Source organism: Rhizobium sp. RSm-3 (assembly GCF_001854685.1).
GTDB classification, from domain to species: domain Bacteria; phylum Pseudomonadota; class Alphaproteobacteria; order Rhizobiales; family Rhizobiaceae; genus Rhizobium; species Rhizobium ecuadorense.
Genome location: NZ_MAWZ01000023.1, coordinates 1 through 49,549 on the forward strand (window position 1 = coordinate 1; position 49,549 = coordinate 49,549).

Below are 49,549 nucleotides of genomic sequence, written 5' to 3' on the forward strand. Positions count from 1 at the left end.
CCACAAATGGCATCGGAAGCCCTCCCTCCGATGCACTATGACTTGTCAACCATCAACCCGGTTCATTCTGTCAGGGATCTGCCCGGGCTGTACCCGATAACTGCCCCTCACCCTAACCCTCTCCCCGTAAAAAACGGGGAGAGGGGACTTGCCCCGCGAGACGTTGGCGAGGGACGGAGAGATTGCGGCATATCCCCTTCGCCCCGTTTACGGGGGTCCGAAGGACGGGTCGAGACCCGTGGCTCGACCCCGGTCGGTGGCGGCAGCCGGATGAGGGGCCGCCCTCGCCAATCTCCCAGGCCGGGATGTCACGATCCGGAGGCTGTGGGCCAAGCCCACTTTTCGGAAGTAGCTCAGCTGTTCTTCTTGGTCTTTGCCGGCTGGGTGTCGAAGCCGACATTGACGCGCACCAGCGCGCCGGAGCCGACCGGCATCTTGATGCCGTCCTTGCGGAAGATCACCTGGGTGCCCGGGGCGCCGGCCGGGATCTCGGTCGGGAATTTGGTGACCTCGGAATAGAGCACGGTCTCGCCATCGAGGATGGTGACGCGGATCGGCAGGGTCACCGGGCCGGGGGCGCCGGCCGGGCCGGTGATCAGGCGCAGCTGGGCAACGACGGTCATCGTCAGGTTGGTGTCGCTCAGCGAGCACTGGCGGGTGTAATCGCCGAAGGAGGCCTGGAAGACGATCTGCTGCGGATCGTCCTTTTTGCCCTTGGCATAGGTGCGGAAGATCGCATCCTGGTCGCGCATGAAGATCTGCGGGCAGGCGCCCTGGACGACGGGGGCGACGGCGCCCTGTGCCGTCTTGGCGGTGCCGATCGAAGGATTGTTCGAGGATGGGTTGGCGGGTGCCAGCGGCATGATCTGGGCGGTGCCGTTCGGCTGCGCCGGCGCCGCCGCCGACTTGCTGTCGCCGCCGATGCCGAGCGTATCGCAACTGGCGAGCAGGGCAAGAAGAGAAGCGGAGACGATGAGACGCGAGACCTTGCCGAGCACTATGTTCCACCCTTTGCACAAGCGTTTCTTGGAGGCCTCATGTCTTTTCAGTGAGGCCTTTCACGACGGTTTGCGATGGTCTATATCAGCGGCGCAAACAAAAATCGATTGGGTACGCGCCGTTTTGATGCACTTTTCGCCGCCGGATGCGGGCAACTTCAACAAGATGACGGCGATGGTATGGCCGCAAGCGCAACCCCTTCTCGATTCCGGGGCCGGTTTCCGGCAGTGCGGGCCACGGCCCGGCCCGACCGGATTTCCTCCAGCGATAGATCAAGGATGACCAACGTGGACTATATCTCGACCCGCGGCGAGGCCCCTGCCCTCGGCTTTTGCGACGCCCTGCTGACGGGGCTGGCGCGCGACGGCGGGCTCTATGTTCCCCGGGAGTGGCCGCAGTTTTCGAAGAAAGAAATCCGGGCGCTGCGCGGCAAGAGCTACCAGGAAGTCGCCTTCACCATCCTGTCGCCCTTCACCAATGGCGAAATCCCCGAGGCGACCTTCCGGGCGATGATCGACGAGGCCTACGGCACCTTCCGCCATCCGGCGATCGCGCCGCTCGTGCAGACCGGGCCGAACAGCTTCGTCATGGAACTCTTCCACGGCACGACGCTGGCCTTCAAGGACGTGGCGATGCAGCTGCTCGCCCGGCTGATGGATTATGCGCTGGAGAAGCGCGGCGAGCGGGCAACGATCGTCGGCGCCACCTCGGGCGATACCGGCGGGGCTGCGATCGACGCCTTTGCGGGGCGCGAGCGCACCGATATCTTCATTCTCTTCCCGCACGGCAGGGTCTCGCCGGTGCAGCAGCGGCAGATGACGACCTCCAAAGCCGGCAACGTGCATGCGCTCGCCGTCGAGGGCAATTTCGACGATTGCCAGAACCTCGTCAAAGCGATGTTCAACGACGCGGCGTTCCGCGACAAGGTCGGCCTCTCCGGCGTCAACTCGATCAACTGGGCGCGCATCATGGCCCAGATCGTCTATTATTTCACGGCGGCGGTGGCGCTCGGCGGACCGGACCGGAAGATCTCGTTCACCGTGCCCACCGGCAATTTCGGCGATATCTTCGCCGGCTACGGCGCCAAGCGCATGGGCCTGCCGATCGACCGGCTGGTCATCGCCACCAATGAGAACGACATTCTGGAGCGGACGCTGAAGACCGGCCGTTACGACATGAAGGCGGTCAAGGCGACGACTTCGCCGTCGATGGACATCCAGATCTCCTCGAATTTCGAACGGCTGCTGTTCGAAGCCTATGGGCGCGACGCCTCGAAGGTGCGCGCGGCAATGGAAAGCCTCAAACAATCCAACGGCTTCGAGATCGGTCCCGAGGCGCTGAAGGCGATCCGCCGCGACTTCCGCGCCGGGCGCGCCAGCGAAAAACAGGTGGCCGAGACGATCCGCACGACCCATGCCGAGACCGGCTATCTCCTCGATCCGCATTCGGCGATCGGCGTCTTCGTCGCCAGGAAGAAGGAAAAGCCGAATACGCCGATGGTGACGCTTTCAACCGCGCATCCGGCGAAATTCCCGGCCGCCGTAAAATCGGCCTGCGGTATTGACCCGGCGCTTCCGACGTGGCTTGCTGATCTGATGCACAGGGAGGAGCGCTTCCAGATCATCGAACCGGAGCTGAAAGCCGTAGAAACCTTTATCGGCAAACACGCCCGCGGCAAGACGACGGCAGGCGCAGAAAGATAGCCAATGACAGTTGAGTGCACCCGGCTGAAATCCGGGCTGACAGTAGTGACAGAAACCATGCCGCACCTTGAAAGCGTTGCGCTCGGAGTCTGGATCAAATCGGGATCGCGTAACGAGACGGCAGACGAGCACGGCATCGCCCACCTGCTCGAACACATGGCCTTCAAGGGAACGGGACGCCGCTCGGCCCGCCAGATCGCCGAGGAGATCGAGGATGTCGGCGGCGAGGTCAATGCCGCCACCTCGACCGAGACGACCTCCTACTACGCCCGCGTGCTGAAAGACCACGTGCCGCTCGCCGTCGATATCCTTGCCGATATCCTGACGGAATCGGCCTTCGAGGAAGAGGAGCTGGAGCGCGAGAAGCAGGTGATCCTGCAGGAGATCAACGCCGCCAACGACACGCCCGACGATGTGGTGTTCGACCGGTTCTCCGAAGTCGCCTACCGCGACCAGACGCTCGGCCGAGCCATCCTCGGCACGCCGGAGACCGTCGTCTCCTTCACGCCGCAGCAGATCCGCACCTATCTCGGCCGCAACTACACGACCGACCGGATGTTCGTGGTTGCCACCGGCGCCGTCGAGCATGACGAGTTTGTGCGCATGGTCGAGGATCGTTTCGCCAGCCTGCCGAGCGAGCCTTCGGCGCCGCCGGTCATGGAAGCGGCACGTTATATCGGCGGCAGCGTGCGCGAGCCGCGCGACCTGATGGACGCGCAGATCCTGCTCGGTTTCGAAGGCAAGCCCTACCACGCCCGCGATTTCTACTGTTCGCAGATCCTCGCCAACATCCTCGGCGGCGGCATGTCCTCCAGGCTGTTCCAGGAAGTGCGCGAGTTCCGCGGCCTCTGTTATTCGGTCTATGCCTTCCACTGGGGCTTTTCCGACACCGGCATCTTCGGCATTCATGCCGCGACCGGCGGCGAGAACCTGCCGGAGCTGGTGCCCGTCATCATCGACGAGCTGCACAAATCCGCCGATCAGATCCACCAGAAGGAAATCGAGCGCGCCCGCGCCCAGATCCGCGCCCAGTTGCTGATGGGCCAGGAAAGCCCGGCATCGCGCGCCGGCCAGATCGCCAGGCAGATGATGCTTTACGGCCGGCCGATCTCCAATCCGGAGATGATGGAGCGGCTGGAGGGTATCACCATCGAGCGGCTGACGGATCTCGCCGGCCGGCTGTTCTACGACACGGTGCCGACGCTTTCGGCGATCGGGCCGCTGGAGCAGCTCGCACCGATGGAAGACATCACCGCGTCGCTTTCGGTCCCGGCACCGAAGACGATGCAGGCCGGCCGCTGAGCCGGCGTCCGTCCTGCCGGGAGTGATCGATGCCAAAATCGGTGTTTCGGTTTCTGTCACGGCAGCCGGATGCGGTGGAGCTGGAAAACGACAGATATCTCTTACGCCTGCCGCGCTACCAGGATTTCAACCAGTGGCACCGGCTACGGTCCGAAAGCCGCAAGTTCCTGGAACCCTGGGAGCCGACCTGGCGGCGCGACGAGCTGACGGAGGGCGCCTACCGCGCCCGCGTCATCCGCGGCAAGCAGGAATATGCCTCGGGCCAGGCAATCCCGCTGTTCATTTTCCTCAAGGAAAACCACACACTCGTCGGCGGCATCACCATCGGCTATATCAGGCGGGGGGCGGCACAAAGCTGCATGATCGGCTACTGGATGGGCGAACGCCATGCCGGCCAGGGGCATATGTTCGCCGCCCTGCAAATGGTTATTCCTTATATCTTCACCGGGCTTGAGTTGCACCGTATCGAAGCAGCCTGTATTCCAGATAACGCGCGCAGCATCCGCCTGCTTGAAAAGGCCGGGTTTCAGCAGGAAGGCTATCTGCGCGGATATTTGAAGATCAACGGTCAGTGGCACGACCATGTGATGTTTTCACGTCTCGCCACCGATACGGATAAAGGCAGGATAACCGACAGCCGATGACCAGAGACCGCATGCTGCCCAAGTCACCGTCCGGACGAATGATCGCGGTGATCGCAGCCCTTTTCCTGGCAGTCTTCGCCCTGGCGGCGGGCACTGCCCAGGCGGCCGAACCGGTGAAGATTTCCCGTGACGACACGGCGCTCGACCTGACCGCGACGACCGAAATCTATGTCAATCAGGGCGAGGCCTTCCAGGTTTCGACAGCCGCCGGCGCCGACGGCATCCGCCGCCGCATCGAGGTCAGGGCAAGCTCGGAAAACCACCAGGGCGACTGGGCAGTGTTTGCGCTCGCCAATGTCTCGGAGGAACAGCTGGAGCGCGTCATCGTCGCGCCGCATTTCCGCCTGGTCAATTCCAAGCTGTTCTGGCCGGATCTCGGCTCGCAGCGCATCAGCGCGATCACGCCCAGCGAAGGTTTCGCGCTCGACCGGCAGCCGAGCGACGAGGCCGACGTCTTCCGCATCACGCTGAACCCCGGCGCCGTCATCACCTTCGTGGCCGAGCTGTCGACGCCGGAACTGCCGCAGATCTATCTCTGGGAACCGAACGCCTACAAGGACACGATCAACGCCTTCACGCTCTATCGCGGCATCGTGCTCGGCATTGCCGGCCTGCTGGCGGTGTTCCTGACCATCCTCTTCGTCGTCAAGGGCACCTCGATGCTACCGGCGACGGCCGCACTTGCCTGGGCGGTGCTCGGCTATATCTGCGTCGATTTCGGCTTTCTCGGCAAGCTGATCAGCGTCGCCTCGGCCGATCAGCGAATATGGCGCGCCTGCGCTGAAGTGGCGCTCGCCTCGAGTTTCGTCATCTTCCTCTTCACCTATCTGAACCTCAACCGCTGGCATGCGCATCTCGGTTACGCCACGCTCGCCTGGGTGCTCGGCCTGGCGCTGCTCTTCGGCGTGGCGATCTACGATCCGTCGATTGCCGCCGGCATCGCCCGGCTGTCCTTCGCGCTGACGGCGGCGACCGGGCTCTTACTGATCGTCTATCTCGGCTTCAACCGCTACGACCGCGCCATCCTGCTGGTGCCGGCCTGGGCGCTGACGCTCGTCTGGCTGTTCGGTGCCTGGCTGACGGTCACCGGGAGGCTCGACAACGACATCATCCAGCCGGCGCTCGGCGGCGGCCTGGTGCTCATCGTGCTGCTGATCGGCTTCACCGTCATGCAGCACGCCTTTGCCGGCGGCGCCTTCCAGCAGGGGCTGTTTTCCGATCTCGAGCGGCAATCGCTGGCGCTGACCGGTTCCGGCGACATGGTGTGGGATTGGGACGTGGCGCGCGACCGCGTCGTCACCATTCCCGACGTTTCGACCAAGCTCGGCCTATCGCCGGGCACCATGCATGGCGCGGCGCGCAACTGGCTGCCGCGGCTGCACCCGGATGATCGCGACCGCTTCCGCGCCACGCTCGACGTGCTGCTCGAACACCGGCGCGGGCGGCTCAATCACGAATTCCGCATCCGCGCCGAGGACGGGCATTTCCACTGGCTGCTGATCCGCGCCCGGCCGGTGCTCGGCTCGAACGGCGAAATCATCCGCTGCGTCGGCACGATCGTCGACGTGACCGAGCAGAAAAACTCGGTCGAGCGGCTGCTGCAGGATGCGTTGCACGACAATCTGACCGGCCTGCCGAACCGGCAGGTGTTCCTCGACCGGCTGCAGGCGGTGCTGGCGCTGGCGCCGGGCGGCGAGACGCTGCGCCCCACCGTGATGGTGATCGACATCGACCGCTACAAGTTGGTCAACGATGCGCTCGGGGTTGCGGCCGGCGACAATATCCTCATCGCGCTGACCCGGCGCCTGCGCCGGCTGCTGAAGCCGCAGGACACGCTGGCGCGGCTGGCCGGCGACCAGTTCGGCCTCATCCTGGTGTCCGAGCACAATCCGGCCAAGGTCGCCGATTTCGCCGATGCGATCAGCAAGGCGATCATGGTGCCGATCAATTTCGCCAATCGCGAGATTATCCTGACGGCCTCGACAGGCCTCGCCTCCTGGGTGGACCGGCAGGAGAGCGCCACCGGCCTGCTCAGCGACGCCGAGCTTGCCATGTACCGGGCAAAACGGGCCGGCGGCAACCGTGTCGAGCCGTTCCAGCCGGCCTTCCGCGACTTCGGCACCGACCGGCTGCAGCTCGAAACCGACCTGCGTCGCGCCATCGAACGCAAGGAATTGTCGATGGTCTACCAGCCGATCGCCCGGCTTGAAGATGTCGAGGTCGCCGGCTTCGAGGCGCTGATGCGCTGGGAACATCCCAAACGCGGCAATATCCCGCCATCCGAATTCATCCCGATCGCCGAGGCCTCCGATCTCATCGGTCCGCTCGGCATGTTCGCGCTGGAGCAGGCGACCAACGATCTGATGAGCTGGCAGAATCAGACCGGCGAATTGCCGATCTTCGTGTCGATCAATCTGTCGAGCGTGCAACTGCTCAACAACGAGCTTTATGACGACGTGCGCTCGGTTCTCGCCAAGACGCATTGCGCCCCCGCGCGCCTGAAGCTGGAACTGACCGAGTCCATGGTGATGGAAAACCCGGAACAGGCCCGGCTCGTGCTGCAGAAGCTGAAGGAAGCCGGCATCGGCCTGGCGCTCGACGATTTCGGCACCGGCTATTCCTCGCTCGCCTACCTCACCCGCTTCCCCTTCGACATGATCAAGCTCGACAAGGCCCTGGTGCGCGACGGCAGCGACAAGAAGGCGACCGTGCTCAGATCGGTCATCGCAATGGCGCGCGAACTTGAAATGAAGGTGGTGGCCGAGGGGATCGAATCCAACGAGGATGCGATCGAGCTCGCCAAGATGGGCTGCAGCTACGGGCAGAGCTATCTGTTCGGCCCGCCGATCGCCTCGGAATCGGTGCTTCGGCTGCTGCGGGAACGGTTTCCGCTGACCAAGCGGGCGTGAGCAATCCCATCGGCAACAACGATGCACGGACATACACTATAGAGTGCGGAAATAGCCCGTGCTTGGCTGCGTATCCAGATGGCACGCGATGCTCGCCCAAGTGCCATCGGCAACCAGGCTCTCGACATGTGCGGCATGCCTCACCTGGCTTTCCCAAACTTCTACAAGTGTGTACCGGCAGGGGTCTTCGAGGTCCTGCATGACAGAGACACCTCGGCAACCGGATATCTTTGGAAGGTCAACCTTGACTGCTTCCATAATATTCTGGAAGGCGGAAAGACTTGCGGCCAAAGCCTTGAACTGCACGATGACGTTGACTGACATTTTGGCATCCGTAATTGAATTGAACATAGCATTCTATTACGGCCGGGAGGACAACTCGCACAGACCTCTTCCTGCCAAAAGAGTACCCGATCCTGCGATTGCGCCTTTGCGCTAGAGTTTGTTAGCCTGCGACAAAAGTGCTTGCATGTTCTGGACATACGCGCGCGGAGGAATGCCAAATAGCTCTTTGAAATCCCTAGAGAAATGAGCGTCACTGGCATAGCCTGCTTCCTCCGCCGCCCTGGAAACGGTAGCAGCCGTATTCAGCAGCAGCAGACGTGCCTGCTCGAGACGAACCTGTGCGCGATAGCGCATAGGTGACACCCCGAAACACGAGCGAAACCTATGGGCAAAATGCGACGGGCTCATTGCGACTTTCGCGGCGATATCTGCGACGGTCAGCCGCGAGTTGGCACCTTCTTCGATGAAGCGCATCGCTCTGACAAGTTTCACGTCTTCGCTCGTGATGGACGCTCGAAGAATACCGGCAGCCTCTGAGCGCAGCAACCTGTAGCAAATCTCGCTCAGGCAGGAAGGTGCCAACATCAGACAGTCGGCCGGGTCATCGAGCGCGCGGATCAAGCGCAGCAGCGGAGTGGCAAGATTCGGTGTCAGAACATCGCAAAAAGCCGGCAACATCATCTCTGTTTTCGGCGGCGAATATCCGGTTTCAGCAAATTCGATCAGCGTCTTTGCCACCAGTTCCGGCGGCAACTGCAGTTTGAGCGCAATGTAAGGCACATCCTCGGACCCATGCACGACGGCATCATAAGGCCGTTCGCCGTGCAGGACTAGAAATCGACTTTCGTCGTTAACGAGACAGTTGTTCTCGACTGAGATCGCCTTTGCGCCAGATGCAGCGATCGCCAGTGATGTGCCGGTGTTTCGTCCCCGATAATAAGGAGCCGACTGGCTGAACTTGACGACCCACACCTTGGGTAGAGGGGTGAGCGTTACGCCTTCACCTTTCGCCAGATTGCGCACCGCCTGCAGGCACGCATCAACGTCTGGCTGGGCGGGAGGAACTAAGGCATGAGTTGTCGATTGCACTGGGAAATTCCTGAGGCCTTTGCGAAAACCAGGATCGCGCTGGCTGTATAGGTTGGATCAAAGGCCTTTTACAGTCGGGAAATTCAGGATTACCGAGGCCGTTGCCGATTGTCTGAACATACGAAAGGGGTTTCCGCTGACCAAGCGGCCTGAGCCGCCGGTCTCAGCGCTGGATGGGAACGCTTAAGCCCACCTTCACCCGATCCATCGCGACGAATGTGCGGAAGCGTTTGACGTTGTTATTGCCGAAGAACAGCCGCCGCGTCAGCGCCTCGTAGTCGGCCATTGTGGGGACGACGATGACCAGAATGAAATCCGCCTCGCCGGTGACGTAGTAGCACTGCTGGATTTCAGGCGCGGCCGCGAACTGGCTTTTTGCCTGTTCGATCTGTTTTGCCGTTTCGCTGATCACCTCCACCTCCACGAAGATGGTGATCGATTGCCCGAGCGCTGCAGGGTCGAGAACGGCGACGTTTGCCCGGATGACCCCATCCTCCGTCATTCGTTTGATCCGGCGTTGGACGGCCGGCGCCGACAGGCCGACGGCTTCGCCGATCGTGCGTTGCGGCGTGGTATTGTCCCTCTGCAGGATCGCGAGGATCTTGTGGTCGAACGCATCCAGGGGGGATTTTACCGGCCGGCTCAAAACGGGGCTCCAACGAAACAAAATTGCAAATCGAGCCGCGAAATACAGCGCCTTTTTCATCTCACCTGCAATATGTTTTAGCCGAACAACCGAAATGAGGCGCGCATGTTTCTGCTGAACAGCAATTCCGACTACCGTCAGCCGCTCGACCCGCGGGACGCCGAAACTCTCGGTTTGGAAGCCGCAGATGCCGTCGAGCGCCACCTGACATTCCGGGAAAACCATGCGGAAACGCCTCTCGTTACTCTGCCGGCGCTGGCGGCCGAGATCGGTGTCGGCGCGATCCACATCAAGGATGAAGGCCACCGGCTCGGTCTCGGAAGCTTCAAGGCGCTTGGCGGCGCCTATGCGGTGATCCGGCTTGTACTCGACGAAGCGGCAAACAGGCTCGGCCGCGCCGTCGATGTCTCGGAATTGCATTCTTCGCAGGTTCGAGAGGTCGCCGAGACGATGACCGTCGCCTGCGCCACCGACGGCAATCACGGCCGGTCGGTGGCGCAGGGCGCGCAGCTTGTGGGGGCTCGGGCGGCGATTTTCGTGCATGCCGGCGTCAGCGACGAACGCGTCGCCGCCATCGCCTGCTTCGGCGCGGAGATGATCCGTGTGGACGGGACCTATGACGATTCCGTCCGCGAGGCGGCGCGCATGGCCGAGGAAAAAGGCTGGACCATCGTGTCGGACACTTCATGGGCGGGTTATGAGCGCATTCCCGGGCTGGTGATGCAGGGCTACACCGCCCTTGTCCGGGAAGCGATCAGGGCTTTGCCGCAGCCGCCCACCCATGTCTTCATCCAGGCAGGCGTCGGCGGGATCGCTGCGACTGTCGCAGGTCACATGGCCATCGCCTTCGGCGAGGAACGCCCGACCTTCACAGTCGTCGATCCCGCCCGTGCCGCCTGCCTGTTCGAAACGGCGCGGGCCGGACATCTGGTGACCGTTGCCCATGGCGCGCCGACGGTTATGGCGATGCTCGAATGTTACCAACCCTCGCTCGTCGCCTGGCGTATTCTCTCCCGCGTCGCCGACGCATTCATGACGGTGGATGAAGACGAGGCGATCTCAGTGATGAAGCGGCTTGCCGATCCGGCTGGAAACGACCCGGCGATTGTCGCCGGCGAAAGCGGCGGCGTCGGGCTTGCCGGGCTGATCCGCGCCGTCGGCGATCCCGCGATCAGGCAAGCACTGTCACTCGACAGCCATTCGCGCATCTTTCTGGTGAACACCGAAGGCGCGACCGATCCCGGCAAATATCAAGAGATCGTCGGGCGATCACCGGGCGCGGTCGCCCGGAAAGACAGGACTGGAGCTTCAGCATGAGCCATCGTTCGATCGATCCGGCGCGTCTGCTTGGACGCATCGCCGAGCTCGGCGCGATCGGCCGCGATGCGGAGGGAAGGCTTGTCCGCTTGGCGGCGTCCGATACCGAAAAGCTTGGGCGCGATCGGTTCGTCTCCTGGCTCGAGGACGCCGGGCTGGAGGTTGCCGTCGACCACATCGGCAATATCTTCGGCATCTGGAATGGCCCGGGCCGGGAGGAAAAGCCGATCATGATCGGCTCCCACATCGACACGGTGATCAATGCCGGCATCTATGACGGATGTTATGGCGTGCTGGCCGGCCTCGAAGTGATCCAGACGCTGAAAGACGAAGGGTTCGAGCCGTCGCGCCCCATCGTGGTTGCCGCCTTCACCAATGAGGAAGGGGTGCGCTATGCGCCCGATATGATGGGTTCGCTTGTCTATTCCGGCGGCCTCGATATCACCACGGCGCTGAAGACGGTGGGCACGGACGGCACGCTGCTCGGCGACGAACTGGCGCGGATCGGCTATGCCGGCACCCATGCGCCCGGCTTCATGACGCCGCACGCCTATGTCGAACTGCATATCGAGCAGGGTCCTGTTCTCGAGAGCGAGGGTCTATCGGTCGGCGCGGTCGAGAACCTGCAGGGCATTTCCTGGCAGAGGGTGACCATCGACGGCGATGCCAACCATGCCGGCACGACACCGATCTCGATGCGCCGGGACGCCGGATACGCGGCGGCTCGCGTCATCACCTTTCTGCGTGACCGCGCGAAGGCATCGAATACGCCCACTGTCGCGACCGTCGGCTGCATCACTTTTGAGCCGAACGCCATCAATGTCATTCCCTCTCGCGCGACCTTCACCGTCGATCTTCGCGATCCGGACGAAGACCGCCTCAAGGAAGAGGAAATCGCGCTCGCCGCATTCCTCGAGCGGCTGGCGGCGGACGAAAAGGTTGACCTATCCGTCGAACGGCTGGCGCGGTTCGAGCCGGTCACGTTCGATCAGGCGATCGTTCGGCTGATCGAGGCTGCCGCCAGGGATCGCGGCCTGGCATGCAGGCGCATGACATCGGGTGCCGGCCATGACGCCCAGATGATCGCCCGCATCGCGCCAAGCGCGATGATCTTCGTGCCGAGCCGCGGCGGCATCAGTCACAATCCGAAGGAATTTACCGCAGATACTGATCTTGTCGCCGGGGCGAATATCCTCCTCGACGTCATCTGCGGGCTTGCAACAGGGGAACTGCCGAAATGAGCGTCGACAGCCGGATGCTGGAACAGGACATGACCGCCTGGAGGCGCGACCTTCACCGCCACCCCGAATTCGGCTTCGACGAGAAGCGGACGGCCGCCTTCGTCGCCCAAAAACTGCGGGAGTTCGGGCTCGACGAGGTTGTCGAAGGCGTCGGCGGCACCGGGGTTGTCGGAACGCTCCGGCGCGGCGGCGGCAACCGTTCCATCGCGCTGCGCGCCGATATGGATGCGCTGAGGATTACCGAACAGGCCGATCGGCCCTATCGGTCGGAGACCGAAGGCGTGATGCATGCCTGCGGCCATGACGGCCATACGGCCATGCTGCTTGGCGCCGCCAGGATGCTGGCGGAGGACGGCGATTTCGACGGCACGGTCCGGTTCATCTTTCAGCCTGCCGAGGAGTGGGGCAAAGGCGCCCTGGCAATGCTCGGCGATGGCCTGATGACGCGTTTTCCCTTCGACGAGATCTATGGCCTGCACAACATGCCGGGTCTTCCGGTCGGCGTCTTCCAGACCCGCGCCGGCGCAATCATGTCGGCTGAGGACAATTTCGAGATCGTGCTCAAGGGCGTCGGCGGACACGCCGCGCGTCCACACTCCGGCAACGAAGTCCTGGTCGCCGCCTGCGCATTGGTGACGAACCTGCAGACGATCGTTTCCCGCCGGCTCGATCCGGCCGACATCGGCGTCGTCTCGGTGACCGAACTTCTGACCGACGGCACCCGCAACGCTTTGCCCGGGCTGGCGCGCATCCTGGGCGATGCCCGCAGCTTCCGCCCCGAGGTCAGCGCGGCGATCGAGACGCAGATGCGCCTGATCGCCGAGGGGACGGCGCTCGCCCACAATGTCTCGGCCGAGGTGAATTATACCCGGGAATTCATCCCCCTGCTCAATGATGCCGCCCTGGTCGAGGAAGCCTTTGCCGCAGCCCGCAGCGTCTTCCCGTCCGAGAACGTCAAGCTCCGGCGCGAGCCGATGACCGGATCGGAAGACTTCGCGCGTTTCCTCGACCATGTCCCCGGCTGCTTCGTCTTCCTCGGCAATGGCAAAAATTCCGCGCCGCTTCACAATCCGAATTACGATTTCAACGATGACGGACTGATCCATGGCGCCAACTTCCACGCGAGCATCGTCCGCAGGCGGCTGAGCGCAGGCTGAGGAGCCATCACGCGCGAGCTTCTACGCCCGAACGCAAGCGTTGGCCGTTAGTTGTCGGTTCGTGCGCGTCCTCTTTACTAATCATGATGTATTGGTCGAGTCATTCGCGCCGGTATAGCCACGCTGCGCCGCCGCACGCGACAAAAGGCTGCGCTATTGAATCGATTGCAACAACGTCCATTGTTTGGACTGCTCGCGAACCCTTTTGGGGCAACGTTTCGACTCATGGAGCTGAGCGGAGATCATCTGCGGCTCACGCGACGGGGATTGACCACTTCGGTATCCTTGGAAGCAATATCTTCCGCACCACTCGTTCGGAGGGGAGCGCTTGGTGCGACGATGACCGTCAATGCTACGGAGCGCGACGACATCGTCATTCGCGGCACAAGGTACTCTGATGCACAGGCATTTGCTGAAGAGGTCAAAACCGCCTGGATCGAGTTCAACCTCTCGGCGCTTGATCGCGAAGCAGATCGCTTGCGCAGACTTCACACCGCGATTGCCAAATTGACCGAGCCAGCTCGCTATCCGGCTGCCTGCGAGATTGCGCCCCTTTTGAGCGATGCGAAGGCCCTCGAGGGCTCGCTACTATCGAAGCTGCAGCCAGATGCTATTGGATCCGAGGCCGCTGAGCGCGTAGCGCTTGTCAGAATGTTCGTTGCTGATCCCGGCGCAATGAGAGCGAACGCAATCGCCGCCTTTCTCACTGCCGAGCTCGAACGCTGGAGGGATTTCTTCGACACTATCGAGAGCAAACCGCTGACGCCGGAACAGCGCCTGTCCGTTGTCGTAGACGAGGACGCTACTCTGGTGCTGGCCGGTGCCGGATCGGGAAAAACCAGTGTGATCACTGCCAAGGCTGCCTATCTCGTCAAGGCCGGGATCCGCCAGCCGGACGAAATCCTGCTCTTGGCATTTGCAAAGAACGCCGCAGAGGAGATGTCAGAACGGGTCGAAGCGCGCTCAGGGGTGCCGATCGTGGCGCGAACTTTCCACGCGATTGCCTATGACATCATCGGGTTAGTCGAGGGGTCGAAGCCGGCGCTGGCCGATCACGCCACTGATGAGCTTGCCTTCACCAACTTGATCAAGCAGATCCTGAAGGATCTCGTTCACACACTGTCCGAAGTGTCCGGGGCAATCATCCGGTGGTTCGCGCACTTTCTGGTCGAGCCAAAGACCGAATGGGATTTCAAAACAAAGCACGATTTTTACAGCCATATGGAGAAGCAGGATCTACGCACGCTACAAGGCGAAAAGGTCAAGAGCTACGAAGAACTGCAAATCGCCAATTGGCTTTACGAAAACGGCATCGAGTACGAGTACGAACCCGATTACAAGCACAAAATACCTGAGACCGGACGCCGGGATTATTGCCCCGACTTTCGTCTGACCGAAAGCGGCATCTATATCGAGCACTTTGGTGTGCGGCGTCAGAAAATGCCTGATGGCAGCGAGCGGCTGCTCACAGCCCCCTTTATCAATCGTGATGAGTATCTGGCAGGCATGGAATGGAAGCGCCAGGTTCACGCCGAGCATCAAACCACGCTCGTCGAAACCTACAGCTACGAGCGACAGGAGAGGCGTCTGCTCAGCAGTCTGGCAGAGAAATTGGCACCCTTTGTGACGTTCAATCCTCGCCCCGCCGACACGGTCTTTGATCGCGTTGTTGAATTGAAGCAGGTTGACACTTTCTCGCAACTGCTCGGGACATTCCTGCGTAAATTCAAGAGGGGTGGCTACAGCCTCGGCGACTGTGACGCCAAGTCCGAGCGATTGAAGTTGGGTGAGCGCGCGAAGGCGTTCCTTGCTGTGTTTGCACCTGTTTTCGCAGAATATCAGAAGCGGCTCGGTGGAAGGATCGATTTCGAAGACATGATCCTACGAGCCGCTCGGTACGCGGAAACTGGCCAATATGTAAGCCCGTTCCGCCACATCCTCGTGGACGAGTTTCAGGATATATCCCAGAGCCGTGCCCGGCTGGTGAAGGCATTGAAAGCTCAGCATTCGGACGTTCGCATCTTTGCCGTAGGTGACGACTGGCAATCGATCTTCCGCTTTGCCGGATCAGACATCCACCTGATGCGCTACTTCGGCGATGAATTTGGCGGAAATTTCGGCGGGGAAACCGGAGTCCACAGGACGGTCGATCTTGGTCGCACCTTCCGATCGATCGACCAGATCGCATTCGCGGCCAGAACGTTTGTGCTGAAGAACCCGGCCCAGATCTCCAAGCAGATCGTTCCGGCGGGGAATGCAACTGAGCCCGCCATCAGGATTGTGATGACGCCAAAGAATGAGGATGAAAAGAAGCTCCGCGAGGTTCTTGCGGGGATGTCCGCCAAGCTTGGGCCCACAAATACGGCGAGCGTGTTACTGCTTGGGCGGTATCGCTTTCTCGAGCCTGAGATGAGGGACCTGCAGCGCGGGTTTCCCCGGTTGCGTCTCAGTTTCAAGACGATCCATGCATCGAAGGGCCTTGAGGCAGATCATGTGGTCCTGTTGAACGCAGACAGCGGTCGGATGGGATTTCCTTCCGAGACTGTCGATGACCCCTTGCTTGCCCTGGTATCGCCGGAGGAAGAGCTGTTCGAAAATGCTGAAGAGCGGCGGGTGATGTACGTCGCCATGACAAGGGCCCGTCACACGTTGACCATCCTTGCCTCGAATTCGAGGCCGTCCTCTTTTGTCACCGAACTCAACAAGGATCCCGAATATGCCATCGCGGCGACGTCTGGCACCGAACAGGCTGCGCACGAGTGCGGTGAGTGCGGTGGGCGGCTATTGGACGTGCGGGGCCAGGATAGTCGAACTTGGTACCGCTGCGAACATGCCGAGCACTGCGGAAATCTGCTACCTGCCTGCTCGTCCTGCGGGGCTGGCCTTCCGCGTCGTCTGGACGGATCGGCAGAGACTAGGTGTACCTGCGCTGCCAGTTATCCGGCATGTCCGGAATGCAAGGATGGATGGCTGCTTGAACGATCCGGGCGCTATGGGCGTTTCCTGAGCTGCGCTCGCTATCCTACCTGCACCGGAAAGGCTAGGATTTCGGACAGTGTGGCGGGTGGCGGGCCAACAAAGTCAAAGCGTTAGCGCTCGTTCAGCGAGCGACTTGGACGATGTACCATCTCCGAGCGCAGCAAGCGGTGCCCCTCGCATGCGTTGAACGGCGCCCGTCTGGCGACTGCGCCTTTCCCTTCCAATGATGGCCATTGACCTGCGGCTCGCGATGTGCGCCTCTCATGGCTTGCACAAGGAAAATCCCATGCTCAAATTTCTGCTCACCCTGTCCTTGGGTGTTTTTTGCGTCGCGCCGCTTCAGGCCGGCGAACTCGCTCCCGCCACCAAGAGCTGCCTGACGGGAGAAAAACAGGGACACTGCGAGCGCTGGGTCAAGGATTACAAGACGGCCATGGAGCAGGCGCAGAAGGGCGATCATGGCGCCCAGGTGACCGTCGCCTTCTGCCTGTCCACAGGGTGCCATGGCGCCGTTCCCATCGACAAGGTCGCCTCCTGCAGCTGGCACCTGGTGATTGCCAATTCCGGTGCTGCGACCGTGCTCGACAGTTCCAATCTCAGGATCACATGCCGGACGATGACGCCGGCGGAGAAAGACCAGGCCCGCGCCTTGTCCGCCGACCTCGTCCGGAAGATCTACAAGCGCCCCATGAACACGACCGACCAGATGTAGTTCTGTTTGGCAAGCTTGGGTGATGAGGTTGCGTGATGGCTTGAGTAATCGGCGCGCGTGTTTCACTTGATTTTTCGCCTCCCGAACGCAAACCCACTGCGCAGTTTTGCTGCAATTGGCTTATGCCCTTAAGCTTATATTCACCGACTGCTGGTCTTGTGTTGCCTGCAATGAAGATCGTCATCGCGATGCGGGGAAATTGCCGCCTTCGATGACGATCCGCAGGGCGCGCGGTGATATCTCCGTCCGCCCCTTCGGGATGAGCCCGCCGAAATTCCAAATCGCCTGGTTTCGAAGACAGAACGCGTGCCTGACCGCACGCATGCATGGCGCGCCTCACCCCCATTCAGCGTCGCCGGCCTTCCTCGATGACCTCGCACATCCGAAGAGAATTCATCAGCCGACGTGAAGGGCTTGAAGATGATCAGAACCGTTTCAGCGAAACTCATCCTTGCGACCGGCACTGCGATCGCAGGCGTCCTGATCGCTTACACCGCCTTCAATGCGGTCAGTGCCAAGAACAATACCGAGCGCGAAGTCATGGCGCTCGCCACCGAAAAGGCGGCCATGGTCAGCCAGCAGGTGGCGACCAACATCACCGAGGCGACCTCGGCCGGTGCGGCGCTCGCCGCAAGCCTCTCCGGTTTCGTCGAGGGCGGATCGAAAAGCCGGGCCGACATCGTTGCGATGATCAAAACAGTGGCGCCGCAATATCCGAGCGTGTTCGGCGCCTGGATGTGCGAGCTGATCGACGGTCCCCACCCGACAACCGGCACCGACGCCTTGAACAAGGAAGGCATTTTCACGCCCTATTGGACCAAGGGCGACGACGGCAAGATGGAATTCTCGACATGGACCATCAAGCCTGAGGACGAATATTACAGCGCGCCCCTGAAGACCGGGCAGCCGATCATCACCTCCCCCTATCTCACCAACATGAAAAAGCTGGTCACCTCGGTTTCCGTGCCGATGCGGGTGAACGGCGCTGTCGTCGGCCTCGCCGGCGTCGACATCAAGCTCGACGATCTCACCGCGGCGCTGACCGAGATGCATCCCTTCGACGGCGGGCGGGTCATGCTGATTGCCAATGACGGCAAGTGGCTTGCCCATCCCGACAAAGACAATCTGATGAAGGACTATGCCGATGCCGGCGCCGGCGATGTCAAGCAGGCGCTCGCCGATGGCAAGATGCGGGTGATCTCGGGCTTGCCTGACGGCGCCGTGCGCCTCGTCTATCCCTTCACCGCCCGCGGCATGAACACCACCTGGGCCGCGGTCCTGGACGTGCCGGCCGCCACCTTCTCGGCGCCGGTCTGGCAGCAGATCTACAACACCGTCATCGGCGGCCTTGTCATTCTGGCGGTCATGCTCGGCGTCATCCTGACGGCAAGCCGCGTCCTCATCGGCAAGCCGCTGCAGGGCATTCTGAGCGCCGTCCAGAAAATGGCGGGCGGCAATTATCGCGAGCCGATCGACCAGAATGGCAGCGCCGACGAACTCGGCAGCCTGAAGGGCGCGCTCGAAAAGTTCCGCCATCAACTCGCCCGCGGCGAGGCGCTCAAGGACGAGCAGGAGGCGCTTCAGGCCCAGGTCGAGACCGACCGCAAACGCCAGGGCGACCTCGAACAGGCCAAGGCGGAGGATCTGCGCCATTTCGTCGAAGTCGTGCAGAGCCGCTTCGACCTTCTGGCTTCGGGCGATCTCACCGTGCGCATGAACGAGAAGGTGGCGCCTGAGTTCGAGACGATCCGGGCAAACTTCAATACGTCGGTGTCCGCTCTTGAGGACACGATCCGCAACGTCGTCCATGCCGTCTACACCATCCGCTCCGGCCTCGGCGAGATTTCGACGGCGTCGAACGATCTGGCGCGGCGCACGGAACAGCAGGCCGCCTCGCTCGAGGAAACTGTCGCCGCCCTGGGTGACGTCACCCGCGGCGTCAACGACACCTCAGACGGGGCAAACAGCGCACAGCAGACGATGAAACTTGCCCGGACCGATGCCGAAAAGGGCGGTGAGGTCGTTGCCCGCGCGATCGAGGCGATGACCGAAATCCAGAACTCCTCCGGCAAGATCGGCAATATCATCCGGGTGATCGATGAAATCGCCTTCCAGACCAACCTGCTCGCGCTCAATGCCGGCGTCGAGGCAGCGCGTGCCGGTGAAGCCGGCAAGGGCTTTGCCGTCGTCGCCCAGGAGGTCAGGGAACTGGCGCAGCGTTCCGCCCAAGCCGCGAAAGAAATCAGCGGGCTGATCTCGATGTCGTCGTCGCAGGTCCAGACCGGCGTCAACCTGGTCGAGGAGACCGGTGTCGCGCTCTCCAAGATCGTCGACCGTGTCGTCGGCATGAGCGACACGGTCAATGAAATCGCCACCAGCGCGCAGGCGCAGGCAACCAGCCTGCGGGAGGTCTCGGCCGCCGCCGACCTGATGGACAAGGTCACCCAGCAGAACGCCGCGATGGTCGAAGAGACGACGGCCGCCGCACAAGGGCTTGCCCAGGAAACCGAGAACCTCGCAGCCGTCGTCGGCCGCTTCGGCCTCGGCGGCGCCATGTCGCGCGGCGGACAAGCGGCAGGCGCGATGAAGCTGGCGAGCTGATCCCACCCGCACGCAGCAACGTCTGCGTGAAAATAAATCCCATTGCCCTCCCGGCTTTCGCGGCTATTCTGCCGGCACAGAAAATCGGGAGGACACTGATGATCCTGCACTGCGTATTCCTGCGGCTGAAGACCGCGGTGACCGGAGACGAGAAGCAATCGCTGTTTGCGGCGATCGTCGCCCTGAAGCAGGTCATTCCCGGCATCCTGGATATCAAATACGGGCCGAATGTTTCGCCCGAGGGTCTGCATGGCGGCTTCGTCGACGGTTTTGCCGTGACCTTCGAAAGCCCCGAGGCCCGCGACGCCTATCTCATCCATCCCGAGCACGTGACCGTCGGCGAGCGCATCGTCTCGTCGACCGACGGAGGCCTGGCCGGCATCCTGGTCTTCGACCTCAATGTTTGAGGCTGCGGGAGCAAACCTGCAGCCTCTTGCTCCTCAGCTCGATTTCGCCATGGCGGCGGCGAGTTGGTCGACATTGTAGCGGAACATCTTCTCATAGGTCGGCGCCGGTCCCTTGGCGTCGGAGAGGGACTCGACATAGAGCTCGCCGCCGGGCTCCGCACCCGTTGCCTTGGCGACCTGTTTGACCAGGCGGGGATCGTTGGAATTCTCGAAGAAATAGGCCTTCACATGCTCGCCCTTGATCTGCTCGATCAGCTTGGCGACGTCGGCGGCGGATGCCTCGCTTTCGGTGGAGAGGCCGAGCGGCGCCAGGAAGGTGACATTATATTCGCGGCCGAAATAGCCGAAGGCATCATGGCTGGTCAGCACCTTGCGGCGGTCGTCGGCGACCTTGTCGAATTTCGCATGGGCGTAGGCGTTCAATTCGTCCAGCTTCCTGGTGTAGTTCTCGGCATTGGCCTTGAAGGCAGCGGCATCGGCGGGATCGGCCGATGACAGCGCCTTTTCGATGTTGGCGACCCAGATCTTGACGTTGACGGGGCTGTTCCAGACATGCGGATCGGTGATCTCCGCGCCGTCCTCTTCCATGGTGCTGACGTCGATGCCTTCGGAGACGGTCACCGGCTTGCCCTTATAACCCGAGGCGGTGATCAGGCGGTCCATCCAGCCTTCCAGCCCTTCGCCGCTGACGAAGGTCACCTCAGCCGCGTTCAGATTCTTGGCGTCAACAGGCGACGGCTCGAATTCATGGGGGTCGCCGTTCGGCCCGACGAGGCTCTTCACATCGACGTGGTCGCCGCCGACTTGTTTGACGACGTCGGCAAGCACGGTGAAGGAGGCCACGACCTTCAGCGTCTCGGCGGAGGCCGGCACGGCCGACAGCGCCATCAAAGCGGGGATTGCGGCGGAAAGAAGCAGTCTGTGCGGTGTCATCGAAGTCTCCTTGGGATCAGCCCTTCAGATGCGGGCGGGGAAAGAAGCGCCGGGCGATGCCCGAGGGCGCGAAAAGGATAGAGAAGGCGTAAATCAGCGCCGCCGTCATGATGATCGTCGGGCCGGAGGCAAGTTCCAGATGGTAGGAGGCGATCAGGCCGAGATAACCGGAGGCAGCGGCACTTGCGGCCGCGATCGCCATCATCACGGCCAGGCTGCGCGACCAGAGCTGGGCGACGGCTGCCGGCAGCATCATCAGGCCGACCGCCATCAGCGTGCCGAGCGCCTGGAAGCTGGCGACGAGGTTCAAGACCACGAGCAGCAGGAAGAGGACGTGATAGACCGGCCCGCGCCCGCCGACGGCGCGCAGGAAGCCGGGATCGAAACATTCGGCCACCAGCGGCCGGTAGATTAAGGCGAGGACGACAAGGGTCAGCGAGGTGATGGCGCCGATCAGATAAAGCGCCGAAGCATCGATCGCCAGAATGGTGCCGAAGAGTACGTGCAGCAGATCGATATTCGAGCCGCGCAGCGAGACGATCAGCACGCCGAGCGCCAGCGATGCGAGATAGAAGCTGGCAAAGCTCGCATCCTCCTGCAGCACGGTCATGCGGCTGACGGCGCCCGACAGCAGCGCCACCGACAGGCCGGCGACAAGGCCGCCAAGCCCCATCGCCGTCAGCGACAGCGAGCCGGCGACGAGATAACCGATCGCCGCCCCCGGCAGCACGGCATGGCTCATGGCGTCGCCCATCAGGCTCATGCGCCGGAGCATCAGGAAGACGCCGATCGGCCCGGAGCCGAGCCCGAGGCAGAGGCAGGCGACGAGCGCCCGGCGCATGAAGCCGAAATCGGCAAAGGGCGCGAGGAAGAGATCGTAGACCGTCATGCCGCCGGCACCTGTTCGGGGCCGCAAGCCTCGGCATCCTCGTCCCAGCGCTCGGCCATGGCGCGGGCTTTCAGTAGATTGGCCGACGACATGACGTCGGCGGTCGGCCCCCATCCCACCAGCTCGCGGGCAAGCAGCAGGGTCTCGGGGAAATGCGCCCGCACGAGCTCGAAATCATGCAGCACGGCAATGACGGTGCGGCCCTCGCCATGCCAGCGGGTGACGATATCGATGAGATCCTTGGTGGTGCGGGCATCGATTGCGGTAAACGGCTCGTCGAGCAGGATGATGCCGGCATCCTGCAGCAGCAGGCGGGCAAAGAGCACACGCTGGAACTGCCCGGCCGACAGCGATCCGACATGGCGCTTTCCGAAACCTTCAAGGCCGACCGCAGACAGCGCCTCGCCTGCCCTTTTAATCTCACCGGGCGCGATGCGGCCGAAAGCGCCTGCCGTCTTCCAGGCGCCGAGCATGACGGTGTCGATGACCGAGATCGGAAAGCGCCGGTCGATCTCGGCCGCCTGCGGGAGGTAGCCGAACTCCGCCCGTCCCAGCCGGTGCTCGACCCGGCCCTCGGCCGGTCGAAGCTCCCCCATGATCGCCTTCAACAGCGTCGACTTACCCGCCCCGTTCGGCCCGGCAATCGCCGTCAGGCTGCCTCTGGCAAAGGCGCCGGAGACATGGTGGATGGCGGGGTGCCGGTTATAGGCGACCGTCAGATTGTCGATACGGATCACCGGCGTCATGGCAGCAGAATCGCCCAATGGATCGCCAGCCAAAGCACGCCAACGGCCAACGAGATGCCGATCACCCTTGAAAGAGCCGACTGTCCCAGCAGGCTGACGGAGGGACGGTCGGGGCTGGGGGGCATTGGCTGGTCCTACAATGTAATAACATTACGGTTATGTTATAACGATTGCGGCGAGATTGAGGCGGAGCTTCTTGGCGAGATTGTTATTGCGGGGATAGGAGGTGCGGCCATTTGACAGCCAAGTGCTTCGGAGCGAGACTTATCGGATGATCAGATCTTGGCACCTCATTGTTGACCATATCCGCAGCGTGCGGGAAAATTCGGCCGACGAGAAGTTTTCCTCTGCCTTGCGGGGCGTTGAGCGGCTTGCCGATTTCATCGCTCATAATTCGCTTCGACACGCACTGTTTGGATGGACATCAATGGCTGATCTGTGCGTCCAACAAACCGGGCACGCCGCGCCCTCGGTCGCCCATCTACGGATTTCAGCGCAAGCATCGGGCCTGATCGAATTCCGCTATATCGATACGCATGTGGAAGGCAGGCAATGGACGCGGACGGAACCGCCAGAACGAGCCGTTCACAGGTTCACGACCTTCTTAGACCAACTTCATTGGGTTTCCGGTCCCGTGACAATTTTTTCGGAGCCGCAAATTGGCGAGTTCACGGGATAAGCGGAGCGCCCAAGGTCAGGCCTGAGCGTGAAGCGCGGTAAGGAGTGCAATCGACGGAGGCGCAACGCACCCCTATCGGCCAAACATCGCTGTCTTGCTCCAAGAGCCACCCCACCCTCCGTCCTCCTCGGGCTTGACCCGAGGATCCACTCTACCCGCGATCACACCGGGCGTGGATCCCAGGCTCGGAGGCCTGGGATGACGGAGATTGGGGCGCGATTCTGGCAAACTCACCGTCGGCGTGCGCCCCTCATCCGGCTGCCGCCACCACCGGGGTCGAGCCACGGGTCTCGACCCGTCCTTCGGACCCCCGTAAACGGGGCGAAGGGGGCAAGCTGCGACCTCTCCGTCCTTCGCCAACGTCTCGCGAGGCACGTCCCCTCGCCCCGTCAAAACGGGGAGAGGGTTAGGGTGAGGGGCAGCCCCGCCCGATACCTATCGAAAACTCACAGCAGTTCCAGCATCGCGGCGGCACCGGAAACCGTTGCCTGGCCGGGGCTTTCCTCGACGTTCAAGGCTTTGACCACGCCGTCTTCCACCAGCATCGAATAGCGCTTGGAGCGCAGGCCGAGGCCGCCGGCGGAGAGGTCGGCTTCGAGGCCGGCGGCCTTGGTGAAGGCGGCATCCCAATCGGCGAGGAAGTGGATCTTGCCCATGCCGCCTGAGGATTGCGCCCAGGCGCCCATGACGTGCCAGTCGTTGACTGATATGACGGCGATATCGTCGACACCCTTGCCGAGGATGGTGTCGCGATTTTCGAGATAACCCGGCAGATGGTTCAGCGAGCAGGTGGGCGTGAAGGCGCCCGGCACGGCGAAGAGCACAACGCGCTTGCCGGAGAAGAGCTGTTCGGTGGTGATTTCGACCGGGCCGTCGGCGGTCTTTTCCTTGAAGGTGGCGGCAGGAAGCTTGTCGCCGATCGCGATGGTCATGGTTTTCTCCTTGATTCCGGCTTGTTGGGAATTCCGGCTTGTTGGGTTTTGGCCTTGGCAGCGGCGGGCGCCGCGGGGGTCGAGGCGACTATAGGTCCCGGTCACTCAAAGGCAAGCGTGGTCTCCATCGCCTTGCCGCCATCGATGACGAGCACACCCCAGCGTTTGCCGGATAAGTCGTAATCCCCAGGCAGCTTGCCGATGGCGACATCGGTCTTGAAGGTGGCGCCGTCGCGTTTGCCGCCGATCTGCTTGGTGAAGGCATAGCCACTCGGGCCGGTGACGATGATATCGGGGGCGCCCTTGCCCTCCTCAGGCAAAACCAGCGTCAGCGACAGCGTCTTGCGATCGGGCGACATCGCATGCGCGGTCACGCCGAATTCGGCCGATGGCGGCTGCGGCAGCGTCGCATCGGCCGCCGCAAGGATCGCCTCCTCCTGTGGGTGGGACTGGATGGCCGGGCCGAGTTTCAGCTGAAAATTCGCCTGGAAGGGAATGCAGATATCCTTGCAGATGCCGATGAAGGCGACGGCGTCGATCTCAACCGGGGCTTTGCCTGCCGCCTTCAGCGACAGCGGCAGCGTCACCGGCGCGTCATAGGCGATATCCTCGACCGCGCCGTTGAAGAAATGTTTCGGGACGGGATAGGCCATCGCATCGAGCGTGACGCCACTGCCAGCCGCGATGGTGAACTGGGGCGGAATGCCGCTGTTTCCGGGCTCTTTCCAATAGGTGATCCAGCCGGGTTTCGGCTCGATCTGCAGCGCGGCGCGGATTTTGCCGGCGGCATCGGGCGCCAGCGCCACCAGGCGCATGCGGCCGCCTTCGTTCTCCGCCCAGGCGCTCATTTCCGCGTGAGCCGAACAATGGGCGGCAAGGGCTGCACCCATCGAGATGACCGCCATGAAAAGTCGGCGTGGTACTGAGGAAATAATCATCATGGAACAACGGTTTACCGAAACGGAGGTTTCGCCGCCAGAAGTCACGACGATTTAAATCTTCATTTTTGGTTGATTGATGTGTGACATTGGCCCATGTTTCTCTTGTCAAGGCCTCAATGCGGTTGGCAGCAGGAGGAACGATGTCCTTATCGACGCTGAAGAACAGACGGGAACGTGGCTTCTTCGATGGCCAGTTCCTCATCGCCATGCCCGGCATCGAGGACCGCAATTTTGCGCGCACGGTGATTTATATCTGCGCTCACTCGGATGCCGGCGCCATGGGCTTCGTCATCAACCGCCCGCAAAGCCTGACCTTCACGGATGTGCTGCTGCATCTCGACATGATCAAGCAGGAAGATCAGATCGTGCTGCCGCAGCGGGCGCGCGATTTCCCGATCCAGACCGGCGGCCCGGTGGAAAGCGGCCGCGGCTTCGTGCTGCATTCGGACGATTATTCCAGCGACTCCTCGATCCCGGTCAGCGACGACATCTGCCTGACGGCGACGCTCGACATCGTGCGCGCCATCTCCAAGGGCGATGGCCCGACGCGCGCGACGATGCTGCTCGGCTATTCCTCTTGGGGCGCCGGCCAGCTCGAAAACGAGGTCGTCAACAATGGCTGGCTCACCTGCCCGGCCAATGAGGAACTGATCTTCGATCGCAGCCTCGACGACAAATACGAGCGGGCGCTCGCCGGCATGGGTGTCACCGCCGCCATGCTTTCGGCCGAAGCAGGGCATGCCTGACAAAGCTGGCCTGACAAAGCTGGAACGAATTTCGCCGGCTGACGTTTCATTTCGGCAAACACGGGCACGAGGCCCATGCTTGACGAAGGAGACAGCACATATGGGTAGCACCAGCGACAAGATCTCAGGCAAGGCAAACGAAATTGCCGGCAAGACCAAGCAGGCCGTCGGCAAGGCGACGGACAATCGCGAAATGCAGGCCAAGGGCGCCGTTCAGGAAGCCAAAGGCAAGGGCCAGGTCGCAACAGGCAAGGTCAAGGACAAGCTCAAGGGCGCCGTCGACCGGCTCTGAGCCATACGCTCATCCGTCATGAACCATGCCTGCTGCGCCCCTCGCGCGGCAGGCATTTTTAATCCGCCGCCCGCCGGCAGGGATATACGATGAAGCTTTTTGCCTGCGACAACTGCGATCAGGTCGTCCACTTCGACAACCGCCAATGCGTGCGCTGCAACCATCGGCTCGGCTTCCGGCCGGGTGATCTCGCCATGCATGCGCTGGAGCCGCGCGACGAAACGCTCTGGCAGCTTGTTTCCAATCCCGATCGCGACGTGCGCTTCTGCGCCAATGCCGGCCTCGACATCTGCAACTGGCTGGTGGATGGCGATAGCGACAGCGAATTCTGCCTCGCCTGCCGCCACAACCGACTGGTTCCGAACACCGATAGCCAGAACGGCATCGATCGCTGGCGGCGCATCGGCCAGGCGCAGCGTCATCTTTTCTATTCGCTGTTGCGCTGGAGGCTGCCGCATCCCGATCGGGTGCAGGATCCGGAAGGTGGCCTGGTCTTCGATTTCCTCGAGGATGCGATCGAGAGCAACGGCTATGTCGTGCCTGCTATGACCGGCCACGAGGAAGGCCTGATCACCATCCGCGCCGCAGAGGCCGACGACGCGACGCGCGAACAGGCGCGCAGCTCGATGAACGAACCCTATCGCACCCTGCTCGGCCATTTCCGCCATGAGACCGGCCATTTCATCTGGAACAAGCTGGTGCGCGACCGCGACGGCATGGCGGAATTCCGCGCCGTCTTCGGCGACGAACGGCAGGATTATGCGGCCGCCCTGCAAAACCACTATGCCGTCGGCGCGCCCTTGGGATGGCAGGACAATTTCATCAGCGCCTATGCCGCCTCCCACCCCTGGGAGGATTTCGCCGAATGCTTCGCCCACTACCTCCATATCGTCGACACCCTCGAAACCGCCCGCGCCTTCGGCATCGCCATCGATCCGCGCGGCCACGAGGAAATCGCCGGCGAAGTGGATTTCCTCCCCTACCGGGCAAGCAGCGCCGAACAGCTGGTCAGCGCCTGGGTGCCGCTCAGCCTGGCCATCAACGCCATCCAGCGCAGCATGGGCCAACCGGACTCCTACCCCTTCGTGCTGTCCTCGCCTGTCGTGGCAAAGCTCGAATATCTGCACCGGCTGATCCAGGGGGCGGCGACGGCGGTGTAGCAGGTGGGGTTGCTGGAGGCTGATCAAGGGGCGGCCGCTGCTGCGTTGCGGCACAGGCGTTGCTGCCGTGAGGCAGCGCCATCTCCCACCCTCCTGTGCTCGTCACAGGAATCCAGCCACCGCGCGTCGGCGCGGTGAAAGACGCTCATTCGGGAAATTAGTCCCCGCGCCCAAGGACTTGGGCGCACTGGCTCCCTGTGACGAGCACAGGGATGAGGAGCAAGGGGAAGCAATTCCGCCTATCATCGGCCTTCCAAAACCGAGCGGCTGGCGACTCGACAACCTACGGGTCCACTCCATAACCTTGCGAGTCGCATTACTATTTGCCGTACAACCCTGGAGAACACAAAACCATGGACGATGCCGCTCGAACCATGATCGTGCTGGATGCCAGCAATTCCCGATTCCAATTGCGGGCCGGTGCATTGATCCGATCCCATGGCCACATCCTCATCCATCGCGTCGTCGGCGACACGTTCTGGGTCCTGCCCGGCGGGCGCGTGGAGTTTCACGAGGCGGGCGCGGAAACGCTCGCCCGCGAAATAGAAGAGGAGATCGGCTGCCAGGCCACGGTCGGGCCATTGCGCTTCATCATCGAGAATTTTTTCGAGCTTGCGGGACGAAGAGTTCATGAAGTCGGTTTCTACTATGAGGCGGAACTGCTGAGCGCCCTGCCCTTCCATGAAACCGATATCGTCCACCGTATCCGCGACGGTGACGCCGACCTGGAATTTTGCTGGGCTTTGCCAAACCGGGCCGTGCTCGATCGTTTCAATCTGCAACCGATGCCGCTGCGTGACCTCATCGAGACGATGCCGGAGGGCGTCCAGCATCTGGTGCGGCGGGATATGGCGGCCCGATGAAGTCACCTTAGACCGCTGCCTGCCCGGTTAAATCCTCAACCCAGAGAGATCGCCGCCTGCCCCTCATCCGCCTGCCGGCACCTTCTCCCCGCTTGCGGGGCGAAGGAGGCATGCCGCGACCTCTCGGTTCCCTGCCAACGTCTCGCGTGGCACGTCCCCTCGCCCCGTTTACGGGGAGAGGGTTAGGGTGAGGGGCAGCCTTCAAGCACAGGCGTAACGCCTATCCGGCTAAAACGAAACCGCCTTGCCCTTCTTGAACGGCTCCATGCCCCTGCGCGCAAGTTCATCCGCGCGTTCGTTTTCCGGGTGGCCCGCGTGGCCTTTGACCCAATGCAGCGTCACCTTATGGCGATCCCGGGCTTGTTCCAGCGCCTGCCATAGCTCGGCATTTTTCACCGGCTTCTTGTCTGCTGTCTTCCAGCCGTTTTTCTTCCAGCCGAAAATCCATTTGGAGATGCCGTCCTTGACGTAGGCACTGTCGGTATAGAGGTCGACCTCGCAGGGGCTCTTCAAGGCCTGGAGCGCCGAGATTGCCGCCAGCAATTCCATGCGGTTGTTGGTCGTATCCGCCTCGCCGCCGCACAACTCCTTTTCGACATCGCCATAGCGCAGCACGGCGCCCCAGCCGCCGGGGCCGGGATTGCCGGAGCAGGCGCCGTCGGTGAAGATATCGACATGTTTCATAGGCTCAATCCATATTCGGCGGCCGAGCCGACCTGGCGGTGGAAGCGCAGCTTGCGGAGATATTCGAGCGGGTCCTTCTTGGTGACCATGGCGCCCTCAGGCGTCGTCAGCCAGTCATAGAGCCGCGTCAGGAAGAAACGCAGCGCCGAACCGCGCGACAGCACCGGCAAAGCGGCAATCTCTTCGCTGCTCAACGGCCGCACGCTCTGGTAACCCTCGAGCATCGCCGTGCCCTTGGTGATGTTGTAGGCGCCGTCCTTTTCGAAGCACCAGGCATTCAGGCAGATCGAGACGTCATAGGCGAGCAGGTCGTTGCAGGCGAAATAGAAATCGATCAGCCCGGAGAGCTGATCGCCGAGGAAGAAGACGTTGTCGGGGAAGAGGTCGGCATGGATGACGCCGGCCGGCAGGTTTTTCGGCCAGGCGGCGGCGAGGAAATCGAGTTCACCGCGGATCTCGTCCTGCAGGGCGGCCTCGACCTCGCCGGCGCGCGCCTCGGATTTCTCCCAGAGTGTTTGCCAGCCGTCGATCGACAGCGCATTCGCCCGCGTCAGTTCGAAACCATCGCCGGCCACATGCATTTCGGCGAGCGCCCTGCCGACTTCGCGGCAATGTTTCGCCTCGGGCTTGCGCAGCCACATGCCTTCGAGGAAGGAAATCAGTGCGGCCGGGCGGCCGGAGAGCGAGCCGAGCAGCGCGCCGTCGCGGCGCGGCAGCGGCAGCGGGCAGGACAGGCCGCGGGCGGCAAGATGCTGCATCAGGCCGAGGAAGAAGGGCAGATCTGTCTTTTCCACCCGCTTCTCATAAAGCGTCAGGATCAACGGCTCCTTCGAGGTATGCAGCAGGAAATTGGAGTTTTCGACGCCTTCGGCGATGCCCTTGTAGGACAGCAGCGTGCCCGCATCATATTCCGTCAGGAACCATTTCAGATCGTCTTCGGCGATATCGGTATAGACTGCCAAGTGAGGTCTCGCCTTCATGCATTGCTGTTATTGGGCCGCCGGATCGACCATCCGGCGTCGATAAGGAGTATGGGGATCAGCCGTTGACGAAGGCCATGTCGGCCGCCGTCAGCTCGATGCTGCGCAATTCGCGGTTGACCAGGAAATTCTCGGTTTCCTGCACGGTTTCGGCCAGCTCGACGCGGGCGTCGAAACGGGCGCGAAAGGCCTCGATGATCTCGTTGACAATGACCTCAGGGGCGGAGGCGCCGGCGGAAAGGCCGAGCGTCGAGATCGCGCCGATCTCGTCCCAGTCGAGTTCGGCGGCGCGCTGCACCAGGATCGATTTTTTCGCCCCTGCCCTCAGCGCCACTTCGACGAGGCGCTTGGAATTGGAGGAATTCGGCGCGCCGACGATGATGAAGAGATCGCAGCCGGGAGCCGCCTGCTTCACCACTTCCTGGCGGTTGGTCGTCGCATAACAGATCGAGTCGGCCGCCGGCGCCGTCAGATTGGGGAAGCGCTCGTGCAGGCGGGTGATGACGCCGGCGGTGTCGTCGACCGACAGCGTCGTCTGGGTGACGTAACCGAGATTGTCGGCGTCGACGGGAATATAGGCGTCGGCATCCTCGATCGTCTCGATCAGCGAAACCGAACCCTCCGGCAGCTGGCCCATCGTGCCGATCACTTCGGGGTGGCCGGCATGGCCGATCAGGACGACATGGCGGCCGAGGCGATTGTGGCGCATCGCCTGCTTGTGGACCTTGGAGACCAGCGGGCAGGTGGCGTCGAGATAGAAGAGATTGCGGCTTGCCGCATCCTCCGGCACGGATTTCGGCACGCCATGGGCGGAGAAGACCACCGGCTGGGCGCGATGCTCGGCCGGGATTTCATCCAGCTCTTCGACGAAGACGGCGCCCTTGGCCTCCAGCCCCTCGACGACATAACGATTGTGGACGATCTCGTGGCGCACATAAACAGGCGCGCCATAGGATTTCAGCGCCAGCACGACGATCTGGATGGCGCGGTCGACGCCGGCGCAGAAGCCGCGCGGCCCGCAGAGCCTGATCGTCAAGGGAGGTTTCGCTGCAATATTCATGTCTGTTCCGGGTTGCGAGATTTAGGGACCTCTAGCCCAATATAGTCGAGAATTGAAGCGATACTATTGCCGAGGCTGCCTGCCGGGTTTGCGAAACCAGGAGATCCCGACCACGGCGACGAGCGCGGCGGCCAGCCCGTACCAGGTGAAGGCATATTGCAGATGGTCGTTCGGCAGATCCACCTGGGTAACGCCGCCAATCGGCAGGCCGGCCGGATTGGGAGTGGAATCGGCATCGACGAAAAACGGGATGACGCGCGCCTTGTCCAGCCCGACGCTGTCGGCCATGACGTCGAGATCCTTCCAATAGAAGATGTTCTTGGCGACGTCGTTATCAGGCACCACCCAGGAGGGTTTGCCGGGCAGTTTCTCGCGGGCGAGACCGGTGACGGTCTGCTGATCCGTCAACTGGCCCTGCATGCGCATCTCCGGCTCCTTGTTCTCATAGGGAACGAAGCCGCGATTGACCAGGAGCGCGCGCCCATCGGCAAGCTCCAGGGGCGTATAGACGTAGAAGCCGGTTTGGCCGCGCCAGGTGGCGAAGAAGTGCCGCTCCTTGTTGTTGATATAGCGGCCGGTGGCGGTGACCTTGCGATACTCGATATCGCCGCCGCCAGCCGCCATCGCCTCGATATCGGCGAGCGGCACGGGGGCGGCCACTTGCCGCGCAGCGATATCGGCGAGCAGGCCTTCCTTCCAGCGAAGGCGTTCCACCTGCCAGGTGCCGAGTGAAATCAGGATGGCAAGGGCAATCAGCACCAGGATGCCGGTGATGACAGGCAGCCGGCGGCGCGGCATCACATGCTCTATCTCAGTCACTCAGGCGTCCTTCGCGGGCATTATGGCGATACTGCATGGCGATCAAGATGCCCTTGGCCCAGCGCAGCGTCAGCAGCGACAGGATGATCGTCAGCGGGGCGAAGAGCAGGATATGCACCCAGATCGGCGGCCCGTAATTCACCTGCAGCCACAGCACCATGCCGATGACGATGAAGCCGACGATGAGGATGACGAAGACGGCCGGCCCGTCGCCGGCATCGGCGAAGGAATAGTCGAGGCCGCAGGAGGCGCAATGCGGCTTGACCCCGAGCAGGCCGTCGAACAGCTTGCCCTGACCGCAGCGCGGGCAGCAGCCCTTGATGCCTGTTTTAACAGGATCGACGGGGGGATAATGGGCGCTGTCTTCGCTCATACCATTCCTTCTGGCCATTCCTTCTCGGCACTCCATGCTGCCTTAACTCTCCCATAAAGTATTCGCATCCCGAATGGAAATGCCTGCGCGGTTTCGCCTCAGTGATTCGCGCCAAACAGAAGAAGAAGCTGATGACCAACGACAGCCATGCCGGACAGATCATTATTTTGAACGGTGCGCCCAGAAGCGGCAAATCCAGCATTGCCCGCGCGATCCAGGAGGAATTCGAGGGACCGTGGATCAACCTCGGCGTCGACAGCTACAATGCCATGACGCCGAAGCGCTATCTGCCCGGCATCGGGCTCAGGCCCGGCGGCGAGCGGCCGGAACTCGAAGAACTGGTGCCGTTCCTCTATGCGGCCCTTTACGAATCGATCGCCATCCATGCCGGATTGGGGCTCAATGTGGTGGCCGATCTCGGCCATCATGACAGCTACTCGCAGCCGCTCGGCATTCTCGGCGACTGTGCCCGGCGCCTGGACGGCTTCTCCGTGCTGTTCGTCGGCGTGCACTGTCCCATCGGGACGATCATGCAGCGGCGGGAATTCAAGCAGGAGGGCCGCGAGACGCTCTATGCAAGAGCCACTGAGGCGGTGCCGATCCCCGAACCGGTGCAGCGCTGGCAGGATGAAGTGCACCGTCCTGGTATCTACGACATGGAGGTCGATACATCCGTGCTCACCGCCCTCGAATGCGCCGAGGCGATCCGCCATCAATTGGATTTCGGCATTCCCGAACCTTCGGCGTTCGAGCGGATTGCGGGCGGGCGGTGAGATCTGCCCCTCATCTGCCTGCCGGCACCTTCTCCCCGCGCGCGGGGCGAAGGGAACATGCCGCAGCCTTTCCGTCCCTCTCCAGCGTCTCGCGGGGCACGTCCCCTCGCCCCGTTTTACGGGGAGAGGGTGAGGGTGAGGGGCAGCTTTCTGCGCAAACCGGACAAACCAAGTAGACGTCCGCCATACAAAAAAGGCGGGCACCCGGCCCGCCTTTTCCTTGAAAATCGCTGCAATCAGCCGGCCGCGACAGGGGCGCCCCAGCCGCCCCAGACGTAGATGCAGAAGAACAGGAACAGCCAGACGACGTCGACGAAGTGCCAGTACCAGGCGGCGGCTTCGAAGCCGAAATGCTGTTTCGGGGTGAAGTCGCCGCGCAGCGCCCGGATCAGGCAGACAGCCAAGAAGATCGTGCCGACGAGGACGTGGAAACCGTGGAAGCCGGTCGCCATGAAGAAGGTCGCGCCGTAGATCGAATTCTTGAAGGCGAAGGGCGCGTGGGCATATTCATAGGCCTGGACGCTGGAGAAGAAAATGCCAAGCAGCACCGTCAGAACCAGGCCCTGGACCAGGCCCTTGCGGTCGTTGTGCAGCAGCGCATGGTGCGCCCAGGTGACCGTCGTGCCGGAGAGCAGCAGGATGACGGTGTTGTAGATCGGCAGGTGCCAGGGATCGAGGACCTCGATGCCCTTCGGCGGCCAGGTGCCGCCGGTATAAAGCAGGCGCGAGGCCTGGATCGCCTCGTTCGGATAGAGGCTGGCATCGAAATAGGCCCAGAACCAGGCGACGAAGAACATCACTTCCGAAGCGATGAACATGATCATGCCGTAGCGCAGGTGCAGCGAAACGACGCGGGTATGGGCGCCCTCATGGGCTTCCTTCACCGTATCGGCCCACCAGCCGTACATAACGTAGAGAACCAGCGCGAAGCCGATATAGAACAGCCAGGGATTGGCGAGTTCGGCGCCGGCGACCTTGAACGAGCCGCCGTTCAGGTAACGCATGTAGCAGACGCCACCGATCGCCATGATGAAGGCGCCGAGCGAGGCGAGAATCGGCCACGGGCTCGGATCGATGATGTGATAGTCGTGATTCTTCTGATGAGCATCGGCCATGTAGCTATCCCCGGATGTCTTCCTTCACTCCGCTCCCGGCATAGCCGGAAACGAGCCTTGATCAAAGTTTCTTTTCACTCTTTTCCGCTCCACCCTCATTCGAAGCCAGCGGCTTCGGACCCTCTTTCGGGTAGAACGTATATGACAGCGTGACCGTATGTATGTCTTTCGATTCCACGGCCTTGACGATTTCCGGATCGATGTAGAACACGACCGGCATGTCGAGCTTTTCGCCCGGCTTCAGGTCCGTTTCCGTAAAGCAGAAACATTGCACCTTGTTGAAATAGACGCCCGCTTCACCCGGCGTGACATTGAAAACCGCCTGGCCGCGCTGCGTCTCGTTCGAGCGATTCTCGGCGGTGAAATGGACTTGGATCGTCTCGCCGATCTTCGGATTGACCTCGCGTTCGACCGGCTTGAAGTCCCATTGCAGGCCGGGCGCGACATTGGCGTCGAAGGTGACGCGCATCGTCCGGTCGAGCACGACGCTCGACATCTGGTCGACGCGCTGCGTCGTGCCGTTATAGCCGGTCACCTGGCAGAAGATACGGTAGAGCGGCACGGCGGCATAGCTCATCGCGCCCATGCCGAAGACGAAGCTCAGGCACATCATGACGACGGCGCCGTTGTTGCGGCCCTGCTTTTTCGGTGCGGCGGGCTTTTCGCTCATCCGGCCATTCCCCCGCCGATCTTCACGATGGTGATCGCATAGAAGAGAATGACGAGGCCGGCGAGCACCAGCCCGAGGGCGATGTTGCGGTTGCGGCGCGACTTCATCTGCTTTTCGGTGAGCTTGACGAGATCCATCAGAACCAGCCTCCGGCGTGCGAAACGAAGATCGAGGCCAACCGGTCGATCATCAGGGCGGAGAACACGGCAAAGAGGTAGAAGATCGAGAAAGCGAACAGCTTCTTTGCCGGGATCATCTTCAGATCGCCGTCGGGCATGCGCCAGACGGCGATGGAACAGTAGATGAAGATCGCGCCGAGCGCGGCGGCCACCAGGCCGTAGCCGAGGCTGGCGAAGCCGAGGAAGGAGGGCAACACCGCGCAGACGGCGGTCAGCACCGCATAGGCGACGATCTGATGCTTGGTCACCCGCTCGCCGGAAACGTTCGGCAGCATCGGCACGCCGACGGCCTCGTAATCGCGCATCTTGAACAGCGCCAGCGCCCAGAAATGCGCCGGCGTCCACAGGAAGATGATCAGGAAAAGCACGGTGCTTTCGATCGTCACGCTGTTGGTCACGCAGGCCCAGCCGATCATCGGCGGGAAGGCGCCGGCAGCGCCGCCGATGACGATATTCTGCGGCGTCGAGCGCTTCAGCCACATGGTGTAGACGACGGCGTAGAAGAAGATGGTGAAGGCGAGGATGCCGGCCGAGAGCCAGTTGACGGCAAGGCCGAGGATGACGACCGAGAAGCCCGACAGCACCAGGCCGAAGGCCAGCGCCTCCGACGGCGCGATGCGGCCGGCCGGGATCGGACGGTTGGCGGTGCGGCTCATGATGGCGTCGATATCGGCGTCATACCACATGTTGAGCGCGCCGGAGGCGCCGGCACCGACGGCGATACAGAGAATGGCGATCAGGCCGAGGACGGGATGGATGTGGCCCGGTGCCAGCACCAGGCCGGCAAAGGCGGTGAAGACCACGAGCGACATCACCCGCGGCTTCAGCAATTCGAAATAATCGCGCGCACTCGCTTCCGACAATTCGCCGTCCTTTGCAAGCACCCCGTGATTGTCGATAACCGTCATCATTCCGTCCCGAATGTCAGAATATCAGGACGCCGCAGTCGATACGGCGTCCTGACACCCGCGCAATTACTTGATGCGCGGAAGCTGTTCCCACTGGTGATAGGGCGGCGGCGAAGGCAGCTGCCATTCGAGCGTCGTTGCACCCTCACCCCACGGATTATCGCCGGCGACGCGCTTCTTGGCCAGGGCTTCGAAGACGCCGAAGAGGAAGATCAGCACACCGAAGGCCGAGATGTAGGAGCCGATCGAGGAAACATAGTTCCAGCCGGCAAAAGCATCAGGATAGTCGATGTAGCGGCGCGGCATGCCGGCGAGACCGAGGAAATGCTGCGGGAAGAACACCAGGTTGACGCCGATGAACATGACCCAGAAATGCAGCTTGCCGACAAACTCGTTGTACATGTAGCCGGTCATCTTCGGGAACCAGTAGTACCAGCCGGCGAAGATCGCGAAGACGGCGCCGAGCGACAGAACGTAGTGGAAGTGGGCCACGACGTAATAGGTGTCATGCAGCGAGCGGTCGAGACCGGCATTGGCGAGCTGGACGCCGGTGACGCCGCCGACCGTGAACAGGAAGATGAAGCCGATCGCCCAGAGCATCGGCGTGCGGAACGAGATCGAGCCGCCCCACATCGTCGCGATCCAGGAGAAGATCTTCACACCGGTCGGAACGGCGATGACCATCGTCGCGAAGACGAAGTAGCGCTGCGCGTCGAGCGACAGGCCGACCGTGTACATGTGGTGGGCCCAGACGACGAAGCCGACGGCACCGATCGCGACCATGGCGTAGGCCATGCCGAGATAACCGAAGATCGGCTTCTTCGAGAAGGTCGAGATGATGTGGCTGATCATGCCGAAGCCCGGCAGGATGAGGATGTAGACCTCGGGGTGACCGAAGAACCAGAACAGGTGCTGGTAGAGGATCGGGTCGCCGCCGCCTTCCGGAGAGAAGAAGGAGGTGCCGAAGTTACGGTCGGTGAGCAGCATGGTGATGCCGCCTGCCAGAACCGGCAGCGACAGCAAGAGCAGGAAGGCGGTGATCAGCACCGACCAGGCAAACAGCGGCATCTTGTGCAGCGTCATGCCGGGAGCGCGCATGTTGAGGATCGTGGTGATGAAGTTGATCGCACCGAGGATCGACGAGGCGCCGGCAATGTGCAGCGCGAAGATCGCCAGATCGACCGCCGGGCCGGGCGTGCCGCTGGTCGCCAGCGGCGGATACATCGTCCAGCCGCCGCCGGTGCCGTAGGCGCCTGCCGGGCCCTCGACGAACATCGACAGCAAGAGCAGCGCAAAGGCCGGAACGATCAGCCAGAAGGAGATGTTGTTCAGGCGCGGGAAGGCCATGTCGGGCGCGCCGATCATGATCGGCACCATCCAGTTGGCAAAACCGCCGATCATCGCCGGCATGACCATGAAGAAGATCATGATCAGCGCGTGCGCCGTGGTGAACATGTTGAACATCTGCTTGGCGCCGTCGATCGCGGCATCGCCCTCATAGCCGTAGACCATCGAGGCCAGGCCGTGGAAGATCTGGATGCCAGGCTCCTGCAGCTCCATGCGCATGGCCACCGACAGCGCGCCGCCGATGATGCCGGCAATGATCGCGAAGATCAGATAGAGCGTGCCGATGTCCTTGTGGTTGGTCGAGAACAGCCAGCGATTGACAAAGCTCGGCTTGTGCCCGTGCCCATGCCCGTGATCGTGGTCATGATCATGGGCGTGGTCATCATGGGCATGACCGTGAGAATGATCGTCGTGAGCGGAAGGTCCAGCCATTGTCCCGATCCCCTTAATTACTGTGCTTCGGCGACGTCGAGGGTCTTTGCGGGACCATCGGTTGCAGCCATGAGTGTCTTGTAGGCGCCGGGCAGGTCGCTGGCGGCTGCGGTCAGCCACTGCTTGTACTTGTCCTCGGAGACGACGCGGATGGCGATCGGCATGAACGCATGGTCCTTGCCGCAGAGCTCGGAACACTGGCCATAGAACAGGCCTTCGCGCTCGGCCTTGAACCAGGTCTCGTTCAGGCGGCCCGGCACAGCGTCGATCTTGACGCCGAAGGACGGCATGGCGAAAGCGTGGATGACGTCGGTCGGGGCGGAGGTCACGAGAACGCGGACCGTCTTGTTGACAGGCAGCACCAGTTCGTTGTCGACGGCCAGAAGCCTGGGATAGACCGACTTGTCTTCCTTGCCGGCGGCGGCGCGGTCCTGATCCTTCAAGAGATAGCTGTCGAAAGCCAGTGGGCTGTCGCCCGAACCTTCATATTCATAGTTCCACTGCCACTGGGTGGCGGTCGCCTTGATCGTCACGTCGGGGTTTTCGGGCAGCGTCAGCTGCGCCGTCAGCAGGTTGAACGAGGGAATGGCGAGAAGAAGCAGCACCAGGACCGGCCCCACGGTCCAGGCAATCTCGATCAGCGTGTTGTGGCTCGTCTTCGAGGGAACCGGGTTCGCGCTGGCGCGGAACTTGACGCAGACGACGATGAGCAGCACCAGAACGAAGAGCGTGATCGGAACGATAAACCACAGGGTATATTGTTCGAACCAGTGGATCTCCCGCATGATCGGCGTTGCCGCCGGCTGCAGCGTTGCCTGCCACGGCGTTGGCTGGTCGGCATATGTGCCGGAAGCAAAAAGCAGACAGACCAGCGTGGTCAGGGCTGCATAAGCCTTCTTCATCACCTTATTATCTCCCTCGAGCGCTTGACCTGCAGAATAGAACGCAGAATCCTTGCCATCTTCAGCGCTTCAAACCACAGTTTGGCATTTGCCGCAACAGGTCAGAGCAATTGTCTATGCGGCATTTTTGCTGAAAGCATAGGCAGGCCGGAAGGGCAAAACATCCCAAGTTTTTCATCAGCATATGAAAAATCGGCTTTCCGGCCAATCCGCGCGCCGCACATTCTTGCCGAAAGGTCCAATTTCCGCCGCAGTCCCCCGGTTTTCACGGGGTGGGGCTTTTCATTTTTGGTGGGCAGCTTCAACAATAGCCGCAAATGATTCGATATCCAGAGGTTTCCATGGGTTTCCGTTCCCTCGCGCAGTCGCTTCTCGTGACTGTCAGCATCGCGGCCGCAGCGACGACGCCTGTTTTCGCACAGCAGCAACCCACGCCGGCCCAGGCCAAGCCGCCGGCTGCCGCCCCAGCCCCTGCCCCTGCTCCCACTACGGCACCGCAGCAGCCGAGTGCGGCCAATCCCAATATCCAGGCGACACCCGGCCAGACCCAACCGCAGGCGCCGGGCACGGTGAAATCCAATCATGGCGCGTGGTCCGTCGTCTGCGACAAGCCGGCAGGTGCCTCGACCGAACAATGCGCGCTGATGCAGAACGTCATCGCCGAGGACCGGCCGGAAGTCGGGCTTTCCGTTGTCGTGTTGAAGACGGCCGACCGCAAGTCGAAGATTCTGCGCGTGCTGGCGCCGCTCGGCGTGCTCCTGCCGAACGGCCTCGGCCTCAATGTCGACGGCAAGGATATCGGCCGCGCCTATTTCGTGCGCTGCTTCGCCGATGGCTGTTATGCCGAGGTCGTGCTCGAGGACGAGCTGCTGAAGACCTTCCGCAGCGGCGCCCAGGCAACCTTCATCGTCTTCCAGACGCCGGAAGAAGGCATCGGCATCCCCGTCGACCTCAAGGGCTTCGCTGAGGGTTTTGACGCGCTGCCGTAAGGGCAGCTCGCGGCCTGTCGCGGGTCCGCCCCTCATCCGCCTGCCGGCACCTTCTCCCCGCGCGCGGGGCGAAGGGGATAGCCGCGACCTCTCCGTCCCTCGCATACCTCTCGCAGGGCACGTCCCCTCGCCCCGTTTACGGGGAGAGGGTTAGGGTGAGGGGCAGCATCCGCACGAACCGGACGGTGTCGCACGAGGCCAAGATAACCTCTCCCACAAAGAAAATTCGACAGCAGGGCTTCACTCCTTATCATTGGGAGCCCTATCTAGATGCGTAAGCGCATTCCCAAACGCATGCCCATTGGAGCAAGACCATGACCACCGATCTCCTGACGCTATTCGATGCCGACGAAGCCACGATGCGTGGTCTGGTCGCCGAGGCGCTCGCCGGCGCCGATGACGGCGAGCTGTTTATCGAGCATGCGCAGGCCGAAGCGCTGACCTTCGACAATGGCCGGCTGAAGGGCGGCAGCTTCAACACCGAGCAGGGATTCGGCCTGCGCGCCGTTGCCGGCGAAGCGGTCGGTTTTGCCCATGCCGGCGATCTCTCGGTGGCGGCGCTGAAGCGGGCGGCGGATGCTGTGGGCGCAGTGACGCGCGGCTATTCCGGCTCCTATGCGGCGGCCCCGCAAGGCACCAACAAGAAATTCTACGGCGACCAGAACCCGATCGGCCAGCCGAGCTTCGAGGAAAAGGTCAAGCTCCTGCAGGACATCGACGCCTATCTCAGAGGCAAGAACGACAAGGTGCGGCAGGTGACGGCCTCGGTCGCGGCAAGCTGGCAGGTGGTCGACATCCTGCGCGCCGACGGGCATCGCGTGCGCGACATCAGGCCGATGACGCGCATCAATATCTCGGTGATGGTCGGCGAAGGCGACCGGCAGGAAAGCGGCTCCTACGGCAGCGGCGGACGGATCGGCTTCGGCGACTTCATCGCCGAGGGCAGCTGGCAATACGGCGCCGACGAGGCGCTGCGCCAGGCGCTGGTCAACCTCGAAGCGATCGATGCGCCGGCGGGCACGATGGACGTCGTTCTCGGCTCCGGCTGGCCGGGGGTGATGCTGCACGAGGCCGTCGGCCACGGACTGGAAGGCGATTTCAACCGCAAGAAGACGTCGGCTTTTTCAGGCCTTCTCGGCCAGATGGTCGCCGCCCCTGGCGTGACCGTCGTCGACGACGGCACGATCGACAACCGCCGCGGCTCGATCACCATCGACGACGAGGGCACGCCGTCGGGCTATAACGTGCTGATCGAGAACGGCAAGCTGGTCGGCTATATGCAGGACCGGCAGAACGCCCGGCTGATGGGCATGGCGCCCACCGGCAACGGCCGCCGCCAGGGTTATGCGCATGTGCCGATGCCGCGCATGACCAACACCTATATGCTCGGCGGCGACAAGACGCCCGAAGAGATCATCGCCTCGGTGAAGAAGGGCATCTATGCCGTTTCCTTCGGCGGCGGCCAGGTGGATATCACCTCCGGCAAGTTCGTCTTCGGCTGCACCGAGGCCTATCTGATCGAGAACGGCAAGGTCGGCGCGCCGATCAAGGGCGCCATGCTGATCGGCAACGGCCCGGATGCGATGAAGCGTGTATCGATGATCGGCAACGACATGAAGCTCGATACCGGCATCGGCAATTGCGGCAAGGGCGGCCAATGGGTTCCCGTCGGCGTCGGCCAGCCGCATCTGCGCATGGATCAGGTGACGGTCGGCGGTACGCAGACCTGAGGCGAAAGGAGCCTGTGATGGCGGAGGTCGAGATCAGGCGTTTTGCGGAAGGCGACGCCGATGCCGTGCTTTCGGTGATCCTGCCGATCCAGCGCGAAGAGTTCGGCATCGACATCACTGCCGATGCGCAGCCCGATCTGAGGGTCATCCCGGATTTCTACCAGTCCGGCAAGGGAGAATTCTGGGTCGCCGTCAAGGACGGCGCCATCGTTGGCACGCTTGGTTTGAAGGATATCGGCAACCATCAGGCGGCGCTGCGCAAGATGTTCGTCGCCGCCAAGGTTCGCGGCCATGAACATGGCGTGGCGGCGCTGCTGCTCGACCGCATGTTTTCCCACGCCAGGGATGCCGGCCTCACCGAAATCTTCCTCGGTACCACGGACAAGTTCGTCGCCGCCCACCGCTTCTACGAGAAGAACGGCTTTACCGAGATCGCCAAAACCACCCTGCCCCGCGCCTTCCCGCTGATGGCGGTGGACACCAAGTTTTATCGGCATAAGGTCGGCTGACGCGGGCGGCCGACATGCTTCAGCTCTTCAACTCCTCCACCGGCTGAAACCGCCACTTGCGTTCGATCGCCGCGGCCAGATCGATATCGTTGCGGCGGGCAAAGAGCAGGATATGGCCGAGCAGGTCGGCGGTTTCGTCGGCGAGATCGCGGTGGAGTTCTTCCTGTGTCCGGTCCCTGCGGCGCCCGCGGCCGGTCAGGCGGTTCCAAGCCTGGGTGAGCTCGCCCACCTCCTCCTGCAGCTTCAAGAGAAACCAGTCGGGGTCACGCTCGATGCCGTTGGCCGCGGAATAGGTGGCGGATGAGATTTCGAACTGGTCGGCAAGACGACGCAACATCGGCGTTCTCCTTTTGTTTATGGAAGAGACGCTGATTCCCGATGCTTGTCCAGAGTCGATTGTCTTACAGCGCAGCGCGTCTGTTCAGACGCGCAAAGGACGCTGTAACACTTTGAATTGCTACGGCGATCAGCCGTGGTCCGGCAGCAGCATGCAGTCGTAGGAGCGCTGCTTCAGCGCATCGCAGGCGGAGACGGCGGCATCCCTGCTGGCGAAACCGACGAAGCGGGCGCGGTAGATCTTGTTGGCGCCCGTCCCGACCGCCTCGGTATAGGGCGAGGCGGAAACAAGCGGTGCGCCGCCTTCCGACTTTGCCTGGGCGAGAAGCGCACGCGCCGCATCGGCGCTCGGGGCGGCCGAAATCTGGATCTGCCAGTCACCAGCAGTCTTTTCTGCCGACATTTTCGGCGCCTTGCCGGCGTTCAGGATCTCGTCCATCGCGACCGGACGGTCCAGCGGCACGACGGCGTCATCGGCATAGGCCAGGCTCTTTGCGGCAAGATCGTCGGTTGGGCGTGGGGCGCTCAGCGGCACCGGAACATCGGAATCATCGGCGGCGGAGGCGACTTCGACAGGCTCCCTGGCGCCGACGCTCGCCACCAGCTTGGCGCCGCCGGAAGAGGAGGCACGGCCGAGATAACGGTCGAGCAGACCGGCCATCTTGGCGTCGCGGCTGCGGGCGGTGCGGCCGCCGAGCACGACGCCGACGACGCGGCGGTTGCCGTCCTTGACGGCGCTGACGAGATTGAAGCCGGAGGCGTTGGTGTAACCGGTCTTGATGCCGTCCATGCCCTGGTAGCGGTACATGAGATTATTGTGGCCGCGCACGTTGCGGCCACGGAAATTGAAGCTTGCCGCCGAAAACAGCCGGTATTCGTTCGGATAATTCTTCATCAGCGCGATGGCGAGCGTCGACATATCGCGCGCCGTCGTAACCTGACGGCCGTCCGGCAGGCCGGAGGCGTTGACGAAGACGGTGCGGCTCATCCCGAGCTGGCGGGCCTTGGCGGTCATCATCCGGGCAAAACCGCTTTCCGAACCGCCGAGCGTCTCGCCCATGGCGGAGGCGGCATCATTGGCGGATTTGATGATCATGCCGTAGACCGCCTCGCGCACGGTGATCGTGCCGCCGGCCTTGACGCCGAGCTTGGTCGGCGGGCGGGAAGCGGCGTATTTCGACATCTTGATCGGCGTTTCCCAGGCGATCTTGCCGCGCTTCAGCGCCTCGAAGGTGAGATAGAGCGTCATCATCTTGGTCAGCGAGGCCGGATGGTTCAGCGTATCGGCGTTTTCGGCGGCGAGAACCTTGCCGGTGCGGGCATCGAGGATCAATGAAGCGCTGCCGGCCCAGGCCGCAAGAGGCGCCGAAACGGCCAGCGTTGCGGTCAAAACAGCCGCCAGAAGCGTTCTCATGCAGTTCCCCTTGATGCGTCGGCTCGCAATGGATCGGCCTTTGTGCCGTAATGTGACAGAAGCGGCAAGTTTGGCGCGACTTTGAGGCAACTCCTATCATTTTTCTAGTCTTTTCATCGCCTTGGTTAACAGGAAATGAAAAGACCCGTGCGAAATCGGGATTCAGCAAGGCTTAAGCCGCGCTTGCTAGTTTCCGAAAAAAAGCAACGGACGGCGCATGGCGGGACAATTCAAGCGACTGGCAAAACGCACAGCGATCGGTGCCGGGCTCGAGCTTTCCTGGCTGATCGCCGCCGCCGGGTTGATGCGCGAGGCGCGTGGGCGCGGCGTCGTCTTCACGCTGCACCATGTCCGCCCGCAGGTGCCGGAGGCTTTCGAACCGAATGCGCATCTCGAAATTACCCCCGGCTTCCTCGATACGGCGCTGCGGCGGCTGCGGCGGGAGGGCTATCGCTTCGTGCCGCTCGATCAGGTGCCGGCGCTGCTGGCCGAGCCCGAAGGTGGAAGGCCGTTTGCCGCCTTCACGCTCGACGACGGCTACATCAACAATCTGGAGCACGCGCTGCCGGTGTTCGAACAGCATCGGGCGCCGTTCACAGTGTTCGTCGCCAAGGGTTTTGCCGAGGGCTCTCACAGCATCTGGTGGGAGACGCTCGCCGTGCTCCTGCGCCGATCAAGCGAACTCCGCTTCGATTTCGGCGGCGGCAGCGAGCGCCTGGCGCTCGACGATCCGCAGCAGCAATGGAATGCCTTCGACCGGTTCGCCTGGTATATCCACCGATCCGACGAGGCACGCGCCGTTGCCGCAATCGACATGCTGGCGCGGGAAAACGGCATCGAGCCGACCGATATCACCCGCGAACTGGTGATGGGGCCTAGTCAGTTGCAATGGCTTGCGACCCACCCGCTCGCCACACTCGGCGCCCATACGATCAGCCACCGGGCGCTGGCCCGCCTGCCGGAAGCCGAAGCGCGGATCGAGATGCAGGTTTCGGCCGATTACGTCGAGGCGGTGACTGGAATCCGTCCCAGGACGATCGCCTATCCCTACGGCACGCCGGAGGCGGCGACCGGGCGCGAGGCGGCGATTGCCCGCAATCTCGGCTTCGAGCTTGCGGTCACCACCCAGCCGGGCCTGCCGGTGGCTAGGAAAACCGGCTATCTCAGCCGCATTTCGCTGAACGGCTTCTACCAGAAGCGACGCTACGTCTCAGCCCTTGCCTCCGGCATTCCGCTGAAGCTGATGGGCAAATAGAGCCGCTTACGGATACATCCGGACCTTGTCCCACGCGCCTTCGGGCAAGGGCCGGCGAAATTCGATGCGGTCATGCAGGCGGAAGTTCTGGTCCTTCCAGAATTCGATCGAGGTCGGCCGGATGCGGAAGCCCGACCAGTGGGCGGGGCGCGGAATTTCGCCGATGGCATAACGGGCGGTATATTCGGCCACCGCCTTTTCAAGCGCGAATCGGCTTTCGAGCGGGCGGGATTGTTTCGATGCCCAGGCGCCGATGCGGCTGCCGCGGGCCCGCGTCTTGAAATAGGCATCGGCTTCGGCATCGGTAACGATCTCGACCGGGCCGCGCAGCCTGACCTGGCGGCGCAGGCTTTTCCAGTGGAAACACATGGCAGCTTTCTTCTGCCCCAAGATTTCGCGGCCTTTCTGGCTCTCGAAATTGGTGTAGAAGACAAAACCGTCTTCGTCGAACCCCTTCAGGAGAACCATGCGGACATTGGGAAGACCATCCTCATCGACCGTTGCCAGCGCCACGGCATTCGGGTCATTGGGTTCTGAAGCCTCCGCTTCTCCAAGCCATTCGGCAAAGAGCTTGAAGGGTTCGCCACTTTCGGTAAAGTCACCGCTTGTTAACTCGTTTGCCGACATATTGGTTCAAATGCCCCGGATTATTCAAAACTCGCCCAGCTTTTGATAACTGGACAGGATGCAGGGTGGAAGTCATAGCAAAGTCATATCGCCATACAAAGGGCCTGCGGCAACGCAGCTGCGCGTTCTTCGTCATCGGCGTTGCCATGCTTTCGCTTTCCGGCTGCCTGGCAGGCGGCATGGATTTTCTGAGTGAAGCCAAGGTCGATCGGTCGGTGGCAACCGGCACCGTGCCGCAGACGCCGCCGAGCACCGATACGCTGTCGGACGAGATGACCGTGCGCAATGCCGTGACCTCGGCCGATGTGCAAAGGCTCGAGGGCCAGCCGCTTCCTTGGGCGAATGCGTCGACGGGCAGTGCCGGCGTCATCGATACGATCGTCGAGAACAACGAATCGGGCCAGGTCTGCCGCCAGTTCCGCACGACCCGGCATTCCTATGTCGGCATCGCCAAATTCTACGGCAAGACCTGCCTCGTCGGCGGCGGCAACTGGCAGCTTTTGAGCTTCCAGCCGGAAAGTTAATTTCCGGCGGGAAAGCTGATTGGAAGCCGATCCGGCCCGACAGGTTAACGCCTGACGGCTCTCTGCCGAATGCTTAGCAAAGAGCTAACCATTCGGCGCAAAACACTCCACATCTCTCCATAGAAATAAGAAGTGATTAGCAACTCCCGCGCACGATCGGGGTTGAGAGTGGCTGTCCATGCCGTTGCGGCGGGATGGCGCGTCACGAGTTGATATTGGCTTTGATTTTGGAATTTCGGGATGCCGGGCAAGGACGTGGCTTCCCGCATCGCAACACCGGCGGTTTGACATGCGCGATCCTTATAAAATTCTGGGCGTCAAACGCGACGCGGCAGCAGACGAGATCAAGGCGGCCTGGCGCAACATGGCCAAATCGGTCCATCCCGACCACAATCAGGGCGACCCGACGGCGACGGCCCGGTTCGCCGAGATCGGCCGCGCCTATGAAACGTTGAAGGACCCGCGCAAACGCAGCCTGTTCGACAATGCCATGCGGATGGCGGAAACCAAGAAGCAGGAACAGACGATCATGCAGCAGCGCCACGCCGCGCGCGAGGCTGCCGTGCGCGCCAAGGCGGCGCAGGCCAATGCCGAGCGGGTGATGGAAGAGCTTGCGCGCGCCGCCCAGAAGGCTGCTGCGGAGAGCTCCAGACAACAGGCAGGAGCAGCCGAGCCCGCCGACGAAATGGTCGAGCGTATTTTCGGCGCCCAGGCCCGCGCTGCCGGCGGCGGCCAGGCGCAGGCTCGCGCGCAGCAGGGGCAATACCAGCAGGCCCAAAATCAACAGGCCCAGAACCAACAGGCTCAGAATCAGCAGGTGGGCGAGGCCGGCCGGCGCGTGGACGGCGATGCCGCCGAGGCCGACGCCAGAGGCGACGAGGAGGCCGGCGAGATCGCAGGCAATGCCGGCGCCAACCTGCCGCTGCCGCTCAGCATCCTGACATCCCTGGTGCGTCGTTTCACCGGCGCCAAGGATACGGGCCTGGAAAAAGCACCGGATGAGGTGGCGACGGCGACGGTGACGATCGACGACGTGCTGAAGAGCGGCTGGATCACCGCGTCACTGCCGGAGGGCCGCGAGATCGGCTTCGCATTGCCGGCCGGCACCAGGGATGGCCACGAACTGCGGCTCAAGGGGCAAGGCTTCAAGCTGCCGGGCATGCAACGCGGCGATGCCGTCATCAATATTCGCATCGCGCCCGATCCGCGCTTCACGGTCGATGGTTTCGATCTGCACGCCGTGCTGCCGCTCAGCATCGAAAATGCCGTTCTCGGCACCGAGGCGCGCATCGAGGGACCGAGCGGGCCGCTCGCCATTACGGTCCCCGCATGGTCGGGCTCGGACAAGACAATCAAAATCCCCGGCCAGGGATTGCCCCGCGAAGACGGCGGCAGAGGCGATCTGGTCGTCGAATTGCGCATTATCCTGTGGGAAAAGCCCGACGACAAAGTCACCGATCTCATGCGGAGCATGCGCGAAGGCCTGTTCCTGTGAAATATTTATGACTTTCGCACCCTTTGTTACGATACCTAACAGTTGATGATCCAGGCCAAGCTTGAACCGATTAGCGGCCTATGCCATAGGCAGGATCGATCAGAATTCCTAGGGAGCGAAATATGGCTCAAGCATCCGGCCTCATGGCAGGCAAACGCGGCGTCATCATGGGTGTCGCCAACAATCGCTCGATTGCGTGGGGTATTGCCAAGGCCATTCATGCGCAGGGCGGAGAAGTCGCGCTCACCTATCAGGGCGATGCGCTGAAGAAGCGTGTCGAGCCGCTCGCCGCCGAAATCGGCGCGACGCTGGTCGGCCATTGCGACGTTGCCGACGAAGCCACCATCGACGAGGTTTTCGCAAACGTCGAAAACCTCTGGGGCAAGATCGATTTCCTCGTGCACGCGATCGGCTTCTCCGACAAGGACGAGCTGACCGGCCGTTATGTCGATACCTCGGCCGACAACTTCGCCAAGACGATGCAGATTTCCGTCTATTCCTTCACCTCGGTCGCACGCCGCGCCGAGAAGCTGATGACGGATGGCGGCGCCATGCTGACGCTGACCTATTACGGCGCCGAAAAGGTGATGCCGAACTATAATGTCATGGGCGTCGCCAAGGCCGCGCTCGAAGCGAGCGTCAAATATCTGGCCGTCGACCTCGGGCCGCAGAACATCCGCGTCAACGCCGTCTCGGCCGGCCCGATCAAGACGCTCGCCGCCTCCGGCATCGGCGATTTCCGCTACATTCTGAAGTGGAACGAATATAACGCGCCGCTGCGCCGGACCGTCACCATCGAGGAAGTCGGCGATGTCGGCCTCTATCTGCTGTCGGACCTGTCGCGCTCCGTCACCGGCGAAGTGCACCATGCCGACAGCGGCTATCATGTCATCGGCATGAAAGCGGTCGACGCGCCCGACATTTCGGTCGTCAAGGACTAAAGCATTCCGGAGTCGAGACCCGTGCTTATCTACGTGATCAGACACGGTCAGACCGACTGGAATGCCGAGCGCCGCCTGCAAGGCCAGAAGGATATCCCGATGAATGCCACGGGCCTGGAACAGGCCCGGCAGAACGGGCTGGCACTTGGTGAAATTCTGGGCGACAGGGTCGGCGAATTCGATTTCGTCGCAAGCCCGCTCCAGCGCACCCGCGCGACGATGGAAATCGTCCGCGCCGCCATGGGCCTGCCGCCGCGTGCCTATCGCACCGATCCGAGACTGGTGGAGATTTCCTTCGGCGACTGGGAGGGCTCGACGCTCAAGGAGCTGAAGGCGACCCAGCGCGAGCGGGTGGCCGAACGCAACGCCGCGAAATGGGATTTCATCCCGCCCGGCGACGATGCGGAGAGCTACGAGATCCTCTCCTGGCGCACCGGCTCATGGCTGCAATCCGTCGATCGTCCGACCGTCTGCGTCACCCATGGCGGCGTCATCCGCACGCTGTTCCAGATGATCGCCGACCTGCCGAAAAGCAGTGCCGCGGAAGGCGGAATCCCACAGGACCAGATCGTCAGGATCGACACCGGCGAGCGGACGATCGTCTGGCTGTAAATAGTGCTTAATTAGCGAACGCCGCCTGCCCCTCATCCGCCTGCCGGCACCACCGGGGCGAGCCACGGGTCTCGACCCGTCCTTCGGACCCCCGCAGGCGGGGCGAAGGGGATACGTCGCAACCTCTCGGTCCTCCGCATACCTCTCGTAGGGTACGTCCCCTCGCCCCGTTTACGGGGAGAGGGTTAGGAGTCGTGGACTCTTGGGATTCCCAAAGGTGAGCAAATCAGATTCAAGACTGTCTTTTGGAGGCAGTCATGGGTGTTTTAGATCGTCTCATTCTTCGAGATGACCAGTGGGAGCGGATGTCTCGTCATATCATTGGCGACGATCGCACGCGCGGTTCGTCTGGACGTGACAATCGCATGTTTGTGGAAGCGGTCTTGTGGATCGTGCGGACGGGTTCACCCTGGCGCGACCTGCCGGAGGTGTTCGGTGATTGGAACAGCGTGTTTCGCCGCTTCAGCCGCTGGAGCCAAAAGGGTGTCTGGTGGCGTGTCTTTGAGGCGATGTCGGAGGATGCCGACTTCGAATATCTGATCGTCGACAGCACTATTATTCGCGCCCACCAGCACGCCTCCGGCGCAAAAAAGGGGCTGAAGATCAGGCCCTTGGCCGTTCCCGCGGCGGCTTGAGCACCAAAATCCATATGGCCGTGCGTGGCCTTGGATGTCCCGTTCGTTTCATTCTGACCGCCGGTCAG

The 49,549-nt window shown here is 62.3% G+C and carries 48 protein-coding genes and 1 pseudogene; 26 read left to right on the plus strand and 23 right to left on the minus strand.

The window, feature by feature from the left end:
- Window positions 1-353: 353 nt before the first annotated feature.
- On the minus strand, window positions 354-1,001 hold the full coding sequence (locus BBJ66_RS18805) for a hypothetical protein (protein ID WP_190238090.1): 648 nt from the start codon (window positions 999-1,001) through the stop codon (window positions 354-356).
- A gap of 276 nt (window positions 1,002-1,277) precedes the next feature.
- Here BBJ66_RS18805 and thrC point away from each other — a divergent pair, with 276 nt between their 5' ends.
- The 4 genes from thrC to BBJ66_RS18830 are packed head-to-tail and all read left to right on the plus strand — an operon-like array spanning window position 1,278 to window position 7,557.
- Complete coding sequence (gene thrC, locus BBJ66_RS18815) at window positions 1,278-2,702, plus strand: threonine synthase (protein WP_071088860.1); 1,425 nt, start codon at window positions 1,278-1,280, stop codon at window positions 2,700-2,702.
- A 3-nt stretch (window positions 2,703-2,705) separates the two neighbouring features.
- Window positions 2,706-4,004, plus strand: coding sequence for a M16 family metallopeptidase (locus tag BBJ66_RS18820; RefSeq protein ID WP_071088861.1), 1,299 nt, complete (start codon window positions 2,706-2,708; stop codon window positions 4,002-4,004).
- Between the two features lie 29 nt (window positions 4,005-4,033).
- The gene (locus BBJ66_RS18825) at window positions 4,034-4,648 is read left to right on the plus strand and encodes a GNAT family N-acetyltransferase (protein ID WP_049730858.1); all 615 of its coding nucleotides are present in this window, start codon (window positions 4,034-4,036) and stop codon (window positions 4,646-4,648) included.
- A complete protein-coding gene (locus BBJ66_RS18830; protein ID WP_049730857.1) occupies window positions 4,645-7,557 on the plus strand; it encodes a sensor domain-containing phosphodiesterase in 2,913 nt (970 codons plus the stop codon). The genes BBJ66_RS18825 and BBJ66_RS18830 overlap by 4 nt, the downstream gene beginning before the upstream one ends.
- A gap of 36 nt (window positions 7,558-7,593) precedes the next feature.
- Here BBJ66_RS18830 and BBJ66_RS18835 read toward each other — a convergent pair whose 3' ends face one another.
- The 3 genes from BBJ66_RS18835 to BBJ66_RS18845 form a co-directional block, all read right to left on the minus strand.
- The gene (locus BBJ66_RS18835) at window positions 7,594-7,881 is read right to left on the minus strand and encodes a putative quinol monooxygenase (protein ID WP_071088862.1); all 288 of its coding nucleotides are present in this window, start codon (window positions 7,879-7,881) and stop codon (window positions 7,594-7,596) included.
- Between the two features lie 111 nt (window positions 7,882-7,992).
- Window positions 7,993-8,931: a helix-turn-helix domain-containing protein gene (locus BBJ66_RS18840; RefSeq protein ID WP_071088864.1), complete on the minus strand. Its 939-nt coding sequence runs from the start codon at window positions 8,929-8,931 to the stop codon at window positions 7,993-7,995.
- A gap of 163 nt (window positions 8,932-9,094) precedes the next feature.
- On the minus strand, window positions 9,095-9,577 hold the full coding sequence (locus tag BBJ66_RS18845) for an Lrp/AsnC family transcriptional regulator (RefSeq protein WP_071088866.1): 483 nt from the start codon (window positions 9,575-9,577) through the stop codon (window positions 9,095-9,097).
- Between the two features lie 105 nt (window positions 9,578-9,682).
- On the opposite strand from BBJ66_RS18845, the gene BBJ66_RS18850 reads away from it, so the two are divergent.
- The 7 genes from BBJ66_RS18850 (at window position 9,683) to BBJ66_RS18880 (ending at window position 19,991) form a co-directional block, all read left to right on the plus strand.
- Window positions 9,683-10,894 (plus strand): diaminopropionate ammonia-lyase, encoded by a 1,212-nt coding sequence (locus tag BBJ66_RS18850; protein ID WP_071088869.1) that lies wholly within the window; start codon window positions 9,683-9,685, stop codon window positions 10,892-10,894.
- Window positions 10,891-12,135: a Zn-dependent hydrolase gene (locus tag BBJ66_RS18855; RefSeq protein ID WP_071088871.1), complete on the plus strand. Its 1,245-nt coding sequence runs from the start codon at window positions 10,891-10,893 to the stop codon at window positions 12,133-12,135. The genes BBJ66_RS18850 and BBJ66_RS18855 overlap by 4 nt, the downstream gene beginning before the upstream one ends.
- Window positions 12,132-13,292, plus strand: a complete 1,161-nt coding sequence (locus BBJ66_RS18860) for a M20 aminoacylase family protein (RefSeq protein ID WP_071088873.1) — start codon at window positions 12,132-12,134, stop codon at window positions 13,290-13,292. The genes BBJ66_RS18855 and BBJ66_RS18860 overlap by 4 nt, the downstream gene beginning before the upstream one ends.
- A gap of 225 nt (window positions 13,293-13,517) precedes the next feature.
- Window positions 13,518-16,385, plus strand: coding sequence for a UvrD-helicase domain-containing protein (locus tag BBJ66_RS18865; protein ID WP_083335585.1), 2,868 nt, complete (start codon window positions 13,518-13,520; stop codon window positions 16,383-16,385).
- Window positions 16,386-16,557: 172 nt separating this feature from the next.
- Complete coding sequence (locus tag BBJ66_RS18870; RefSeq protein WP_049730850.1) at window positions 16,558-16,983, plus strand: hypothetical protein; 426 nt, start codon at window positions 16,558-16,560, stop codon at window positions 16,981-16,983.
- A gap of 420 nt (window positions 16,984-17,403) precedes the next feature.
- Window positions 17,404-19,584: a methyl-accepting chemotaxis protein gene (locus BBJ66_RS18875; RefSeq protein ID WP_071088877.1), complete on the plus strand. Its 2,181-nt coding sequence runs from the start codon at window positions 17,404-17,406 to the stop codon at window positions 19,582-19,584.
- A gap of 98 nt (window positions 19,585-19,682) precedes the next feature.
- Window positions 19,683-19,991: a Dabb family protein gene (locus BBJ66_RS18880; protein WP_071088879.1), complete on the plus strand. Its 309-nt coding sequence runs from the start codon at window positions 19,683-19,685 to the stop codon at window positions 19,989-19,991.
- A gap of 33 nt (window positions 19,992-20,024) precedes the next feature.
- Here the strand turns inward: BBJ66_RS18880 and BBJ66_RS18885 are convergent, their stop codons facing one another.
- From BBJ66_RS18885 to BBJ66_RS18895, 3 genes are read right to left on the minus strand one after another with little or no spacing between them, the layout of a single operon-like run.
- On the minus strand, window positions 20,025-20,924 hold the full coding sequence (locus tag BBJ66_RS18885) for a metal ABC transporter solute-binding protein, Zn/Mn family (RefSeq protein ID WP_071088881.1): 900 nt from the start codon (window positions 20,922-20,924) through the stop codon (window positions 20,025-20,027).
- A 16-nt stretch (window positions 20,925-20,940) separates the two neighbouring features.
- Window positions 20,941-21,813, minus strand: coding sequence for a metal ABC transporter permease (locus tag BBJ66_RS18890; RefSeq protein WP_071088883.1), 873 nt, complete (start codon window positions 21,811-21,813; stop codon window positions 20,941-20,943).
- Window positions 21,810-22,559, minus strand: coding sequence for a metal ABC transporter ATP-binding protein (locus tag BBJ66_RS18895; protein ID WP_071088916.1), 750 nt, complete (start codon window positions 22,557-22,559; stop codon window positions 21,810-21,812). Before BBJ66_RS18895 ends, BBJ66_RS18890 begins: the two co-directional genes overlap by 4 nt.
- A 271-nt stretch (window positions 22,560-22,830) precedes the next feature.
- Between BBJ66_RS18895 and BBJ66_RS18900 the strand changes: the two genes are divergently transcribed.
- Window positions 22,831-23,238: a hypothetical protein gene (locus tag BBJ66_RS18900; RefSeq protein WP_071088884.1), complete on the plus strand. Its 408-nt coding sequence runs from the start codon at window positions 22,831-22,833 to the stop codon at window positions 23,236-23,238.
- 446 nt (window positions 23,239-23,684) lie between these two features.
- On the opposite strand, the gene BBJ66_RS18905 is transcribed toward BBJ66_RS18900, so the two are convergent.
- Window positions 23,685-24,170: a peroxiredoxin gene (locus BBJ66_RS18905; RefSeq protein ID WP_049730843.1), complete on the minus strand. Its 486-nt coding sequence runs from the start codon at window positions 24,168-24,170 to the stop codon at window positions 23,685-23,687.
- Between the two features lie 101 nt (window positions 24,171-24,271).
- The gene (locus BBJ66_RS18910) at window positions 24,272-25,111 is read right to left on the minus strand and encodes a protein-disulfide reductase DsbD domain-containing protein (RefSeq protein WP_071088886.1); all 840 of its coding nucleotides are present in this window, start codon (window positions 25,109-25,111) and stop codon (window positions 24,272-24,274) included.
- Between the two features lie 140 nt (window positions 25,112-25,251).
- On the opposite strand from BBJ66_RS18910, the gene BBJ66_RS18915 reads away from it, so the two are divergent.
- The 4 genes from BBJ66_RS18915 (at window position 25,252) to BBJ66_RS18930 (ending at window position 28,172) form a co-directional block, all read left to right on the plus strand.
- On the plus strand, window positions 25,252-25,857 hold the full coding sequence (locus BBJ66_RS18915; RefSeq protein ID WP_012556819.1) for a YqgE/AlgH family protein: 606 nt from the start codon (window positions 25,252-25,254) through the stop codon (window positions 25,855-25,857).
- Between the two features lie 100 nt (window positions 25,858-25,957).
- Complete coding sequence (locus BBJ66_RS18920) at window positions 25,958-26,149, plus strand: CsbD family protein (protein ID WP_049730841.1); 192 nt, start codon at window positions 25,958-25,960, stop codon at window positions 26,147-26,149.
- A gap of 89 nt (window positions 26,150-26,238) precedes the next feature.
- Window positions 26,239-27,309, plus strand: a complete 1,071-nt coding sequence (locus tag BBJ66_RS18925) for a zinc-binding metallopeptidase family protein (RefSeq protein WP_071088888.1) — start codon at window positions 26,239-26,241, stop codon at window positions 27,307-27,309.
- Between the two features lie 353 nt (window positions 27,310-27,662).
- Window positions 27,663-28,172: an NUDIX hydrolase gene (locus tag BBJ66_RS18930; protein WP_071088890.1), complete on the plus strand. Its 510-nt coding sequence runs from the start codon at window positions 27,663-27,665 to the stop codon at window positions 28,170-28,172.
- A 228-nt stretch (window positions 28,173-28,400) separates the two neighbouring features.
- On the opposite strand, the gene rnhA is transcribed toward BBJ66_RS18930, so the two are convergent.
- The 5 genes from rnhA to BBJ66_RS18955 form a co-directional block, all read right to left on the minus strand.
- Window positions 28,401-28,856 carry a ribonuclease HI gene (gene rnhA / locus BBJ66_RS18935; protein ID WP_071088892.1) on the minus strand — a complete coding sequence of 152 codons (456 nt, stop codon included), beginning with the start codon at window positions 28,854-28,856 and terminating at the stop codon, window positions 28,401-28,403.
- Window positions 28,853-29,818 (minus strand): homoserine kinase, encoded by a 966-nt coding sequence (locus tag BBJ66_RS18940; protein WP_071088894.1) that lies wholly within the window; start codon window positions 29,816-29,818, stop codon window positions 28,853-28,855. The genes rnhA and BBJ66_RS18940 overlap by 4 nt, the downstream gene beginning before the upstream one ends.
- A 76-nt stretch (window positions 29,819-29,894) precedes the next feature.
- The gene (ispH, locus tag BBJ66_RS18945) at window positions 29,895-30,896 is read right to left on the minus strand and encodes a 4-hydroxy-3-methylbut-2-enyl diphosphate reductase (protein WP_049730837.1); all 1,002 of its coding nucleotides are present in this window, start codon (window positions 30,894-30,896) and stop codon (window positions 29,895-29,897) included.
- 63 nt (window positions 30,897-30,959) lie between these two features.
- Window positions 30,960-31,715 (minus strand): SURF1 family protein, encoded by a 756-nt coding sequence (locus tag BBJ66_RS18950; RefSeq protein WP_071088896.1) that lies wholly within the window; start codon window positions 31,713-31,715, stop codon window positions 30,960-30,962.
- Window positions 31,708-32,088, minus strand: coding sequence for a DUF983 domain-containing protein (locus BBJ66_RS18955; protein ID WP_071088898.1), 381 nt, complete (start codon window positions 32,086-32,088; stop codon window positions 31,708-31,710). The genes BBJ66_RS18950 and BBJ66_RS18955 overlap by 8 nt, the downstream gene beginning before the upstream one ends.
- A 131-nt stretch (window positions 32,089-32,219) precedes the next feature.
- Between BBJ66_RS18955 and BBJ66_RS18960 the strand changes: the two genes are divergently transcribed.
- On the plus strand, window positions 32,220-32,861 hold the full coding sequence (locus tag BBJ66_RS18960; RefSeq protein ID WP_071088917.1) for a chloramphenicol phosphotransferase CPT family protein: 642 nt from the start codon (window positions 32,220-32,222) through the stop codon (window positions 32,859-32,861).
- A gap of 236 nt (window positions 32,862-33,097) precedes the next feature.
- Here BBJ66_RS18960 and BBJ66_RS18965 read toward each other — a convergent pair whose 3' ends face one another.
- The 6 genes from BBJ66_RS18965 to coxB all read right to left on the minus strand — a co-directional run bounded on the left by BBJ66_RS18965 (window position 33,098) and on the right by coxB (window position 38,414).
- Window positions 33,098-33,976 (minus strand): cytochrome c oxidase subunit 3, encoded by an 879-nt coding sequence (locus tag BBJ66_RS18965; protein ID WP_049736036.1) that lies wholly within the window; start codon window positions 33,974-33,976, stop codon window positions 33,098-33,100.
- A gap of 61 nt (window positions 33,977-34,037) precedes the next feature.
- A complete protein-coding gene (locus tag BBJ66_RS18970) occupies window positions 34,038-34,646 on the minus strand; it encodes a cytochrome c oxidase assembly protein (protein ID WP_071088900.1) in 609 nt (202 codons plus the stop codon).
- Window positions 34,643-34,783 (minus strand): hypothetical protein, encoded by a 141-nt coding sequence (locus BBJ66_RS35015; RefSeq protein ID WP_003569857.1) that lies wholly within the window; start codon window positions 34,781-34,783, stop codon window positions 34,643-34,645. Before BBJ66_RS35015 ends, BBJ66_RS18970 begins: the two co-directional genes overlap by 4 nt.
- Window positions 34,783-35,733 carry a heme o synthase gene (locus BBJ66_RS18975; protein ID WP_071088919.1) on the minus strand — a complete coding sequence of 317 codons (951 nt, stop codon included), beginning with the start codon at window positions 35,731-35,733 and terminating at the stop codon, window positions 34,783-34,785. The genes BBJ66_RS35015 and BBJ66_RS18975 overlap by 1 nt, the downstream gene beginning before the upstream one ends.
- Window positions 35,734-35,799: 66 nt before the next feature.
- On the minus strand, window positions 35,800-37,512 hold the full coding sequence (gene ctaD / locus BBJ66_RS18980) for a cytochrome c oxidase subunit I (RefSeq protein WP_049736034.1): 1,713 nt from the start codon (window positions 37,510-37,512) through the stop codon (window positions 35,800-35,802).
- Between the two features lie 17 nt (window positions 37,513-37,529).
- On the minus strand, window positions 37,530-38,414 hold the full coding sequence (gene coxB / locus BBJ66_RS18985) for a cytochrome c oxidase subunit II (RefSeq protein ID WP_049736033.1): 885 nt from the start codon (window positions 38,412-38,414) through the stop codon (window positions 37,530-37,532).
- Window positions 38,415-38,731: 317 nt separating this feature from the next.
- On the opposite strand from coxB, the gene BBJ66_RS18990 reads away from it, so the two are divergent.
- The 3 genes from BBJ66_RS18990 to BBJ66_RS19000 all read left to right on the plus strand — a co-directional run bounded on the left by BBJ66_RS18990 (window position 38,732) and on the right by BBJ66_RS19000 (window position 41,642).
- Window positions 38,732-39,403, plus strand: a complete 672-nt coding sequence (locus tag BBJ66_RS18990; protein ID WP_184345065.1) for an invasion associated locus B family protein — start codon at window positions 38,732-38,734, stop codon at window positions 39,401-39,403.
- 314 nt (window positions 39,404-39,717) lie between these two features.
- Complete coding sequence (gene tldD / locus BBJ66_RS18995) at window positions 39,718-41,133, plus strand: metalloprotease TldD (RefSeq protein WP_049736031.1); 1,416 nt, start codon at window positions 39,718-39,720, stop codon at window positions 41,131-41,133.
- Between the two features lie 17 nt (window positions 41,134-41,150).
- Window positions 41,151-41,642: a GNAT family N-acetyltransferase gene (locus BBJ66_RS19000; RefSeq protein WP_071088902.1), complete on the plus strand. Its 492-nt coding sequence runs from the start codon at window positions 41,151-41,153 to the stop codon at window positions 41,640-41,642.
- 19 nt (window positions 41,643-41,661) lie between these two features.
- On the opposite strand, the gene BBJ66_RS19005 is transcribed toward BBJ66_RS19000, so the two are convergent.
- Entirely contained in the window at window positions 41,662-41,979 is a 318-nt protein-coding gene (locus tag BBJ66_RS19005; protein ID WP_071088904.1) for a MazG nucleotide pyrophosphohydrolase domain-containing protein, read from the minus strand.
- Between the two features lie 129 nt (window positions 41,980-42,108).
- Window positions 42,109-43,392: a D-alanyl-D-alanine carboxypeptidase family protein gene (locus BBJ66_RS19010; protein ID WP_071088906.1), complete on the minus strand. Its 1,284-nt coding sequence runs from the start codon at window positions 43,390-43,392 to the stop codon at window positions 42,109-42,111.
- Window positions 43,393-43,609: 217 nt separating this feature from the next.
- Here BBJ66_RS19010 and BBJ66_RS19015 point away from each other — a divergent pair, with 217 nt between their 5' ends.
- Complete coding sequence (locus BBJ66_RS19015) at window positions 43,610-44,647, plus strand: polysaccharide deacetylase family protein (RefSeq protein WP_071088908.1); 1,038 nt, start codon at window positions 43,610-43,612, stop codon at window positions 44,645-44,647.
- Window positions 44,648-44,653: 6 nt separating this feature from the next.
- On the opposite strand, the gene pdxH is transcribed toward BBJ66_RS19015, so the two are convergent.
- Window positions 44,654-45,274, minus strand: coding sequence for a pyridoxamine 5'-phosphate oxidase (gene pdxH, locus BBJ66_RS19020; protein WP_003584693.1), 621 nt, complete (start codon window positions 45,272-45,274; stop codon window positions 44,654-44,656).
- A 65-nt stretch (window positions 45,275-45,339) separates the two neighbouring features.
- Between pdxH and BBJ66_RS19025 the strand changes: the two genes are divergently transcribed.
- The 5 genes and pseudogenes from BBJ66_RS19025 to BBJ66_RS19045 all read left to right on the plus strand — a co-directional run.
- Window positions 45,340-45,798, plus strand: a complete 459-nt coding sequence (locus BBJ66_RS19025; RefSeq protein WP_049736026.1) for an RT0821/Lpp0805 family surface protein — start codon at window positions 45,340-45,342, stop codon at window positions 45,796-45,798.
- A 289-nt stretch (window positions 45,799-46,087) separates the two neighbouring features.
- Window positions 46,088-47,293 (plus strand): J domain-containing protein, encoded by a 1,206-nt coding sequence (locus tag BBJ66_RS19030; RefSeq protein ID WP_071088910.1) that lies wholly within the window; start codon window positions 46,088-46,090, stop codon window positions 47,291-47,293.
- A gap of 122 nt (window positions 47,294-47,415) precedes the next feature.
- Window positions 47,416-48,234: an enoyl-ACP reductase FabI gene (gene fabI / locus BBJ66_RS19035; protein ID WP_071088912.1), complete on the plus strand. Its 819-nt coding sequence runs from the start codon at window positions 47,416-47,418 to the stop codon at window positions 48,232-48,234.
- 21 nt (window positions 48,235-48,255) lie between these two features.
- Window positions 48,256-48,846, plus strand: coding sequence for a histidine phosphatase family protein (locus BBJ66_RS19040; RefSeq protein ID WP_071088914.1), 591 nt, complete (start codon window positions 48,256-48,258; stop codon window positions 48,844-48,846).
- A 257-nt stretch (window positions 48,847-49,103) separates the two neighbouring features.
- A pseudogene (locus tag BBJ66_RS19045) lies at window positions 49,104-49,549 on the plus strand (IS5 family transposase); the annotation flags it as partial.

Bases quoted from the DNA above. Each gene is read 5' to 3' on its own strand.
- BBJ66_RS18975 (WP_071088919.1), bottom strand. From the start codon at position 35,733: ATGACGGTTATCGACAATCACGGGGTGCTTGCAAAGGACGGCGAATTG.
- BBJ66_RS18990 (WP_184345065.1), top strand. From the start codon at position 38,732: ATGATTCGATATCCAGAGGTTTCCATGGGTTTCCGTTCCCTCGCGCAG.
- BBJ66_RS18835 (WP_071088862.1), bottom strand. From the start codon at position 7,881: ATGTCAGTCAACGTCATCGTGCAGTTCAAGGCTTTGGCCGCAAGTCTT.
- BBJ66_RS18900 (WP_071088884.1), top strand. From the start codon at position 22,831: ATGATCAGATCTTGGCACCTCATTGTTGACCATATCCGCAGCGTGCGG.
- pdxH (WP_003584693.1), bottom strand. From the start codon at position 45,274: ATGTCGGCAAACGAGTTAACAAGCGGTGACTTTACCGAAAGTGGCGAA.
- BBJ66_RS18965 (WP_049736036.1), bottom strand. From the start codon at position 33,976: ATGGCCGATGCTCATCAGAAGAATCACGACTATCACATCATCGATCCG.
- thrC (WP_071088860.1), top strand. From the start codon at position 1,278: ATGACCAACGTGGACTATATCTCGACCCGCGGCGAGGCCCCTGCCCTC.
- BBJ66_RS18970 (WP_071088900.1), bottom strand. From the start codon at position 34,646: ATGAGCGAAAAGCCCGCCGCACCGAAAAAGCAGGGCCGCAACAACGGC.
- coxB (WP_049736033.1), bottom strand. From the start codon at position 38,414: ATGAAGAAGGCTTATGCAGCCCTGACCACGCTGGTCTGTCTGCTTTTT.
- BBJ66_RS18885 (WP_071088881.1), bottom strand. From the start codon at position 20,924: ATGACACCGCACAGACTGCTTCTTTCCGCCGCAATCCCCGCTTTGATG.
- BBJ66_RS18960 (WP_071088917.1), top strand. From the start codon at position 32,220: ATGACCAACGACAGCCATGCCGGACAGATCATTATTTTGAACGGTGCG.
- BBJ66_RS18880 (WP_071088879.1), top strand. From the start codon at position 19,683: ATGATCCTGCACTGCGTATTCCTGCGGCTGAAGACCGCGGTGACCGGA.
- BBJ66_RS18920 (WP_049730841.1), top strand. From the start codon at position 25,958: ATGGGTAGCACCAGCGACAAGATCTCAGGCAAGGCAAACGAAATTGCC.
- BBJ66_RS18855 (WP_071088871.1), top strand. From the start codon at position 10,891: ATGAGCCATCGTTCGATCGATCCGGCGCGTCTGCTTGGACGCATCGCC.
- BBJ66_RS19015 (WP_071088908.1), top strand. From the start codon at position 43,610: ATGGCGGGACAATTCAAGCGACTGGCAAAACGCACAGCGATCGGTGCC.
- BBJ66_RS18915 (WP_012556819.1), top strand. From the start codon at position 25,252: ATGTCCTTATCGACGCTGAAGAACAGACGGGAACGTGGCTTCTTCGAT.
- BBJ66_RS18905 (WP_049730843.1), bottom strand. From the start codon at position 24,170: ATGACCATCGCGATCGGCGACAAGCTTCCTGCCGCCACCTTCAAGGAA.
- BBJ66_RS19000 (WP_071088902.1), top strand. From the start codon at position 41,151: ATGGCGGAGGTCGAGATCAGGCGTTTTGCGGAAGGCGACGCCGATGCC.
- BBJ66_RS18825 (WP_049730858.1), top strand. From the start codon at position 4,034: ATGCCAAAATCGGTGTTTCGGTTTCTGTCACGGCAGCCGGATGCGGTG.
- rnhA (WP_071088892.1), bottom strand. From the start codon at position 28,856: ATGAAACATGTCGATATCTTCACCGACGGCGCCTGCTCCGGCAATCCC.
- BBJ66_RS18955 (WP_071088898.1), bottom strand. From the start codon at position 32,088: ATGAGCGAAGACAGCGCCCATTATCCCCCCGTCGATCCTGTTAAAACA.
- BBJ66_RS18875 (WP_071088877.1), top strand. From the start codon at position 17,404: ATGATCAGAACCGTTTCAGCGAAACTCATCCTTGCGACCGGCACTGCG.
- BBJ66_RS18925 (WP_071088888.1), top strand. From the start codon at position 26,239: ATGAAGCTTTTTGCCTGCGACAACTGCGATCAGGTCGTCCACTTCGAC.
- ispH (WP_049730837.1), bottom strand. From the start codon at position 30,896: ATGAATATTGCAGCGAAACCTCCCTTGACGATCAGGCTCTGCGGGCCG.
- BBJ66_RS18890 (WP_071088883.1), bottom strand. From the start codon at position 21,813: ATGACGGTCTACGATCTCTTCCTCGCGCCCTTTGCCGATTTCGGCTTC.
- fabI (WP_071088912.1), top strand. From the start codon at position 47,416: ATGGCTCAAGCATCCGGCCTCATGGCAGGCAAACGCGGCGTCATCATG.
- tldD (WP_049736031.1), top strand. From the start codon at position 39,718: ATGACCACCGATCTCCTGACGCTATTCGATGCCGACGAAGCCACGATG.
- BBJ66_RS18850 (WP_071088869.1), top strand. From the start codon at position 9,683: ATGTTTCTGCTGAACAGCAATTCCGACTACCGTCAGCCGCTCGACCCG.
- BBJ66_RS18930 (WP_071088890.1), top strand. From the start codon at position 27,663: ATGGACGATGCCGCTCGAACCATGATCGTGCTGGATGCCAGCAATTCC.
- ctaD (WP_049736034.1), bottom strand. From the start codon at position 37,512: ATGGCTGGACCTTCCGCTCACGACGATCATTCTCACGGTCATGCCCAT.
- BBJ66_RS19030 (WP_071088910.1), top strand. From the start codon at position 46,088: ATGCGCGATCCTTATAAAATTCTGGGCGTCAAACGCGACGCGGCAGCA.
- BBJ66_RS18820 (WP_071088861.1), top strand. From the start codon at position 2,706: ATGACAGTTGAGTGCACCCGGCTGAAATCCGGGCTGACAGTAGTGACA.
- BBJ66_RS19005 (WP_071088904.1), bottom strand. From the start codon at position 41,979: ATGTTGCGTCGTCTTGCCGACCAGTTCGAAATCTCATCCGCCACCTAT.
- BBJ66_RS18870 (WP_049730850.1), top strand. From the start codon at position 16,558: ATGCTCAAATTTCTGCTCACCCTGTCCTTGGGTGTTTTTTGCGTCGCG.
- BBJ66_RS18860 (WP_071088873.1), top strand. From the start codon at position 12,132: ATGAGCGTCGACAGCCGGATGCTGGAACAGGACATGACCGCCTGGAGG.
- BBJ66_RS35015 (WP_003569857.1), bottom strand. From the start codon at position 34,783: ATGGATCTCGTCAAGCTCACCGAAAAGCAGATGAAGTCGCGCCGCAAC.
- BBJ66_RS18865 (WP_083335585.1), top strand. From the start codon at position 13,518: ATGGAGCTGAGCGGAGATCATCTGCGGCTCACGCGACGGGGATTGACC.
- BBJ66_RS18895 (WP_071088916.1), bottom strand. From the start codon at position 22,559: ATGACGCCGGTGATCCGTATCGACAATCTGACGGTCGCCTATAACCGG.
- BBJ66_RS19010 (WP_071088906.1), bottom strand. From the start codon at position 43,392: ATGAGAACGCTTCTGGCGGCTGTTTTGACCGCAACGCTGGCCGTTTCG.
- BBJ66_RS18830 (WP_049730857.1), top strand. From the start codon at position 4,645: ATGACCAGAGACCGCATGCTGCCCAAGTCACCGTCCGGACGAATGATC.
- BBJ66_RS18910 (WP_071088886.1), bottom strand. From the start codon at position 25,111: ATGATGATTATTTCCTCAGTACCACGCCGACTTTTCATGGCGGTCATC.